The organism is uncultured Algoriphagus sp. (assembly GCF_963974365.1).
GTDB lineage: Bacteria > Bacteroidota > Bacteroidia > Cytophagales > Cyclobacteriaceae > Algoriphagus.
The window spans coordinates 1-57,671 of sequence record NZ_CAXBBX010000021.1 but is presented as its reverse complement, the minus strand read 5'-3'; the positions used below and the strand labels follow the sequence as shown (position 1 = coordinate 57,671).

The 57,671-nt window shown below is 41.4% G+C and carries 30 protein-coding genes and 1 pseudogene (1 of these 31 running past the window's edge); 11 read left to right on the top strand and 20 right to left on the bottom strand.

Annotated elements, in window-relative coordinates:
- From rho to AACZ87_RS21390, 4 genes are all read left to right on the top strand, one after another.
- Positions 1–375, top strand: the end of a protein-coding gene (gene rho, locus AACZ87_RS21405; RefSeq protein ID WP_339870133.1) for a transcription termination factor Rho. It extends 1,419 nt beyond the left edge of the window; the window shows 375 of its 1,794 coding nt (coding positions 1,420–1,794); the start codon falls outside the window, past its left edge; its stop codon occupies positions 373–375.
- Positions 376–756: 381 nt separating this feature from the next.
- Positions 757–13,353 (top strand): glycine-rich domain-containing protein, encoded by a 12,597-nt coding sequence (locus AACZ87_RS21400; RefSeq protein ID WP_339870119.1) that lies wholly within the window; start codon positions 757–759, stop codon positions 13,351–13,353.
- 437 nt (positions 13,354–13,790) lie between these two features.
- Positions 13,791–16,055: a hypothetical protein gene (locus AACZ87_RS21395; protein ID WP_339870118.1), complete on the top strand. Its 2,265-nt coding sequence runs from the start codon at positions 13,791–13,793 to the stop codon at positions 16,053–16,055.
- A gap of 327 nt (positions 16,056–16,382) precedes the next feature.
- On the top strand, positions 16,383–17,993 hold the full coding sequence (locus AACZ87_RS21390) for a hypothetical protein (RefSeq protein WP_339870117.1): 1,611 nt from the start codon (positions 16,383–16,385) through the stop codon (positions 17,991–17,993).
- Between the two features lie 423 nt (positions 17,994–18,416).
- Here the strand turns inward: AACZ87_RS21390 and AACZ87_RS21385 are convergent, their stop codons facing one another.
- Both AACZ87_RS21385 and AACZ87_RS21380 read right to left on the bottom strand, forming a co-directional pair.
- Positions 18,417–22,793: a hypothetical protein gene (locus AACZ87_RS21385; protein WP_339870116.1), complete on the bottom strand. Its 4,377-nt coding sequence runs from the start codon at positions 22,791–22,793 to the stop codon at positions 18,417–18,419.
- Positions 22,794–23,865: 1,072 nt separating this feature from the next.
- Complete coding sequence (locus AACZ87_RS21380; protein WP_339870115.1) at positions 23,866–24,900, bottom strand: RluA family pseudouridine synthase; 1,035 nt, start codon at positions 24,898–24,900, stop codon at positions 23,866–23,868.
- Positions 24,901–24,958: 58 nt separating this feature from the next.
- On the opposite strand from AACZ87_RS21380, the gene AACZ87_RS21375 reads away from it, so the two are divergent.
- Positions 24,959–25,882 carry a pyridoxal-phosphate dependent enzyme gene (locus AACZ87_RS21375; protein ID WP_339870114.1) on the top strand — a complete coding sequence of 308 codons (924 nt, stop codon included), beginning with the start codon at positions 24,959–24,961 and terminating at the stop codon, positions 25,880–25,882.
- 88 nt (positions 25,883–25,970) lie between these two features.
- Here AACZ87_RS21375 and AACZ87_RS21370 read toward each other — a convergent pair whose 3' ends face one another.
- From AACZ87_RS21370 to AACZ87_RS21355, 4 genes are all read right to left on the bottom strand, one after another.
- Entirely contained in the window at positions 25,971–26,501 is a 531-nt protein-coding gene (locus AACZ87_RS21370; protein WP_339870113.1) for a transposase, read from the bottom strand.
- A gap of 184 nt (positions 26,502–26,685) precedes the next feature.
- Positions 26,686–27,330, bottom strand: coding sequence for an ATP-binding protein (locus tag AACZ87_RS21365; protein ID WP_339870112.1), 645 nt, complete (start codon positions 27,328–27,330; stop codon positions 26,686–26,688).
- 294 nt (positions 27,331–27,624) lie between these two features.
- On the bottom strand, positions 27,625–29,667 hold the full coding sequence (uvrB, locus tag AACZ87_RS21360) for an excinuclease ABC subunit UvrB (RefSeq protein ID WP_339870111.1): 2,043 nt from the start codon (positions 29,665–29,667) through the stop codon (positions 27,625–27,627).
- 176 nt (positions 29,668–29,843) lie between these two features.
- A complete protein-coding gene (locus AACZ87_RS21355) occupies positions 29,844–31,031 on the bottom strand; it encodes a DUF4105 domain-containing protein (protein WP_339870110.1) in 1,188 nt (395 codons plus the stop codon).
- A gap of 42 nt (positions 31,032–31,073) precedes the next feature.
- On the opposite strand from AACZ87_RS21355, the gene AACZ87_RS21350 reads away from it, so the two are divergent.
- The 3 genes from AACZ87_RS21350 to AACZ87_RS21340 all read left to right on the top strand — a co-directional run bounded on the left by AACZ87_RS21350 (position 31,074) and on the right by AACZ87_RS21340 (position 35,448).
- Entirely contained in the window at positions 31,074–33,386 is a 2,313-nt protein-coding gene (locus AACZ87_RS21350; RefSeq protein ID WP_339870109.1) for a T9SS type A sorting domain-containing protein, read from the top strand.
- Positions 33,387–33,555: 169 nt separating this feature from the next.
- Positions 33,556–34,869: a gluconate:H+ symporter gene (locus AACZ87_RS21345; protein ID WP_339870108.1), complete on the top strand. Its 1,314-nt coding sequence runs from the start codon at positions 33,556–33,558 to the stop codon at positions 34,867–34,869.
- 105 nt (positions 34,870–34,974) lie between these two features.
- Entirely contained in the window at positions 34,975–35,448 is a 474-nt protein-coding gene (locus tag AACZ87_RS21340) for a RidA family protein (RefSeq protein ID WP_339870107.1), read from the top strand.
- 199 nt (positions 35,449–35,647) lie between these two features.
- Here the strand turns inward: AACZ87_RS21340 and AACZ87_RS21335 are convergent, their stop codons facing one another.
- From AACZ87_RS21335 to AACZ87_RS21305, 7 genes are all read right to left on the bottom strand, one after another.
- Positions 35,648–37,042, bottom strand: a complete 1,395-nt coding sequence (locus tag AACZ87_RS21335; protein WP_339870106.1) for a transporter substrate-binding domain-containing protein — start codon at positions 37,040–37,042, stop codon at positions 35,648–35,650.
- Positions 37,043–37,175: 133 nt separating this feature from the next.
- Positions 37,176–38,522, bottom strand: a complete 1,347-nt coding sequence (locus AACZ87_RS21330) for a TolC family protein (protein ID WP_339870105.1) — start codon at positions 38,520–38,522, stop codon at positions 37,176–37,178.
- Positions 38,522–41,584 (bottom strand): efflux RND transporter permease subunit, encoded by a 3,063-nt coding sequence (locus AACZ87_RS21325; RefSeq protein WP_339870104.1) that lies wholly within the window; start codon positions 41,582–41,584, stop codon positions 38,522–38,524. Before AACZ87_RS21325 ends, AACZ87_RS21330 begins: the two co-directional genes overlap by 1 nt.
- A 1-nt stretch (position 41,585) precedes the next feature.
- On the bottom strand, positions 41,586–42,668 hold the full coding sequence (locus AACZ87_RS21320; protein WP_339870103.1) for an efflux RND transporter periplasmic adaptor subunit: 1,083 nt from the start codon (positions 42,666–42,668) through the stop codon (positions 41,586–41,588).
- Positions 42,669–42,685: 17 nt separating this feature from the next.
- Positions 42,686–43,471 carry an alpha/beta hydrolase gene (locus AACZ87_RS21315; RefSeq protein ID WP_339870102.1) on the bottom strand — a complete coding sequence of 262 codons (786 nt, stop codon included), beginning with the start codon at positions 43,469–43,471 and terminating at the stop codon, positions 42,686–42,688.
- A gap of 192 nt (positions 43,472–43,663) precedes the next feature.
- Positions 43,664–44,734, bottom strand: coding sequence for a DUF481 domain-containing protein (locus AACZ87_RS21310; RefSeq protein WP_339870101.1), 1,071 nt, complete (start codon positions 44,732–44,734; stop codon positions 43,664–43,666).
- A gap of 103 nt (positions 44,735–44,837) precedes the next feature.
- Complete coding sequence (locus AACZ87_RS21305; RefSeq protein ID WP_339870100.1) at positions 44,838–48,026, bottom strand: carboxypeptidase regulatory-like domain-containing protein; 3,189 nt, start codon at positions 48,024–48,026, stop codon at positions 44,838–44,840.
- Between the two features lie 346 nt (positions 48,027–48,372).
- Here AACZ87_RS21305 and AACZ87_RS21300 point away from each other — a divergent pair, with 346 nt between their 5' ends.
- From AACZ87_RS21300 to AACZ87_RS21290, 3 genes are all read left to right on the top strand, one after another.
- Entirely contained in the window at positions 48,373–49,068 is a 696-nt protein-coding gene (locus AACZ87_RS21300) for a lysoplasmalogenase (RefSeq protein WP_339870099.1), read from the top strand.
- Positions 49,069–49,209: 141 nt separating this feature from the next.
- Positions 49,210–50,052, top strand: coding sequence for a DUF2490 domain-containing protein (locus AACZ87_RS21295; RefSeq protein ID WP_339870098.1), 843 nt, complete (start codon positions 49,210–49,212; stop codon positions 50,050–50,052).
- A gap of 283 nt (positions 50,053–50,335) precedes the next feature.
- Positions 50,336–50,611 (top strand): DUF4235 domain-containing protein, encoded by a 276-nt coding sequence (locus tag AACZ87_RS21290; protein ID WP_339870097.1) that lies wholly within the window; start codon positions 50,336–50,338, stop codon positions 50,609–50,611.
- A gap of 10 nt (positions 50,612–50,621) precedes the next feature.
- On the opposite strand, the gene AACZ87_RS21285 is transcribed toward AACZ87_RS21290, so the two are convergent.
- From AACZ87_RS21285 to AACZ87_RS21255, 7 genes and pseudogenes are all read right to left on the bottom strand, one after another.
- The gene (locus AACZ87_RS21285; RefSeq protein ID WP_339870096.1) at positions 50,622–51,965 is read right to left on the bottom strand and encodes a BatD family protein; all 1,344 of its coding nucleotides are present in this window, start codon (positions 51,963–51,965) and stop codon (positions 50,622–50,624) included.
- Positions 51,949–53,682, bottom strand: a complete 1,734-nt coding sequence (locus AACZ87_RS21280; protein WP_339870095.1) for a VWA domain-containing protein — start codon at positions 53,680–53,682, stop codon at positions 51,949–51,951. The genes AACZ87_RS21285 and AACZ87_RS21280 overlap by 17 nt, the downstream gene beginning before the upstream one ends.
- Complete coding sequence (locus tag AACZ87_RS21275) at positions 53,657–54,670, bottom strand: VWA domain-containing protein (protein ID WP_339870094.1); 1,014 nt, start codon at positions 54,668–54,670, stop codon at positions 53,657–53,659. Before AACZ87_RS21275 ends, AACZ87_RS21280 begins: the two co-directional genes overlap by 26 nt.
- Positions 54,660–55,154, bottom strand: coding sequence for a DUF4381 domain-containing protein (locus AACZ87_RS21270; protein ID WP_339870093.1), 495 nt, complete (start codon positions 55,152–55,154; stop codon positions 54,660–54,662). Before AACZ87_RS21270 ends, AACZ87_RS21275 begins: the two co-directional genes overlap by 11 nt.
- Positions 55,151–56,086 carry a DUF58 domain-containing protein gene (locus tag AACZ87_RS21265; RefSeq protein WP_339870092.1) on the bottom strand — a complete coding sequence of 312 codons (936 nt, stop codon included), beginning with the start codon at positions 56,084–56,086 and terminating at the stop codon, positions 55,151–55,153. Before AACZ87_RS21265 ends, AACZ87_RS21270 begins: the two co-directional genes overlap by 4 nt.
- Positions 56,087–56,186: 100 nt before the next feature.
- Positions 56,187–57,113, bottom strand: a pseudogene (locus AACZ87_RS21260) (MoxR family ATPase).
- A 205-nt stretch (positions 57,114–57,318) separates the two neighbouring features.
- Positions 57,319–57,519 carry a hypothetical protein gene (locus AACZ87_RS21255; protein WP_339870091.1) on the bottom strand — a complete coding sequence of 67 codons (201 nt, stop codon included), beginning with the start codon at positions 57,517–57,519 and terminating at the stop codon, positions 57,319–57,321.
- Between the last annotated feature and the right edge of the window lie 152 nt (positions 57,520–57,671).

The following is a 57,671-nucleotide window of genomic DNA, read 5'->3' as shown; positions in this document are numbered from 1 at the left end:
CATAAGCCAAAGCGTTTCTTCGGTGCAGCACGTAATGTGGAGAATGGCGGTTCCTTGACTATAATCGCTACTGCTCTAGTAGAAACAGGTTCCAAAATGGACGAGGTAATCTTTGAAGAATTCAAAGGAACCGGTAACATGGAACTTGCCCTGGACCGTAAGCTGGCCAACAGAAGAATTTATCCTTCCATCGATGTGCTTAATTCCGGTACGCGTCGGGAAGATTTGCTTATGGACAAAGAAGAAATGCAACGTGTATGGATCCTTCGCAAGTTGATGAGCGATATGAATTCTCAGGAGTCTATGGAATTCCTTCTGCAAAGGATGAAAGGAACCCGTGATAATGCTGAGTTCTTGATCAGTATGAATGGGTAGGAATGCTGGGTGTCGGGTGTTTGATGTCCAATGCTTAGAATTCGTTCAGCACAAGTGTGCTGTTATAAAATTTGAAACCGGCTTGAGAGAGTCGGTTTTTTTTGTGTTCCTGCGCTCGCTGCAAGCATCCCGGTAGCTTTCGGGTCCGATGAGCAGAAGGACCGAAGAGCACACAAATGTGTTTTATTGCTACAATAGAATTTTTTGACCATAAAAAAACGCAGTTCATCTTGTGAAAAGGTTAGAAATCCATGGTTTTTAATTATTTTCGGAGATCAGTTATTAAGAAATAAAAAATCCTAACACATCTCATTAACAAATATTTATAGTTAATTATGGGATTTATTTATCAGCCACCCAAACTCAACTAGCACCCTGCGTATGATTTCTAAGTTTACAAAGGCGATAAAAGACATTTTTCAGAAGATCCATTCTAACCGATTAGTGGAGGTTTTTGTGTTGAGTTTAGGGATGATGATTTTTTGTGGTGGAGAGGTACAGGGGCAATGCAACAATACCTTATTTTACACTTCTTCTACTAATACTCCTAATCCCTGGACCGTACCAGCAGGAGTAACCTCAATTAGCATTGAAGCCTGGGGAGGCGGTGGAGGTGGTGCTGGATCTTTTGATTTTTGGTTTTTTGGAAGTGATGGACCAGGTGGAGGCGGCGGCGGGGGAGCATATTCTGTAACTACAATCTCAGTATCCCCAGGACAAATACTTGATATTAGCGTTGGGACTGGCGGTGCTGGTGGCGATGGCGATGATGGAGATGATGGTGGTAATTCTTTTGTGAGAAGGGCAGGAATCGTCTTAGCACAAGCTAATGGGGGTCAAGGTGGAGAGATTGATGGAGACGGAGGAGCTAGAGGTAATTCAGGAACTGGAACCATCACAGCTGGTAGCAACGGCGGTAATGCAACGTCAAGCCGAGGGGGAAATGGAGGAAACGGAGGAAACGGAGGAAACGGAGGTTCTGGCCAAAATAATAGTGATGGGAATCCCGGAGATGCTATTGGAGGAGGAGGAGGAGGATCTAGAACAACTTCTAGATTTGTAACACATCGTGGCGGCGATGGTGCCCGAGGTGAAATAAGAATTACTTATAGCGTTGCACCTCCCACTGCTGGTTCAATCTCAGGAGCACAATCGATTTGCTCGAGTGGAGATCCCGCAGCATTTACCAGCACTTCAGCTGGAACTGGCTCATCTTATCGATGGGAAAGAGCAGTAAGTCCTTTTACTACTTGGATTCCAATTGGTGGAGCGACAGGAGCGACTTATAATCCTCCTTCAGGGTTAACAGCTACCACCCAATATCGAAGAGTATCCATTGCTACAGCTGGATGCGAGTCAGTAACTACTCCCATTCAAGTTACCGTGCAAAGTCCTCCAAATGCTGGTTCCATAACTGGAACACAAACTATCTGTAGTGGAGGAAACCCTGGAATTATCTCGAATAATACAGCTGGAGGTGGCGCAACTTATCGCTGGGAACGAGCAGAAAGCTCTTCTTTTTCTTGGACTACAATTGGAGGTGCTACTTCGGCTAGCTATGACCCTCCTGCTGGTTTGACGGTGACGACCCGATATAGAAGAGTTTCAATAAGTGCTGCTGGTTGTGAGAACACAACTGTTCCAGTAGAGGTAACTGTTGATCAACTTCCAACAGCCATCGCAGGTCCAGCCTTGTCAGGAATTTGCCAAGGGCAAACCACCCCAGCAATGGGTGGAAGCGTGGGAGGATCAGCTGCAGGAGGAGAATGGAGCGGAGGGTCTGGCACATGGAATAATCCAAACAATCCGGCAAATGCAACCTACACGGCTGGAGCCTCAGAAACCGGAACTATAACTCTTACTTTAACCACTGTGGATGGGGGATGTGGAGTAGTTACCGCTACAAAAACCCTTACGATTACAGCCAGTCCAACAGCAAATGACGGAGGTGCCTTGGCAGAGATATGTGATGGTGAAACTTCTGCCCCGATGGGAGGAAGTATCGGTGGTGCCGCCATTAGTGGCACATGGACTAATCTTAATGGAACCGGAACCTGGACCAATGCCAATAATCCTGCTACTGCGACCTACACGGCCGGGCCAAATGATAGTGCTTTAGGCCTGATCACCTTACAACTCACGGCAGGCGGCGGTTCTTGCAGTCCTGCTGTAGTTACCAAAACCATACAGGTTAATTCTGGTAAAACTGTCACTCCAGTCACAACTGAAACCGTCTGCTTTTTCACAGGAAACGTCAACCTCACCCACAGTACCACGGGAGTGACAGGGCTTGGCATAATCAGCAATCTACCTTCAGGAGTAAGTGCCACATTTAATCCGGGAACAGGGGCGATTGATATAACGGGTAATCCTACCGAGCTAGGAACTTTCAACTATAGCATCGAATTACTGGGCACTTGTGGAGTTGCATCGGCAACGGGAACCATCATCGTTGAAGACTGTGGATGTGAGTTTACTTATGATTTTTCAAATACACCTTCGGGATCTAATACATGGATAGTTCCAAATGGAGTAACAGAGGTTATAGTTGAAACTTGGGGCGGTGGTGGACGTGGTGGTAGCAGAACAAGTGGCAGTAATGCTTATGGAGGAGGAGGTGGGGGAGCTTATTCTCAATCAATTATTTCTGTCACACCTGGGCAAAGCTATACCTATGTAATAGGTGCTGGAAGTAATTCTACCGCAGCGGGAGGTTCCTCAAGATTTTATTTTACTTCAGCACCAGGGACAGATTTAGTTCGAGCCGTTGGAGGAAATTCTGTTCCAAATAATACTTCTACCGGAGCAACTGGAGGAGCTGCTTCAAGCGGAGTTGGTGAGGTAAGATATTCCGGTGGACGTGGGGCTAATGGAGGAACTAATGGTGGCGGCGGGGGATCATCCGCTGGAACAAATCAAGATGGAAATTATACATCTTCCACCACTAACTCAAATGGAGCAACTGCACCAGAAGGAGGCGGAAATGGTGGAAATGGTAGAACAGGTTCAAGTGGTAATGGAAACTCTGCTACGGAAGTTGGCGGTGGAGGTGGTGGTTCAAGAAGAGATAACAATGGGGGCTCACCTGTTGGGGGCAGAGGAGCAAATGGCCAAGTAAAATTAACCTATACTCCATCGGCAGGGATTGTAAATGGCCCCTCTTCCATTTGCATAGGTGGAACAACTACCTTTACTTCTACTTTTGGTGGAGGAGAATGGTCCTCGGCAGATCCTTCTATTGCTACAGTTGATCCTAGCACTGGTGTAATCACCGGAATTAGTGCTGGCCCAACAACTATCCGATATACGATTTTAGGTTGCCAACCTGCTGTTTCTTCCAGAACGGTCTTTGTTAACGCGCCCATCAGCCCTGGTACCCTAAGTGGAAATCAGGACATCTGTATCGGTGGGGATACCCAGCTTTTATCTACCACCGCTTTTGGTACTTGGTCTTCACCTAATCCAGCTATTGCCACGGTTTCCAGTACAGGTTTGGTGACGGGGATTTCTGAAGGTATAGTGGATATTATCTATAGACTTCCTTCCAGTGGGGGATGTCCAGCACCAGAAACCACTATCCAAATTACTGTCTCTGCTCCGCCTGATGCAGGGACGCTGAGTGGAGATCCAGAAGTCTGCGAAGGAGGTACCCGTATTTTCTCTTCGACTATTTCAGGCGGCCTTTGGTCATCAGGAAATCCGGCTGTGGCCACTGTAGATCCTGCAACTGGAGTGGTGACCGGAGTAGCTGCAGGTTCGGCTATTATAACTTATACCGTTTCGGGTAATGGAGGATGCGCAGATGATTTTGAAACCCAATCCATCACGGTTACTCCATTAGCAGATGCCGGCACTTTGAGTGGTGTTGATGAACTCTGTGTCGGCGAAAACACCGTATTTGCTTCTACCTCACTGGGTGGAACTTGGACCTCAAGTAATCCAGCGGTCGCCACTATCAATAGTTCAACCGGAGCGGTCACCGCTATTTCCAGCGGCTCAATAACCATTACCTATACGGTAGCAGGCTCAGGAAGCTGTCCGGATGATTTTGCTACCCGTAGCCTTACGGTCAATCCACTTCCCAACCCTAGCTTTACTGCAGCGCCTTCGGGCGTGGTATGTATTGGAGAAGAGGTAACTTATACTACTCAATTAGGTCAATTCGACTATGACTGGCAGATCTCCGGAACTGTGGGAACCGATTATACGATAACCTCCGGCGGTAGCAACACAGACAATTCTCTTACGCTAACATGGTTAACTCAGGGTACAAAACAAGTATTCATAAGCTATTCTAATTCCAGCGGATGTTCAGCTGCCACATATATCAATAGTTCAGTTTCAGTTAGTCCTCTACCTGCTCCTTCTTTTAATATTGAACCAAACGGTGATATTTGTCTCGGCCAAGTGGTGACCTATACAACCCAATCAGGGCGTTCAAACTATACTTGGAATCTATCAGGAGTTCAAGAGACAGATTATTCTATTATTGCTGGTGCCATTACTACCAATTCAATTTCCATAGAGTGGTTGACAACAGGTTCCAAAACGGTTACAGTCAATTATGAAAATGCCAGTGGATGCGCAGGAGCAAGCCCTGCATCAAACACAGTCAATCTTAATGCAAGACCCGCTCCTTCCTTCAACTCAGCACCTTCAGGCCCAGTCTGTATTGGTCAAGAATATACCTATAGCACACAATCCGGGGCTGGAATATCGGACTATGAATGGTTGGTTTCTGGAGTGGAAGGAACTGATTTTAACCTAATCTCTGGGGGAACCAATACTGATAATTCAATTTCAATTGTTTGGTTGACCGATGGTGAAAAATCCGTTGGGGTAAATTATTTGAATGCTAATGGTTGTCAAGGTTCAGTACCTGCAATCAGTACCATTAACCTTGATCCTCTACCTGTACCAACCTTCACTGTTGAGCCTGCAAATCCGGTTTGTATTGGAGATGAGGTCACCTATACTACAGAGGCTGGACAATCTAATTATATCTGGACGATTACTGGAGTTTCAGGGACTGATTACACTATTACAGCGGGTGGTATTGGTACAGGCAGTAATACCGTCACCATCGAATGGCTGACCGACGGAGATAAAACCGTGACGGTTGGTTACACTAATCCTGATGGCTGTATCAGTGCAGTCTCGGCTTCCAATACCATCACACTTGACCCTCTTCCTGTGCCCACATTCACTGTCGAGCCATCCGATCCGGTATGTATTGGAGAAGAAGTAACCTACACTACCGAGGCAGGGCAATCCAACTATACTTGGACTATTTCTGGTACCCCAGGTACTGATTACACGATTACAGCAGGAGGTATTGGCGCTAGCAGTATTACAGTCTCTTTACAGTGGTTAACTGACGGAGCTAAAACTGTCACCGTAAATTATACTGATGCAAATGGATGTACGGGTGTCGCACCAGCTTCCAATACCATTAATTTGGATCCGCTGCCTTCGCCAAGCTTGACTGTAGAACCAACTAATCCGGTTTGCCTCAACGATGCCGTGACCTATACCACAGAAACTGGTCAATTTGATTATGATTGGAATATTCCAGGTACTGCAGGAACAAATTACAATATTACTGGAGGAGGTATAGGAACAGGCAGTAATACGGTTACTATCCAGTGGCTAAGTGCTGGAAGCAAAACCGTTACCGTCAACTACACCGATGCAAATGGCTGCTCAATACCTAGTCCTGCCTCGAATACGATTGAAATAAGCACTCCAGTTTCTATTGATCCGGTGATTGATCCAGGCCAGGTGGGTGATACCGAATGTTTTGGTGATGGATTTGATCCGATCACCATTACCGCCACAGGTTCAGGTTTGACTTTTCAATGGTATCGTAAACCAGACAATTCACCTATCGGAACTAATCCTGGCACCATGGTCAGTGGTGCTACTTCAGCATCTTTTACACCCCCTTCTTCTCCTGAAGGAATCTCCTATTATTATGTAGTGGTATCGGGAATTTGTGGGAGTCCAGAAACCTCTGATCTTACTGGTGCATACATCGTTTCACCATCGGGAACTTCCATTAACATCGATCTTAATCCAGTAGCTCCAAATGAGGAATTCTGTTATGAATCTGGCACATTCTCAGAGCTTATAATCTCTGCAACAGGAGATGGAGGTATTCCCGCCGACTATCAATGGTATCAAAATACTACTCCTGACAACACCGGGGGCATCTTGATCACCGGAGAAACCAATTCTACTTTCACCCCTCCTTCTGATGCAAGTGTGGCAGATGGATTACCAAGGTATTACTATGCTACTGCCACAAGTCCAAGCTGCGGAACAGTTACTTCTTCGATTTCAGGAGCATATATTGTCAACCCATTAACAACTATCGATTCTGAAGATCTTACTGGAGATATAATTTGCGAGGGTCAAGGGCCATTTAGTCCAATATCTGTCAGTGCTTTTGGCGCTGGAACCTTATCATACCAATGGTATAGCAATACCACTGGCGTAATCAATCCAGGAACAGATATCCAAGTAGGTACGGACTCTGACACATTTACTCCTCCTTCCAATGTAGCCGTTGATACTCCTCGATACTACTATGTGGTAGTCTCCAGTTCAGGAGGATGCGGACCTGATCAAACTTCCAGTATTTCAGGTGGCTTTGTGGTAAACGAATTGCCAGTTCCAACTTTAACCCCAGCTCCTTCAGGTGAGATTTGTGTTGGCAGCTCCATCACCTACACCACTGAGTCAGGTCAAACTAATTATGTCTGGACTATCCAAGGAACAGAGAACACTGATTACACCATTACTTCCGGAGGAATTGGAGCAACAAATCATACCGTAACTTTGACATGGCTAACTATTGGAACCAAGAATGTCTCTATTAATTACAATAACTCAAACAATTGTGCTGCGGCAACCGCCACTGTCAACACTACCATTGTAAATGCACTGCCAGTTCCAACGTTTATTACTCCGCCACCAGCTCAGGTCTGTGTAGGAACATCAGTTACTTATTCCACTCAATCGGGTCAATCCAATTACATTTGGAATGTGCCCGGTTCAGCAGGTACGGATTACACCATTACTGCAGGAGGTATTGGAAATACCAGCAACACAGTTACGCTTACTTGGTTAACAAGTGGTACCAAACCAGTATCTGTTAATTATACAAATGGAAACAATTGTACTGCTGCTGCAGCAACTATAAATTCCACTATAGTAAATGCATTACCTACACCAACTTTCACAGCTCCAGCTGTTTCAGAGGTATGCGTGGGCGCTCCAATAACTTATTCCACCCAACCTGGTCAATCCAATTATGCATGGACGATTCAAGGAACGGCGGGTACCGATTACACTATTACCGCAGGTGGAATCGGAACATCAAGTAATACAGTTACGCTTAGATGGTTGACTGCTGGCACGAAAAACGTCTCAGTCAATTACAGAAACGCAAGTAATTGTTCTGCAGCAACCGCTGTAGTCAATTCTACCACTGTAAATGCGCTTCCAACCCCAACATTTATAGCTCCTCCACCTTCCGAGGTTTGTGTGGGAGAATCAGTTACCTATACTACCCAGCCTGGTCAAGCCAATTATATCTGGACAATTCCGGGTGCCTCAGGAACAGATTATACCATTACTGGAGGAAGCGTTGCAAGCACCAGTAATACGGTTACGCTTACTTGGCTTACTGCTGGAACTAAGAATGTTTCTATCAATTATACCAATTCCACTAGTTGTACGGCAGTAGCTGCGGTGGTTAATTCTATTATAGTCAATGCCCTTCCAACTCCAACCTTTTCTACCTCCATACCTGCTGAAGTTTGTGTGGGAACCACGGTAACCTATACAACTCAGAACGGGCAAGACAATTATGTGTGGACTGTACCGGGTGTTGCTGGAACAGACTATATCATCACCTCTGGTGGAATTGGACCATTTGATAATTCAGTGACCTTAAGATGGCTGTTTAGTGGCACTAAAAATGTAAGTGTTAATTATAGCAATTCGAATAACTGTACAGCGGCAACGGCTGTTTCAAACTCTTTAAATGTAAGTCCACTTCCAACTCCTACATTTACAGCTGCTCCATCGACTGACCTTTGTATAGGAGCTCCGGTGACTTATAGTACCCAACCAGGGCAAGCAAACTATATTTGGACAATACCCGGAACTTCAGGAATTGATTATACAATTACTGCTGGAGGTATAGGATCAAACGATCATACTGTTACCCTTATTTGGTTAACGAGCGGTACTAAGAATGTTTCTGTAAATTATTCCAATGCAGGGAGTTGTACAGCAGTATCTGCAGTTACAAATTCCACAGATGTCAATGTCACACCCGTGATATCTGATATTACAGGAACCATCATCTGTAGTGGAGCCACATTTAATGTTACTCCTATAAACGGAACTAACGGCTCTGTTCCTGCAGGTACGACTTACACATGGACTGTTTCTACCAATGGAAATGTAAGCGGAGAATCAAATGTCTCTACCCCTCAGGCCAATATTTCACAGACTCTGACCAATTCATCCCTTGTTGATCAGACAGTAACATACACTGTTACCCCAATTACACCAGAAGGATGTATTGGAAACAGCTTTGAAGTGGATGTCTTGGTGCGGCCTACCCCAACAGTAAATCCTATTTCTAATCAAGATGTTGGATGTTCTGGTCAATCTACAACTCCGGTGAATTTTAGCGGAAATGGAGTAGCAGGTGTAATATATAATTGGACGAATAGTCATCCATCTATTGGTTTGGCAGCAACCGGAACCGGGAATATTCCTGCATTCGTTACCCAGAATCCTAGCTCAGGACCGATCACCGCAACAATTACAGTGACACCAACAGTTAATGGATGTTCTGGTCCTTCAGAAACCTTCACCATTACCGTTGATCCTACTCCAGTAATCACATTGCAAGCGGATTATTGTGCGGTAGATGGTAGTGTACTCTTGGTGGCCAGTTCAAATGTTACAGGCACTTCATGGGAGTGGAGTACAGGAGAAACAACAGCATCTATTACTGTCAATATCGCAGGATCTTACTCTGTAACCGCTACATCTCCAGATGGATGTATTAATACAGCTTCTATAAGTATAGCAGAAGAATTAATTGTAGATGGATCATTCACAAACTTTGACCCTGCAAATCCAAGTTTCTTTACGGAGTACGGAACAAATCAAGTTTCTAGATACCTTAGAAGACTTGGAAACGGAAATGTCGACGGTAATACTGGATTATGGCCAGAGGGCCTTTATGCAGTAGATACAAGTGCATGGAGTCCAAGTGACAATGTTGGATATCATACTAATTTCCATGGTCGAGACCATACCAATAATGCTACAGGGGCTAGGAATTTTATGATGGTCAATGGTGGTAAGCTTATTGGAAGTCCACTACGTCAGCCAGTTATCTGGAGGCAAGAAGTCCCAGTAGAGCAATTCACTGAATATTATTTTTCAGCCTGGGCCATGAATTTGAACCCGGGATCACCTGCTAGGCTTCAATTTAAAATCAATGGACAATTGGTTGGAACTGTTTTGGATTTATCTACTGCCCCGACTCCTGACGATGAGAATGAAGTAGGGCTAGATAACTGGAGAGAATTTAGGTCCAATCCAAGCTGGAGCTCTGGAACAGCCACTACTGCTATTATTGAAATTGTTAATTTGAATACTGCCCTCGGTGGTAATGACTTTGCACTAGATGATATTTCCTTCGGTACGCTTTCACCGTTTATCAGATTAACCTCTGATCCAGGTACTGATGATAGCCAAATTGTTTGCGAAGATTCTCCAATTGTAGATATTGAATATGCTGTTGGTGGCGGTTTGGATGGACCTCTTGTTACTGGTTTGCCACCAGGTGTTACAGCTACTTGGAACGGATTGAATTTGAGAATTAGTGGCTCTCCAACTACTCCGGGAGAGTATACATACGAAGTATTTACTACTGGCTCTTGTCAGCAAGTACGGGTAGAGGGATTGATTATAGTAAAAGATGTTCCAGATGCAGGTACAATTGCCAGCGATCAAACTGTTTGCGAAGGAGATACTCCTTCCACCATAGTTGGTAGTGTGTATAATCCACAAGATGTTGGAGCAGTAATCTCCTATCGATGGGAAATGAACACCGATCTTACTACTCCTAATTGGGTAGGTGTGCCTGGAGACCCAACTGGTGCTGATTACAGCCCACCTCTGTTAACGGAGACTACACAATACAGAAGATATACCAATTCTACAGTCAATGGCTTATCCTGTGAAGGGCAAGCAAGTGATCCTGTAACAATTACTTTACAAAGTGAACCAATAGCGGGAACTATAGCTGCAGATCAAACTATCTGTGCAGGGGAAGATCCTGCTGAATTCACAAGTACTGACGCCGGGGCAGGAGATGGAGCTATTAGCTATATCTGGCAGTTTAGAAATTCATCAAATCCTACTTGGACCGCTATTTCTAGTGCTACTAATTCCACATATGATTCACCATCCTTAACAGAAACTACAGAATTCCAAAGAATTACTGTTTCTACCTTAAATGGAGTTCAGTGCGCATCTTCACCTTCAAACATTGTTGTTGTCACAGTAAATCCAGAAAATACAGTGACACCTGTTAACCCTGATCCAGTATTATGTTTGGATACTGTAGTTCCAATTACCCTTATTCACAGAACGACAGGTGCAACTGGAATAGTAAATGAAGGCGTTGCCGGAGCCAATGGCCTTCCGTTGGGAATTAGTGCTTCCTTCGATACAGGCTCAGGAGACATTACCATCTCAGGAACACCGACTGAAGTAGGAACTTTCAATTATAGCATCCCATTGACAGGAGGTTGCGGAACCGTAGATGCTGAAGGTACTATCACGGTAGAAGATCCATCCTACCCTATTTCGGATATTCAAGTGGTCAATCCGACTTCACTTCCTGGCAGTTCCACATTTACAGTATTTGGTCCAGAACTTGCTCCAGGAGATTACGAAATAAACTACAGCACAAGTGGTGCTAATGCAGTTGCAGATCAGACGATTACAGTGACTGTGACCACTCCTGGCCAGTTTACACTCCAGTCTCTTCCTTATTCAAATGAAGGGACCACCATCCTCACGATAAATTCCATCGAAGGAATCGCTGATACTTGTCCTTACTCAGTGCCAAGTAACAATACTGTTCCTTATGGCATTAATTGTAGTACTGAATACTTAGAGGCGGATGGAAACGCTACTTATTCAGTTGGAGCAGGTGTAAGCGAAGTGACTATTCAAGTATTTGGAGATGGCGGATCTAGTACAGCAACTATTGCAGTTGCCCCTGGGCAACAGATATTCCTAATATTTGATGGCTCAGATATTTTTGCAACGCAGGTTCCTGACACAGAACCTACAGCCAATAGATTAGCACAGGCCATCGTTAGCACGACAGGATCTAATGGCAGATTTGTAATTACTTACGACTGTTCGACTCCACCTCCTTGTAGTGGAACTGGAGATGTTTACCAATACACCGATTCTGAGGGCTATACAGTAATCCGCATAACAGGCGATTGCTCCACATGGTCTTGGACAGCACCGGATGGATTAGACGAATTTGAAGTGCTCGTTGTCGGTGGCGGCGGCGGAGGTGGCTTTGGTGATGCCGCTGGAGGCGGAGGCGGAGGAGCCGTGATTTATCAACAATTTACTGGAATTACAATGAATGGGCTTCCTGGCCTGCAAGGTGCTACATTTAATATTACCCCGGGCGGTCAAGGTTTAGGAGCAAGTTCCAACAACCAGCAAGGTGAAGATGGCGAAGGGTCAACTTTCGAAGGTCTAACTTTTAATTATGCAGGCGGAAATGCTTTTTCAGATATTTCAGCAGCTGGAGGGGGCGGAGGTGGATCTTCCAATGCGTCTTCCTCAGTAAGGGAAGGAAGTACCGGTGCCTCTGGCGGGGGTGGTGCAGCTTATGGAACTGATGAATCCAATGGAGGAAATGGAAATAATGGAAATAATGGAGGAAATGGACTTGGTGACTCCTTTGGCAACGCTGGCGCTGGTGGCGGGGGTGCAACTGTAGCTGGTGAAAACGGCAGCGGAGAAGCAAACCAGTTGAGTGCTGGTTCAGGCGGTAATGGTGTCATACAAGCTATCTCTGGGGAAGATGTGCATTATGGGGCAGGCGGCGGCGGTACATCTACAGGTGCTATCGTCAACGAGCCTGGAATGGGCGGCAGTCAATACACATCGGGTGGTTCAACCTTCTATGCTGGAGGCAGAGGTAATAATACTGGTGTAGGATTACCAGCTACCACCTATGGCTCAGGTGGTGGGGCCGGAAGGACGGGAGGAAGCAATGGATATCAAGGGGTAGTTTATATCCGCTATCCAAACTTCCGAATCCTTCCAGTTGACTACTTATATTTCCGTACGAAGTATAATTCCATACAGCGTTCAGGAGACTTGACGTGGGCCACAGCAAAAGAGTGGGAAAATGATCGATTTGAAATCGAAAGAGCAGTGAATGATATCAAGGAATGGGAGAAAATAGATGAGGTAGCCGGAGCAGGCTATTCACAAAAGGAAGCGGAATATAGCTATTCTGACAGGAAGCTGCCGGCTGTCGGAGGCCATATTTTCTATAGACTGAAACAGTTTGACTTCGATGGGGACTTTACCTATAGTGAAACCAGGTCTATTCTAGTCGAGCCATTGCCTGGCACCACTCGCTGGAAAGTATTCCCGAACCCGACCACAGGCTATCCATTCTACATAGAAATTCTGGATCCTTCTGCTTATCGAGACGAACCGATCACACTTAGGATTATTTCTGCAACGGGACAATACGAAACTCTTCCTGTACTGGAAATGAAGGAAATGGGGAATCAGGTCAGTGACTGGTTTACCACAAAGGCTGCTGGCATATATACACTTGAGATCAGCTGGGGAGATAAACGAGAATATCACAAAGTGATTCTTAGGAGGTAGAATCACTTTGTGATATAACATATAAAAGCCCTGTCGGAAATAAACTCCGGCAGGGCTTATTATTTTAATCTGATAAGTAACGTATAGTGAACAAATAAGGAACTACTATTCATTTGCTCAGTAATCCTATTTTCTATATGGATAAAAAATCGCAGAGCGTCGATGAACCTAATTTTTTAAATTATAATCCAAAAGCCTCTGCAAAACCAAATTATTTTTTTTGCTGTATATAAACCAATCAATTAACCTCATTCGTAATTACTCCTAAAAAACAAATTAAGCCCTGCCACATGAATGCTCATTTTAAATATTCAAACAACATTTTTTTGTATTTTTCTTTACAGAACGGAAAAGTCTATTTACATTTGCAAACCCTTAATACCCTAGAATATAACAAGTTGGGCCTACCCTAGCCCTGATTTCCAACTAACACCTTGATGAAGAATAGATTCCTGTTCCTTTTTATGATTTTTTGTTGCGCCCAGATGTTTTGGGGAGGAGAAGTGTGGGGGCAGACGACTTATAATGTCACAAACACTAGTGACTTTACTTTGCTGGCAGGAAACAACGGAGCAATAATAAATGTGAACTATTCCGGAACGGGTTGGGGTAAATTTAATCTTGGTAACAATACAAATGTTACAATTCGGATTTCTTCTAATGCAAGCTTAGGAGGGGCAATTGTAGCAAATAACTCATACAACCTTCAAGTCTCTGGAACTTTAATAGGTGATCGTGATTTACCTCCCGGTAGCAAATTAACATTTAATAGCACAGGAAAAACCTCAAATTATGGTACCATAAAAATCACAAATGGAATTTTTATTAATAATGGTATCATAAGCAATTCCCTTTTATTCCTCGGTTCAACAACTAGCACAAATTCGAGAACCATTGATGGTCAAGTTACCGTAGATGATAATTCAATTTATACAAATTCATCCACTCAGAGCGGCGTGGTTAAGGTTCAAAATAATGGTACTTATCATAATAATGGTACCCAAACAGGTGGTCTATCACTTAGTTCAAATGGGACTGTAATAAACTCGGGCACAATCAATTCCTCTAATGTTTCAATAAGCTCGTCAAGTGCAGCTTTCACAAATACTTCAACAGGGGTTTTTAATCATACAAATACAGGCTCATATACCTGGATGGGAAAGATAAACCTAGAAGGTCAATCAAATTTAAGTGGCACTTTAGCTTTGAATGGGACTGGCACCATCTTAACAGTAAATAATAGTGGAGTTCTTAATGTTGGATCAATAAGCGCAACAAATAATGCAATTGTAAATATTTCAAATTCAAGTAATTTATCACCGCCTGCTACAATTAATGCTTCTAATCTAACTCTTATTGATAATGGAGGCCCAGGTTACTTAAATTCAGGATTAAATACTGTAATCAATGTAACTAATCAAACAGCTTTAAACGGAACTGCAGCTTCAACTGTAAATTTGAATGGTAAGCTTAACACTACTACTTTAACATCTGGAGGCACAGGGGGAATTATGAACGTCCTTCCCACTGGTGTTTTAACAGTTTCAGGCGCAACCACCCCGGGCAATGGATTTACATTAAACGTAACAGGGGAATTCAAGGGAACTACAATATCATCAGGTGGAGGGGGAAATGGAATAAATGTTACTGGGAAAGGAAAATTTACAACAACAGGAAAAGTTAGTATAAACGGCTTCCCTTTTACAGCAAGTGACAGCTCTAAAATTAACATTGGAGGAGATCTGACAGTAACAAATTCTGGAACATCTAAATTATATATAAATGATGAAACTATTTTCTACGTAGCAGGAAACACCTCAATCGGTGAACTTACCCAGATAAATGATAATTCCAAAGTCACATTTAAGGGTGATGTAAACATTACTAATTCAGGTAACGCATCACTTCAGGTAAATGATAAAGGAGATGTATTAATTCAATCAACGCTTACAAAGGATTTCAATAGCGGAACTGTATATGTAAGAGATTCAGGCCAACTTGTTATCTGTAACGAAAGAAGGCCAAATGGATCAATATCAGGCTCATACCCTACTGACACCTCTTCTGACAAAATTTTCGTAACCGGGACTGCCTCCTACTACGGCGCATGCCGCATCCTCCCCGTCGAATTCCTTTCCTTCAACACCGCCTACCAACCCCAAGACCGCTCTGCCCTACTCGACTGGTCCACAGCCAAAGAATGGGAAAATTCCCATTTCGAAATCGAGCGTGCCGTGAATTCGGTAAAAACCTGGGAAACCATAGGCCGTGTGGAAGGTAATGGATATTCTGAAGCTCCCGTGGAATATAGCTTTACAGATTCTGATCTACCGAAATCTGGTGGCAATATCTTCTATAGACTAAAACAAGTAGACTTCTCCGGTAACTACAGCTACAGTAAGACAAAATCAATCCAAGTAAATCCTACCGAAGGAAGTACTGCTTGGATAGCCTATCCTAATCCAAGTACTATTGGGTCGGATATCTCTGTCTCCCTCTTGCAGCTACAACAATACCAAGACGAACAGATTTCTCTAAGTCTGGTAAATATGCTGGGCGAGGGTTCATCTACTACATTGAATTCGCCTGAGGCTATTTCCATAGTAGTGTCAGAGTGGCTTCTCTCCAAAAAAGCAGGATTGTATATTCTGGATATCCGATGGGGTGCTAAATCCCAGCAAATCAAATTGCTGAGAAACTAACAGTCTTACCTTACATACCCCCTATTTATCCTAATTAATGCGCTGGCAAACACGTCCTAATTTGCCTTAAAAAAAACTAATCATACCAGTTAACTATCTGAAAAACTGGTATAAGGAATTAAAAACCTTCATACATTTGCGCGATCAAAATTTAAGGAGTGATATTGATATAAATCAAAATAATCTACCAATTTTGTATCCAAGAAAACATTAAATCAATAGTATCGTTCGAATAATTAACCCAATCGGAATTAAATTCCAAAAACAAGTATATGAAATTCATTTTTCTCCCTACAACTTAATGGCGAGATATTCAACAATTAAACTATGAAAAAACATTATTTACTCGGCCTTGCCCTTGTCTTTGCGTTTTACTCATGTAACGACACGTCAGATCCAATTTCAGATGGTCCAATCACCATCAATTCTGACAGTCAAACATTAACTTCCCGTGTGAAAATGGATAATGCAGGTGTGATAGGATTAATCGATCCTTCTGCTCCATCAGGAAGAATTCAGGAAGTAGCTTCTGACCTTCCTCTCGTATTAGTATCACAAGTAGACGCTCCAGAAATCAATGGACAAACACTGCGAGCTACACATGTAGACATCGACGGAAACTATGCCTACGTTTCTTACAATACTGAAGGTGAAACCTACCTAGGAGCGGTAGATATTTTTGATATCACAAGCCCATACAGCCCTGTGATCACAGAGCAAGCAATTTTCACAGATACTGACATCAGCTCTCTTGAATACAAGGATGGTAAGCTTTACCTTGCTGCTGCTGTCAACATCGATCAAAATGCAGACGTGACTTCCCCAGCTAACTTGATTACAGTATCTGTATCCGGCGGAAGATTTACTTCTGACTTTGTCTATACTTCTTTACCGGGTTTTGTAGCTACTGATGTAGCAAACACCAATTCAAACACAGCGGTAACCAGTGGAAATGATGGAGTTATTGGTCTCTTTGATGCTGTCCAAACTCCTGGAACTTCCACAGAAATGGAGGATCTTAGAGCGGTAGCTTTTGGAAGTGACAAATTAGCGGTACTTAGTGGTACTTCAGGTGTTCATATCTTAGATCCAAACAGCCTTTCTGAAGTAGTTTCTATCCCTTTAACACTAGATGTGGCTGGCGCAAAAAGAACACTGGACATCGATAACGGTAATCTATATGTATCTGAAGGAGCAAATGGTGCTGGCATCTACAAAATGTCAGATGGTAGCCTAGTTAGCCGATTGGCTATTCCTATCCGCCCTGAAGATGTAGATGAAAGTGACATTGTAACAAACGCAGTTTCTGTGGATGACAACTTGCTCTTCATGGCAAACGGTGCTGCGGGTATCTCTATCTCTGACGTTTCTGATCTTTCGGCAATCAAGCAATTTGGCGTATTGGATCTTGACGGATCTTCTAACTTCGTTAGAAACGAGGAAGAATTTGTATTCGTAGCTACTGGTTTTGGTGGGCTTCAGATTTTGAAAATCAACAAAGTTTCTAGTAATCCAACTGAATCAGTTTGTACCGGCTTACCTACTTATCCTGGTGATTACTGGATGAATGTTAATGGTGGCGAGACAAAGGCTTACGGAGGATCTGCTTCTATCGGAGGCTTAAATAACAATTCAAAATTCCTATTCTGCGGATCTCTAGCTGTTCTTGAGCAATTCAATATGAATGGCGGATCAGTTACAGAAGTTTATGGATCATTGGCATTTGGTAAAATGAATGCCAATAATACGATGCACGTCAACGCGACTCTGAAACTTTCTGGTTCTGTAGTGATCTATGGTAACCTTAACTTAAACAGTGGAGGTAAAATTGAATTTGTAGGTTCTGGCAACTCCCTTACAGTATTCGGAACTGTAACTCAAAACAGTGGATCTTCGATCACTGGTGATTTTACCGACACAGAAGGTAAAATAAAATAAAAAGCTATCGCTATTAGCTTTTACATAAAAGCCGGATCTTGACAGATTCGGCTTTTTTGTTACACTAGGACCGAATGCTCACGCGATTACTACTCTTTTTAGCCTGACTTGAAACTATCACACTGTAGCGGATAAGCTTCTATCAGTTTATTAATAGAACCAATAAGTAAGGTAAATTCTTTGGAAGTTGAAAAGGTTTACAATCCCACCCGAAATTTTTATATTGAGACTTTCACCCGATTGCAATTTCCACAAAATACGTAATCAAAGGTTTATCCAGCCATTTACAAAAGCTAACAACAGTCATTAAACCAACTGAAAAAGGATTTACAAAAAACATCTTATTTTCCAATTTTGACCAATTATTTCTCAAATATCCCTAGAATTCAGTATTGAAAACTATGACTGACCACTGAAAGCTGATCACTCGTCTTCCTCTTTTCGCTTTGGAACTTTTGGTTGCCCCAGCCCCAAACTTCCTTTAAGTCCACTGAAAGTTGCCCGCCACCAACCTGCAAAAATGAATTTTGACTTGTCCCGCTCATAGTATATGCGTGAAGTCACACGACGATTTAAAAATTTTCGTGGATTATTGCTTTTTGTGAAAGCATTCGCCAGAAAAGTCATTAAACCAAGCTTTCCTGTTCCTCTTTCCAACGTTAAAGAATCCAAAAACTCAATCTTTAGGTCTTTGTACTTAAAATTCATTTGCCCATTGGCAAAATCATCATCTAACCTAAAACCCCACTTTCCATCAGTTACTTTTCCATCCAGAACCTTAATAAATACTCCATTTGCAAGCAAGGGATTAAGATGCATAAGATCAAACTCACCCAACTCCACATCAACATCCATAGGATAAGGTGCGCCGAAATACATATTAGCATTTAGCTTTACTTCACCCTCTCCCATCACCTTTGTAGATGCCGATAGCATACTTGATTTCAGAGGAAATTCCTCGCTACTTTTCCTCATTACAAAAGGAGCAATTGAAGCATTTACTTCCTCAAACCGTATTGAACCAGGGATCATGGCCTTAGGCGCAAACTCTTGATACCGGACAAGCCCATTATGTACAATCACGGAATCCAACTCTAAATCAAACGCGGCATTTTGCATCAGCTCTTGAGGCATTGGCTTGATGATACCTTCTTTAAGTGGTATCCTTTTATCTCTAAAAACATCCAACTCAAGTCCATTAATTCTTAATACATGAGCCTTAAGGTTTTTGTTGATGAAATATGCATCAAAATCTATGTCTTCAAGCCTAACCTCCTTCACAAAAGCATCCATAGCATTATCCTGATATCCCTTTCTACGCAAAAAATCATAGCGACCATAGGCTGGCTGGAAATAAACACTATCTATAATGAGGTTATTATCAAGGTATCGTATAGTCCCGACTTTCAGCTTGTTAAGACTATCCTTGGTGTAAAATTCATAATTAGAAAGAGATAAGCTCAAGTCCTTCTCCAGTATAAACTGAGGACTCAATTCCGAATTTTTATTCATTAAATCGAAGTTGAGCTCCTTTAATCCAAAATTGACTTTATGGAATGCCATTCTCGGAATCTCACCTGACTCTTTATTATGAAGGGTAATATCTCCATTATCAATTAAGATATCCTGAAGTAATACGGATTCAATTAACCCTCCATTCTTAAATTTAAGGGAGTCTCTAGAGGATTTTGACTTACTTGACTGACGCGCCGTGTCTAGGTAAATATCAATTTTAGGATTCAAAAGCCTAAGTTGCGAAAGGTCAAACACTCCTCTAGATTGAATATCTCTAATAGTATTATTCCTCACACCCAGTTCATCTATCTTCGCTGATAAAATTGGGGAGCCTGGATTGCCAGTTGTGCTACTCGGAACAATTTCAAAATTTGAGAATACTGTCTCGTCTGCAGTATTATCTACATATAAGTTAGAGAAGCGAATGGTATGAATACTATCTGGCAAGGTGTAGGAGAAATCATTAAGGTTAAGACTGATCTCTTCAAAAAGCCCAGCAATATCTTCCCGTGCATTTGCTGCGGAATCCAACATTAAGCCCTTGATCCCTATATCAAAGTCTGTCTGAATAGATTCAAAATCACTTTCACCAATTCTGTAATTCAGACTTAACTTAGAATTTGTCGCCTCAATGGCCCCAATCGAAACTAGTTCAATAGATTTGGGTAGTGTTTTTTCCGAAAGTTGCCCAGGGGCTTTTTCTTTGACTTCTATCTTATAATCTCTTTTAATCTCCAGATTAATTGTACTTCCATCCACCGCAAGCTTATCTAGGGTTAACTGATTCTCAAATAAGAAAGACTCTATATCTACCCCTTCAAAAGACACACTTGGGAGATTTAAGGATAGAGCAATTTTGCTATTGATGGAGCTACTTGGACTTAGTGTAAGATTATCTATTTCAATTGTCTTTGAACGAGAATTAAACTGCAGACCATCTGTATCTACATCATAATTCCCACCTGCTACGCTGAAGTTGTACTGTCTTAATTTTAAATCAATTTCATCTGAAAAGAACGTTCTTTCTGAGCTTTTCTCAAGTCCTCTTTCAAGGTAAAAGCCTTTTAAGCTCAATGATAAACTATCCTCACTTAGCGCTAAATTCTTCTTCCCTGCATAGTTTTTATACTGAACCTGGCCATCACTAAAGCTTACAGAATCAATCTGAATCGAAGAAAAATAGGACGTAAGTAATTCTTCTATGTCATCCGGTGAATCCACTTGACTAGAAGTACTTGCGGTTGATCCGCCACTTTTTGCTCTGAATCTAGTAAAATTAGCGACTGGAGAAGGGACTAGAATGCGGTTAATTATCAACTTCTCATCCAAATATGCAGACATAAGATCTATGCCTTCCACTCGAAATTCTGGAACAGAAATATCTAATATTACAGTCTTGCCATAGGTATCGAGTATAGACTGGGCAGAATCTGGATTTTCAGGTCTTAGCGTAAAATTATTTATTACTACGAGGGAGTTTTTGCTATCGATCAATACTTTATCAGCCAAAAACTCATGGAGATTATCCCTAAGCTTCAATCTATATTTATCAAGACTTAGTACCATTTCCTCAGCAAGGAATTGGTTTCTCACATCTGTATCTTGATTTGGTTGCAAAAAGACTTTCTCCAATAACAAACTAAATTTTTCAAAACCAATATCGTCGCTTCTTACTCCCTTATCATTTTTAAACTGAACTTCCCCATCTCTGAGATCCATTTTCCCGATAGCAAGCTCTTCCATATATCCCGTCAAAAGCTCCTTTACAGGCACCCTTTCTGATTTCTCTTTACTTTGCCTAAGTTCAGTTATTTCCACTTTTGGAGACTGAATGAGCATTTCATCAATGTTAAAAATGCCCTCATTATATAGCTGTTTCAAATTGGCTTTGGTCAGCGCTAGTTTAGGAAGTGAAATTCGCATGATGTGATTCGCCAAACCACTTTTTAAGGCATCTTCACGAGGCTCTATCCGGATATTTTCCACGATAATCTCATCCTTGAAGGAGGAAACACTCACTCTGTCTCCATAGATCACATGGACATCATCTGATAAATACAAGTCTGCATTTTGAATATCCATAGCCGCATCTTCGCCATAGAAAAATTGATTGGCTTTTCTGGACTCATCAGCTCCCAAATAAAAATTAATCATCTTGAAATCAAGCTTCTGAATGTCAATACGATTTTTGAGAGTATCTGAAAGACTATACGTGGTGAACTTACCATTATTGACAGATAATTCCTGAACCTCAAAAGACTTAAGAATTCCTTCAATCAATTCATTCAGATCCCCACTTGCAGTACTATCCTTTTCACTAATAATGTTTTGTTCAACTTTAAATCGAGGATCATTTAAAACAATTTCATCGATAACAACATTTGAGGACATAAAAGCCTCATTCAGATCAACATTTCCTACCCGAAGCTCACTTAAATAGACGTCATAATAGGATTTGCTTTGAATGCTTCTATCCGGACTAAGTTGAAAACCGTTTATTAAAATCCTATTATCAAGGGAGCTGACATACACCTTATCAGACTGAATAAAATGTACCCCATCAGGAAGTGGGAAGTTTACATTGTCCAAATCAAATTCAAATCCCCTTGCATTAAATGGTGTCTCCCACTCTTCCTTAGTTGCCCAGTTAATATCCTTTACTAGCAACCTGGTATTTTCTGCTTTTAATGAATTCTGGCTAAGAAAATTTAAAAAGAATAAATCTGCATGTTCGATTTCAAGTTCACTAATGTATACACCGGTGAAATTAATCTTATCAATTATCTTCTTTAACTCATCTTCAAGGGCTTTTACCGAAGAACCATTTTTCTGATGATCTTGAGCTACCTCATCACTATCAAGTTTACTTGTAATTGGTGGCAAATCCATACTGATATTTGGATTATCAAATTCCAACTTGCCTACATATAAGATGCCTTCAGAAAAATTAAACCAAAGGTTTTTTAGCGCTAATTCATCCAACGTCAAATTAAATAACGCTTGATTTTGGCCTGGCTTACGCTCACCCATAGGCTTCATTACTATGCCATCCATGAAGATTCCGCGCCGAAGTAAGGAAAATCTAACCCGGTTAAAGTCTACTAAATAAATATCCTTAGCAGCTTCATTGATTTTTCGTCTTGCCCAACTGGAAAGCACCAGGTTTGACCCAAAATAGACAACGAACTCAAGAAAAAGTATGGACAAGAAAGTAAACATAACCCATCTCAAAATTTTCTTTCGAAAAGGATGTTTGGAATGCTTATCTCTATGCTCTTCTGTCATTCAGTCGGTTTATTGTCTAAAAATAGACATTTAAGTCAAATTTAAACGAAAAAAGCAGCACCTAAGTGCTGCTTTATAAGCTGTAGGAGAAGGATTCGAACCTCCACGGAGAAGTTAGGCAATAGTCCGGTTGAATTACGCTTTTTTCTTGATTCTCCACCCCCGAGACAGGAGGGCTTGTCTGCCAATTTCAACATCCTACAATTGTGAATGTTCTTCTTAACTGGCCATTTGCCAATTATCTTGATTTTTACAAAATCAAAGTTTAATAGGTCTGATAAGCAAAGTCATGAATGCGGCTAAAAGCCAATCACCCTGACCATTTTTTATTTTGCTGGGTCAAAATTAGAAATATCATTGGTTTATTAAAATTCTGACAACATTTAATTTACTTTTTTACATCGAACATATAATTAGAATACAATAATTACAATATCAATAATTTACTATCAATTCTAAGCGCTATAATTAATGATTTAATAATGAAGGTGATTAGCCATTTAAGCCAAATCTTATTGGGACATTAATAACTATTACAAAATCAAACCTCCTTAACCAAAGGGCATAAAAAAAACCATGAAACAAAATTTCATGGTTTTAGTCAATTAACAATAAACCCAAAATAACCTGCTGTAGGAGAAGGATTCGAACCTCCACGGAGTAGTTAGGCAAATTTACGAGCTCGCTAAATGCTTTATCCTATGACCTCCACCCCCGAGACAGGAGGGCTTGTCTGCCAATTTCAACATCCTACAGTGTAGTGTAATTTCAATGTATTCTGAGTGCTTAAGAGTGTAAACCGTTTGTTTTCCCTCTTTGTATACTTCAAATATAGAAGGTCGATTTATTTATTGCAAATAATTCAAAAATAAAACTGAATATTTACATTATTTTTAATGAAATCGTTTGAAAAATACATTATCATTAAAAAGCGTTGTAGAATCATGTTCCATATTGACTATTTTTCAATGAATCCGTTCAATATTGCCAATACGACTCAAAAACACTCATTTTATTGCCAAAATCACATGTATTTGAGGCTATTATTAAAGTATTGTCAACAACCAGACAATTATTCGAAGTTTACATAGTTCTCCCACTTATCCAAAACAGCTTGAAAATCTTCTGGAAGGGGGGCTTCGAAGTAAAGTTTCTCTTTGGTCACAGGATGTATAAATCCTAAAGACATCGCATGAAGTGCCTGTCTAGGCAATAGCTCAAAAGCATTATGAACGAAAGTCTTGTATTTTGAGAATTGAGTTCCCTTTCGGATTTTATCTCCGCCATATGTGGCATCATTGAACAAGGGATGCCCTAAAAATTTCATATGAGCACGAATCTGATGCGTACGACCAGTTTCCAAATTGCACTGAATTAAAGACACATACCTGAGCCTTTTCAATACTTTCCAGTGCGTAACAGCATGCTTTCCTTGATTCCCATCTGGAAAGACATCCATTATCTTTCGGTTTTTGGCGCTTCTTCCCACATGTCCAGTCACAGTTCCAGACTCTTCTTCTATTTCCCCCCATACCAAAGCCAAATAAGTCCGCTCAATGGTATGGTGAAAAAACTGGGAAGCTAAATGTGTCATCGCATCCTCAGATTTGGCAATCACCAGCAAACCAGAGGTATCCTTATCAATCCTATGCACCAATCCCGGCCTACCTTCATTCCCCTTCATCTCCGGCAAATTCTGAAAGTAATATACCAACGCGTTCACCAAAGTACCAGACCAATTGCCATGAGCAGGATGAACTACCATTCCTGCCTCCTTATTTACAACCAACAAATGTTGATCCTCATAAACGATATTTAAGGGAATATTCTCAGGCACAACTTCAGTATCGCGCGGCGGCTTACCCATCATTACACGAATATCATCGAGTGGCTTCACTTTGTAACTCCCCTTGATAGATTCCCCATTCACCTGAATTGCCCCTGCGTCTATGGCCTGTTGGATTTTATTGCGTGTGGCAAAAGCTATTTTGCCTGTTAAAAACTTATCAATCCTGATGGGCGTCTGTCCTTTGTCTATTACAAACTTAAAATGTTCGTAAAGTTCTAACTCCTCCTCATCAAAATCTTCCTCTGGGTGCATGCTCATGCTGCAAAAATAGGATTATCAGGCTTAACTTTGACACTTCAGTAAAAAAGCAGGCTAAATGCTCCTTCCAAATCCAGTTCCGACTCCACTTCTCACACATTCTTTATTAGAAGAAAAGGGCATTGAATTAGCTATTAAACGTCTTGATTTAGTCAATTCTGGAGTGTCTGGTAACAAGTTTTTTAAACTCAAATACAATCTGGAAAAAGCTAAAAACGAAGGAAAAAACAGAGTACTGACCTTTGGAGGGGCTTTTTCTAACCACATCTACGCGACCGCGGAAGCTTCGAAAGCTGAAAATCTAGCTTCAATTGGAATTATTCGTGGTGAAAGAACAAAGCCTCTCAATTCAACCTTGGCACATGCAGAAGAGCTAGGAATGGAGCTCTATTATATTGATAGAAATAAGTATAGAAATAAAACTGACCTTGAGTTTCTAGCTACTTTACAAGACAAGTTCGGGGATTTCTACTTGATTCCAGAAGGAGGAACTAACGAACTTGCCATCAAAGGCACCCAAGAAATCTTAGACTCTGGAGACAACCAGTACACTCACATTTGCTCTTCCATAGGAACCGGAGGAACATTCGCAGGATTATATGCTTCCCTTTCAGAGCATCAGAAATTACTTGGTTTTTCCTCATTAAAAGGTGAATTCATTCACAAAGAAATTGCTGACCTCATCAATAAATTCGATCTAAACAGCCGAGGTTCCTACGAGGTTTTCACTAACTACCATTTCGGTGGCTACGCCAAATACAAGGAAGAACTCATCGATTTTATCTGGTGGTTTTATGAAAATTTTGAGATAGTTCTAGACCCCATATATACAGCAAAAATGGCATTCGGAATCTGGGACCTAATAAAAAAAGACTACTTCCCTAAAGGCTCAAAAATATTGATGATCCACTCAGGAGGTCTACAGGGAAATATTGGTTTTAGCGAAAGGACTGGGATAGAATTACCTATTCCTTCAAAGTAGAACAACAACGCTCCTCGGGATTTGCAATCCCGAGGTTCTATTGATGGATTTGTAATCCATATAGTATAGCTTCAAACTTGATGTTCTATCAGCCAAATTCTGCTAATACGAGTTTTGATTTACTAAGACCAAAATAATTGCCAGCACTGCTCCATATAAAATCTTCTTCCTTCTCCACCCAACCTGCACGAACAGGATTCATGTGTATATAATTGACTTTTGTATCATAGAATGGCTTCGAATAAATTTCCTCTCCATGATATCCGCCTTCCCAAAACCAAATCCTATTATCGATCCTCAACATTTTCCCAATCCAAATATTCCTGCTTTCAAAAGGATTATTCTCTATCAGAGATAGAATTTTCTTTGCCGTGAATTTCTTAAAATCACGAATTATATCGCTTAGATCTTCATTCTTCGCCCTAACAATCAAATGACAATGATTAGTCATTATTACCCAAGCAAATATTTCTAGCCCTCTATTTTCTTGGCAGTATTTCAGATTCTTTATCAATTCCTCACGATACAAATCTCGCGTGAACACATCTACCCACTGGTGTACCGTAAAAGTCACAAAATGTACTGCCCCTTGATCTTTAACTACGAATCCAAATGACATATTGGAGAAAAAGTAAAACTCTAATTTAAGGAAATAGCGTGTTAGTTATTGGTTTTTATAACGGATTAAAAATCCTACAAAATTGATTCGAGATTACAAATCTCGAATAGCAAAGACTCAAAAATCTTAATGATTCACTCAGGAGGTCTGCAGGGAAATGTGGGTTTTACCGAAAGGACCGAAATTAACCTCCCGAGTCCTTCAGCGTGAAATAATCCTCTGATTCCTGCGGATGGATTTGAAGCACATTGGCCAATACCAGACGCACCAGGGTTTTGGAAGCCAGAAACTTTGGCAGATTCGCCAACTTGGCAAATTCCTTCAGGGTTATTTTCTCTGATTCTCCTAGAGCCTTCATCAAAATTTCCTCCTTACTCCCATAAGTAAAAACCATATCTCTTGGGTTTTTACCTCTCCTCAAAATCTCCCACACTTCCCTACTAGCCTGCACTGACCGATCTGCAACGCGAATAAAAGCTTGTTTTCTGTCTTTTTCTTTTAAATAGTGGGGGCGGTTAGGACTTACAGGAACTTTAAAAACAGCTATGCCTTTTTTCTCATTGAGTTTCAAAGAATACAGCTCATATGCCAGAGCTGGAAAAATAAGTTCCTTGATCGCCTTTTCCATTACAAAAATTTCCTCTTCTATATAGCGCTGTCCGCTCACTGTACCGTCGTCATCTACCCCAATCAATAAATCACCACCAGAAGTATTTGCAAAGGCAATTAGCTCCCGGACAATCTTTTCAGGATAAGTCGCTTTCTTTTTAAATTCTATCCTTTGCCCCTCGCCTTTTGCAGCGAGCAACTTCACCTCTTGAAGCGTCATTATTTATAGATTTTTACGGAGACATTCATGATTTAAATTTCATCAAAAGGATTGTCCGTTTCAAGTTGTCCTTTTAGCTAGCAATGCCGAATACTGTTTTTCACTGCGAGCCTTTTCACTCTAAGCATCCCGTAGATACAAGATCGAGGTCAGCTATTTTTACAATCGAAAGAAGGGCTTCGAATTCGCTCAGCCTGACATCCACTTTCTTTAGCCTGCCAGCGACTTTGGTGAAGGCCTATAAAGAACTGCGCACTCTGCGAAAACCTCTGTACTTTCTGCGGTTATATAAAACTATTTACTTACTCCTCGATTCAATTGTTCCAATCTGGATTTTTGGGATTGCCATTCATCACGAAGTCGGGCAGCTTCCATGAAGTTCAATTCCTTAGCCGCTTTCTCCATCAGCTTCTGCGTCTGCGCGATCAGTTTCTCCAACTTATCTTTACTCAAGTACTGAACCACAGGATCTGCAGCCATGCTTTCTTCACCCGGCATTGGTTCGGCATAGAACTTGGCATTTTTCTTAGAGTCAGCTACTTTGGTTTGTCCCATGATTTTGTCATGCGACTTCAAAATCGTGGTAGGTGTAATGCCATGCTCTTCATTGTATGCAATCTGTAAGGCACGTCTTCGCTTCGTTTCATCGATTGCCAACTGCATGGAATGGGTGATTTTATCGGCGTACATAATTACTCGACCTTCTGAATTTCTCGCAGCTCGACCAATAGTCTGAACCAAACTTCGCTCATTTCTCAAGAAACCTTCCTTATCAGCATCCAGAATCGCTACCAAAGAAACTTCTGGTAAATCCAATCCCTCTCTAAGCAAATTCACCCCAACGAGCACATCGAAAATCCCCAGGCGCAACTCTCTCAAGATCTCAACACGATCTAAGGTTTTCACCTCCGAGTGAATATAGCGGGACTTCACCCCTGCCCTTTCTAGGAATTTCTGAAGCTCTTCAGCCATTCTTTTGGTGAGGGTAGTCACCAACGTTCTAGCGCCACTTTTTATCGTCTGATCTATTTCCTCCAGCAAATCATCTATTTGATTTTGACTTGGTCTCACCTCTATCGTAGGATCCAAAAGCCCGGTAGGACGAATGATCTGCTCTACGACTACTCCCTCAGTCAAAGACAGCTCATAATCAGCCGGTGTAGCTGAAACATAAACCACCTGATTCGTGAGATCCTGAAACTCTTCAAATTTCAAAGGACGGTTATCCAAAGCTGAAGGCAAACGAAAACCAAAATCCACCAAATTGATCTTTCGGGATCTATCTCCACCCCACATCGCCCGCACCTGAGGCAGCGTCACATGGCTTTCATCTACGACAAGCAGAAAATCATCCGGAAAATAATCCAACAGACAGAAAGGTCTTGCTCCCGGAGCCCGTCTATCAAAATACCTGGAATAGTTCTCCACCCCTGAACAGTAACCTAGCTCTCTCATCATCTCCAAATCGAACTCAGTTCGCTCCTGAAGGCGCTTTGCCTCGGCAAATCTTCCTTCCCTTTCAAAGAAATTTACCTGATCCACCATGTCATGTTGTATCTCATGAATGGCCGTTTGCAAGGTATCCTTTCCAGTTACGAAGAGATTGGCTGGAAAGATAGAGATGATCTTTTCATCATTGAGCTTTTTCCCCGTAGCAGGATCAAAGCGCTGAATAGCTTCAATTTCGTCACCCCAAAAGAAAATTCTGTAACCCCAATCCGCATAGGCCACGAAAATATCCACCGTGTCTCCTTTCACTCTGAAAGTACCATGGGTCAACTCATGCTGAGTTCTACTATAAAGTATATCCACCAGCTTGAACAGCAACTGATTTCGCGGAATTCTATCTCCTTCCTGAAGCTTAATGACATTTTTCCCAAACTCATCAGGATTTCCAATACCATAGATACAGGACACAGATGCTACCACGATCACATCCCTTCGGCCTGTCAGCAATGCTGAAGATGCACTCAGTCGTAATTTTTCTATCTCCTCATTGATCGAAAGATCCTTTTCTATGTAAGTGCCTGAAGTAGGAATAAAAGCTTCTGGCTGATAATAGTCGTAGTATGAAATGAAATATTCTACTGCATTTTCCGGGAAAAATTGCTTGAACTCCCCGTACAACTGCGCCGCCAAAGTCTTATTATGGCTGAGCACCAGTGTTGGCTTTTGGGTCTGCTGAATCAGATTGGCTACTGTAAAAGTCTTGCCAGAGCCTGTCACGCCAAGGAGAACTTGAGCTTGATCGCCGTTATTCACCCCCTCCGTTAGCTGCTTAATCGCATTAGGCTGATCGCCGGTAGGTTGATAATCTGAGGTAAGTTTGAATTCCATAAGCTTCGTCCGAAAATACCCAACACCAATCCCCTATGCAAAAGTTTAATTAGGAAAGAATTTGTAGAGGAAGGTTAAATCTGGTCTTCACTACAGTTGGCCTTTTCAAAAACACAAAAAAAGCAAATTAATATAGAATGATGAAGGTTGAATAAGGAAGTCTCCGATCCGAAAACTTACACCACCCTCTTGAACTTCCCGATATTATAATACAGATAATTCGTTCTCAGAATCAGTACCAACAGCAAAGGAATCAAGCTAGGGTGGAAAGATTGCCAACCCAAAATCCAGAATACCACTGCCGCATCTGCCATTATCAACGCGAAAAGCAGGTATTTTAAAACCCAAGGTTTTATGGTTTCTCTCAGCAAAACAATCGCCAAAACCAAGTGACCAGGGAAAGCCCAGAGCATATTCCAATTGTATTTAGTGGACGGGATTTCGGAACCTATCCAAAGTAAGGAAATCACCAAACCGATTATTCCGAGTATTCCGAAGAATGCTACATCAAAGCCGACAAACAGTCTTCTCTTTTTAAAACCAATAAACGTGACACCAGTAAAGATGATCGCTACCACCCAGAAAATCCAGTAAGGATTGATTGCTCCAAACGCACCGGCAGGTTTCTCAAAGTCCAAAATAGTCCTGCTTTGTGCTACTAACGGACGAGATGGACCATCTCCTTGAATCTCAGCACGTGAAAAAGCCCCTTCCACATACTTAGGCAGAAACTGTTCTTCCAGAGGTGTTGCATCCCGATCCAATCGCGAACCCAGCGCCAAATCAATCCCCAGATCTGACCAAGTCATGTAATAAACCATCTCATCTATGAGATCCCGAAAGGTCAGATCCACAGGTTCTCGCACATCGTCATGCCAGATCAACTGATCTCCCAGCACATTACTAATCGCGTCACGTACCCGCGTAGCACAATTATCAAAGAAAAAGTCGTAGCGATACGCACGATTCTCGGGAAGGTAGTTGGTCTCTAGGAACTGGATCAGATCAAGTTTCTGCTGCTCATTGAGGTCCAGAACCTGCTCCCGCACAGCCCGCTGAAAGTAATCGTACTCCGCAATAAAGCGGTCAAAAGTGGATACAGACAGGTAGTAATCCAATCTACCACCAGCAAAGTTCAGGACAAAATTCGGCGCACCAAAGTCAAAGGTCCCGTAATTATACACCACATCCCTTCCTGTACTCAGCTCCAGCACCCGGATCCCACTATGCCCAAAAGAACTGTAGATCTCCTCTCCCGGATCGCAGGTGAGCAGGCTGATTTGGTATTGCTGGGCCTGAACAGAAGCTAACACACTGAAAGTCAGTAAAAAAAATAAACTATATAGTACTTTTTTAAAATTCATTTCACTAAATTAATAGACGTTTTTTTCATAATACTTTTTTCAATGAAAACACGGGGCAAAACGTTGGCCTGTAAGGCACTTTTTCAATGCCGAATATACCTCATATTCTCGGCAGTTGCATTTCATTGTCTTTACATAAACGTTGTCCTATCCCAAGAAATTGGCGCTTTTCGGACTGTTGCTTCAGGGAATTTTGGGAATATCTCCATTTGGGAAATTTATAATGGTACTATTTGGGTGCCAGCATCTACTAAGCCAAGTCAGGCAAATGATATTTATATAGATCAAAGTTACCTTTTGACTTTAACAGGGAATGAGGAAGTGAAGAGTTTGTTAATCAATGCGGAAACAGGCGCAAATCAAAAATTAAATTTGAATGGAAATAATTTAAATATTTATGGAACATTACAGGCTTTCTCTGGAGCTGCACCAGGAGTGCCATCAGGTTCTTGGAATAGCCAAAACTGGATAGGAAATTCTATTGTAAGTACTCTGACATTTAAGGGTACTTCAAGAATCATTATTCCTAAAAATGCTTGGAGTGGCTTTACAACTCAAAGTAGATATACTGTAATTTTCGATCCTAGTTTAGGCAATACATTAACAATTGAAGAACCATTTAAAGCAGTAAAATTTATAATTCGAACTGGAACCTTACTTCAAAAACTAGACACATCAGTTTCTCCAAATTTTTGTGCTTCACTTTCATTCAATACCGAAACTACATTCTATCCTTCAGGCGCTTTTGGGGATTTTATTATTGAAAATGGTGCTACATTCATTTCAGAATGCAGTGACAAAATAATTGCTAGGTCAATATCAGGATCAGTAAGTGCGAACCTATTTGACCTCCAATCAGGAGGAGAACTTCTTCTGCTAGGTAGCTCTCCCCAAATTGAAACCGCAAACTTCCAATTAAATGGAAAAGTCACATTCCGTAAAACTTCGGGTACGCAAAGCTTTCTTTCCAAATCTTACCCAACTTCTGCTTCGCCTTTGACCTTCCATGACCTCGAGATTCAAGGATCACAAAACGTCACCTTGCCGCCTACTCTATCTGTAACTGGGAATATGTCTAAAGTAGGGGCAGGTTCATTTCTAACTAATAGCAGCCACATTACTTTCACAGGAAATCATGATCAAACAATTTCAGGTTTTCCACTGTCACCTATGGACTTGACAGTCAATAAATCTGACGGAAAAGTTATCCTTGAACAAAGCCTTTCTGTTTTAAGAAATCTCACCATGCTCAGCGGAAAGTTGGACTTTCAAAACAACCATTTGGCAGTCAATTCTTCTGGACTTGGTGCTTATTATTACGCTGGCGGCTCATGGGAGAATCTATCTAAATTCACCTATGCCAATACTCCGACAATTCTGTCTACTACTAACTCCACTTTCCCGTTTGGAGATCGATACCATGGCGGCATCCGAAAAGTACAAATGCTCGGAATTCACGATGGAGGAAATTTAACTATAGACTATACAGAATATAAAGGGGCAGATTTCAACCCAGGTTTTAATGACACGGGAGGAATCCCTATTCTTTATCGATTATTCAGCTATTTCAATTTTTCTGGCCTAAACCCTTCATCCAATCCTTTGGAATTGAGAATCTCAGCTGATAAACTAATCGTGGACGAACCTGAAGATCTTCGGTTGGTATGCACTGGGTATGCTGCCCCAGGGAATCATATTGAAAGCTTAGATGAAGTGAATCTCTGGGCAATCAGAAGTCTGACCTTTAATGATCTTCCCGCCAAAAACTTTACCATAGGAAGTTTCCGAACCTTGAGTATACTCCCTGTCACTTGGCTTTCAGTTTCAGCTGAAATCAAAAACAAGCTAAAGAAGGTTTCATGGTCGGTCGCTCAGGAAAAAGACAATGAAAAGTTTGAGATCTATCACTCTATAGATCCTCTGGAAGAATGGACCAAAATCGGAGAGGTCTTCAGTAAAGGTGACTCAGGCTATCCAGTTTCTTATGCTTTTATGGATAAGGCTTTGACAAATGATAATCCTTCCTATTACCAAATCCGGCAGGTTGACTTTGGAGGAAAATGGTCTTGGAGTCAGGTAGTGCGACTTGAAAACTCCTCAGCACTTCCGACTGATAAACTTTCTATTTATCCCAATCCTCATTTTCAAGGCAAAATTGGTATTGACCTACCTAACAGCTTCAATTCTGAAAGCGTACAGGTGTTGATTTTCTCGGCACAAGGAAATATGATTTCTTCTTTTAGCTTTCACGAAGTTGGATTATCTGATAAACTGGAAGGTTTGAAACCAGGTTTATATCTTATTTCTTTTTCAAATTCAGAAACTACTCTTCGAACCAGATGGATCAAAAGGTAGTCTAATTAAGATTTCAGCCTAGTACATTACGTCAAACGTTTGGTCAGACCACTGTGAATGGGGTCTACTATTGAATACTTCACACCTTCCTTTTACCAACAATCTCCGATAGCAAAGCCCTAATTCGCCGATGTTTTTTATCTTAGCCAGCTAAACCCAACCTATTCCTATGACCATTCTTCTTGTTTTGATTAGCATTGCGATCCTAGTGCTGCTGATTGTATGGGCTAAGCTCAATCCTTTTTTAGCATTTCTGATTTCATCCATCTCTGCAGGTTTTCTTCTCGGGCTTCCTGCCAATGAGATCGCAGGCTCCGTTCAGCGAGGAATGGGGGTGTTACTCGGAGACTTAGTCATCGTGATCGTGATGGGGGCAATGCTCGGAAAACTTGTCGCCGAATCTGGTGCTGCCCAACGGATCGCAGGTTTCCTCATGAAGATCTTTGGACAAAAGCACATCACCTGGGCCATGTCCATCACGGGCTTAGTAGTTGGGATCCCATTATTTTACAATGTGGGTTTTGTTCTCTTAGTCCCATTAGCTTTCACCGTAGCATATCAATATAAAATCTCAGCAGTCTATGTGGGAATCCCGCTTTTGGCTGCACTTTCGGTTACCCATGGCTTTTTACCGCCACACCCCTCTCCTGCTGCCTTGGTAGCACAGTTTGATGCCAATATGGGATTGACTCTTTTCTATGGCTTTTTGATCGCAATTCCGACCATTGCACTGGCAGGGCCGATTTTCGCTAAGACACTGAAAAACATGAAAGCAGAGCCACTGAAGACTTTTCAGGCAGAAACCAAACCTGAATCCGAACTTCCATCTGCTGCCAATAGCTTTTTCACGGCATTGCTGCCAGTGGTATTGCTGGTAAGTACCACCGCGCTTAATTTGAATATTTCCGAAGCGAGCCCACTGGCTCCGATCATTGCCTTTGTGGCAGATCCAGGGATCGTCATGCTGATCTCAGTGCTGATTGCCACCTATACTTTAGGGTTAAGCCGCAAGTTTTCCATGAAGCAGATCATGGATCTCTATACGGTAGCGACCAAAGACATAGCAATGATTTTACTAATCGTAGCTGGTGCTGGTGCGCTGAAGCAAATATTCACAGACACAGGCGTGAGCTTGGTGATCGCTGAAGGCTTGCAAACCTGGGACATTCATCCACTTATCTTGGCGTGGATTATTACTGCAATTATACGGGTTTGCGTAGGTTCGGCGACAGTTGCAGGACTTACCACTGCTGGCATTATCGCCCCACTTGTAGTCACTATGAACGTGGATCCCAATCTCTTGGTACTTTCCATCGGAGCAGGAAGTTTGATGTTCTCGCATTTCAATGATGCCGGATTCTGGATGTACAAGGAATTCTTCAATGTCAGTATCAAGGACACCATCAAATCTTGGTCACTCATGGAAACTATCGTGGCTGTAGCTGGCCTAGCTGGCGTTTTGATCTTGGACATTTTTGTATAGCTAAAAGTCACGAATAGTGTGTTCTGTGACACAGACCACGGCCTAGGCATAACAACCTCGCAGATTTATTTCTCCATTTTAAACACTGAAAAACTTTAGAAAACTATGGAATCTCCAGAAAGTAATTTCACCAAACTTGCCCTTTCACTTCCTCCTGCACCAAAGCCTCTTGGTGTTTATAAGCCTTGCCTGATAGATGGAAAATACCTGTATCTCTCGGGCCATGGCACCGTGCAGGATGATGGAAGTCTAATCATCGGAAGAATAGGTGATGACATGGATATTGAAGCTGGTAAACTAGCTGCGAGACAAGTGGGGCTTGCGATGCTCTCAACGATTAAGGCAAATCTTGGGTCTCTCAATCGAGTAAAGCGAGTAATCAAGGTGCTAGGAATGGTAAATTGTGTTTCTACTTTCGAAAAACATCCTTACATCATCAATGGGTGCAGCGAACTTTTTGCTCAAGTATGGGGGGAGGAAAATGGGATTGGCGTAAGATCAGCAGTGGGAATGGGCACCTTGCCAGATAACATTCCAGTGGAAGTGGAAGCAATGTTTGAGCTTCACGAAGGCGCTTAGAAATAATAACTAAGTGGCCTATGCGGATACGACCTCGGTAAGAGCTACTAAATTAAGCGAAGTAGTACGATGCAAAAATTTGTACCCTTTGTTACTTTGTGGTAAAAGATCACACCACAAAGCAACAAAGGGAGCAAGAGACAACTGAGGTATGGTTGGAAAAGTGGAATGTGGAAGACACCTAACACTACCGGAAAAATTACGGCTCAACAAGTGCTTTATAGGAATCAAAAACACTCATAACGTCCCTCACGTAATTGACAGCCAAATGCCCTTTGGCAAAACCACTTTTGACAATTGGATCCCGGTAATAATCAGGATCACTTTTTAGCTCCAAGAACTCAGAAACTGAAGACCAAGCTTGGGTATTTTTCCCATATTTCAAAGTAAGCCTCCAGGCATCCTCCACATGTCCGTGACCAATATTATAGGATGCTAAGACGAATTTTAACCGCTCAGAAGTATCAGGAACTCGCTCCATCCAAAATTTATCCAGATATCTCAAATAACGAACTCCTCCCATCAAGGACTCCGAAGGATCATTGGGGTTTTGAACCCCAAAGCGTTCCAAAGTGACAGGCATTAATTGGAGTAAACCTTTTGCGCCAGCGTAGGAGGTAGCTACTGTATCAAATCTTGATTCCTTGTAGACCAAAGAAGCCAATAGCCTCCAGTCCCAACCTAACTGCTCTGCTCCATCTTTAATGATATCATCGTATACTGAAATCTGATTTCCCGCCAGGGAAGAAAATGGACTATTGCTTCTGAAGTAACTATTCTTCGAATTAAGGAAATACTTCGCATACAAATCCGGAATAAAGCGCTTTTGCTTGTCCTCAAGCCAAGTATTCAAGGAAGACAATAGCTTAGGTGAATTGTCACGAACTACCCAGGAAACATCCCCTTCTTTCTGAACTTTCCATGAAATATCCAGCCCACCATAGTAAGTAGCATTTGCTTGCGCAATATTCTGATCCGCTATAGTCCACTTAATTTTCCCTTCTGCTACCTGATCAATCAAAGTCTCCTCGTGATCCGGAGTGGGGACTATCGTATATTTCAACTGTAAGGAATCTTTCAGATGACAAAGTTGTGTCTTATAAACTGCCCCATCCCGAACATATATCGTGTCTGAATCCAATTGATCCCAAGCAGTGATTTTACCGGAACTTTCATTTCCTACAAGGACAGTATTCATTTTTCCCAAGGGAATAGAAAAAGAAGTTTTCTCTGACCGTTCCATATTCTTTTCAAGATTCATGGCGATCAAATCCACTTTGCCATCCTGCAAATAGTCAAATGCCCTATCAATATCCGATACCATGACCAGATGCAACTGCACGTTCAATCGCTTGGCTAGATCGCGCAGCAACTCGTACTCGTAACCCATCCTTCTGCCACGATAGATGTAATATCCAGTGGAATTATTATCAACAGCAGCTCGGATAAACCCACGGTTCTGGATTCCAGGAAGGTCAAGTAAATAGGCATCCTCTTTGACTATGGACCCAAAATGCTTCTCAACAAAGGTGCATTGCACACCGAAAAGGAGGAGGATCAAAATAGAGGATAATAGAATTAATGCTTTTTTCATTCACTAGAGCCGTATGACTCTGGATGTTACACAAATGCCCATTTGGCAAATGGTGTGCCAAATGAAAATAAGGTAACAACCCATTTCTGCGAATAAAAAATGGAGGCTATAAAAAACAGCCTCCATTTCAAGCTTAATCTTCGGTAGGAATCTCGAATTCTTCCATACTGTTTTGGAAGAAAATCTTCCCTGAAAGCCTCATCAATTCTATTTCTTGCTCCTTAATATTAAAAATGGAAGTGATCAGTCTGTTTTCTGCAGTCAGCAAATTCACTTGTGCATCTCGGAATTCCAAGTAGGAGGAAATACCTAATCTGAACCTCTCCAAAGCAATTTCTGAACTCTCCTTTGCCACTTCATAGTTCTTCTGCTCTACCTCAAGGAGATTTCTATTGGTGGTGTAGGTGTTGAAAGCCCGATGAATATCGGAGCGTAGTTGAATCTCATATTGATCTACAGCATAAGACTGGATTTTTTGCTGAACTTTCGCATTCTGGATTCTCCTATTTAGCGTGAAACCGTTAAAGATATTTAACTGAATATTACCTCCATAGTTAAAACCCGAACGCTGATTCTGTGTTAAGATTCCCGCGTCCGAATTGGAAGTATTGGTTGCATAGGTGCCATTCAAGTTAATCACAGGTAATCTTGAAGCTCTAAGTTCCTTCATTTGAAGGTAAGCTACATTTTCCTGCCGCTGAGTGATGAGGTAGGTTTTATTTTCCAGAAACGCATTTTCCACCAAATTCTGTAGGATCAACTGCTCACCGATTAGGATCGTGTCTTGCACTACGAATTGCTGCTCTGGATTCAATGCCATCAACTCATTGAGGTTCACGCGGGCATTTTGAATGACTTGCTCTTGTCCTAGAAGCAAGCTCAAATCGGAATTGTAGTCAACTTCCGCAGTCAGAAAATCCCGTTTACCTGCTCCACCCAGCGAATATTGTGCTTCGGCGATATCAAGTCTGGACTTACTTAGATCCAATGTTCTTTTTAGAACTTCATGGCGTTGTAGCTCTAATACTAATCTATAATAGGCTGAAGAAATATTTGCGACGGTATTCTCTACCGCAATTTTTGCGTCTAATTCAGAGATTTCCGTCAGAACGCCCAATTGCTTCATCACAATAAAACTCTCAGGTCGAAATCCGTAAATCGCAGCCAGACTGAAATTTTTGGATCTGGATTTTGCATTTTCGATAGTTCTAGGATTAGGATCAGTAGCAAACAATTGCTCCACATCCTCATTACTGAAACTCCTTGTATAGGCAGCATCCAAGCTGGGCAAAAAATAATCCCCGGAATTAATGCGCTCATTTCCTTCCTGAATGGAAACGGTTTCCACAGCAATTTTCACATCCAGATTTTTCTCCAAGCCAATAGTAATTGCCTTCTCCAAATCCAGAGATTCATTACTTTGGGCATATAGGCTTGTTCCAATAATGCTCATAAAGAGCAATAGGCTAAGTTTCTTCATTAAATTCTTGCTAATCTTCCTTCTTTGGAAGTGAGATAAGTATAAATAGCTGGGATCACAAAAAGGGTCAATATAGTAGCGAAGGTCAATCCGCCAATTACTGCGGCACCCATCGGTACTCGGCTCTCTGCCCCGGCACCAAGTCCTAGTGCAATTGGCAAAATACCCAAGACAGTAGACAAACTCGTCATCAAAATAGGTCTGAATCTGGAGACTGCCGCGCCATATATTGCCTCATAAACTGTCATTCCCGTGGCCTTTCGCTGATTGGCAAATTCCACGATTAGAATACCGTTTTTGGTAACCAAACCAATCAACATGATAATCCCAATCTGACTAAAGATGTTCAGCGTGAAGTCAAAAATCCAGAGCGTAAATAGTGCTCCAAAGATTGCCAATGGCACTGTAAACATAATCGTAAGTGGATCCAAGAAGCTTTCGAACTGTGCAGAAAGCACAAGGTAAATCAGGACTAAGGCAAAAATGAATGCGAAAAGCAAACTGTTTGAACTCTCTCTGAACTCTTTGGAAGGTCCAGACACATCAGTTGTGAATGTCTCATCCAAAACTTCGGCAGCAATTCTATCCATCTCATTCAAGCCATCACCGATCGTATACCCTTCTGCCAGGTTAGCAGAAACAGTTCCTGCTACGAAACGATTGAATCTATACAACTGTGGTGGAGTGCTTTTTTCAGTAACTGTTACCAAGTTATCCAGCTGAACCAAAGATCCATTTTCAGCACGTACGTAGAGCATTCTGAGATTAACTGGCTCATTTCTATCCTCCAGTCTCATTTCCCCTACCACTTGATATTGCTTTCCATTCTTGATGAAATAGGCAAATCGCTGCCCTGAATAAGACAACTGTAGCGTTCTGGCGATTTCCTGAATCGAAACTCCAATATTTCTGGCTTTTGCACGATCTATCTCAATCTCCAGCTCAGGCTTAGTGAACTTCAGGTTAATATCCGAGAAAATGAATATTGGGCTTTTGCCCACCTCTTCCATAAAAGTAGGAATCACTTCCTTCAGTTTATCCAGAGTAGGAGCTTGCAACACATATTGAACTGGCAGACCTCCACGGCTATTTCCTATGGATTGAGCCTGCGAAGCAAATGCCTTTACGCCAGTGTATGCTTTGAGCTTTTGATTGATTTCATCGAAATATTGCCCCTGTGTTTTTTCTCGCTCGTCAGAATCTGTTAAAATAAATCGCACAAATCCTGAATTAGTACTTGAAGAACCAAAACCTGGAGAAGTCACTGAAACCAGTCCTCGCACATCTTCCTTAGGGAAATTAGTTCTGAAGTCCTCAATCATTTGATCTATTACCTGATCCATGTAGCCAAAAGTAGCTCCCTCAGGTCCATTCATTCGAATCACAATTTCGCCTCTATCTTCTGTCGGGGCTAATTCGGTTGGTATTTCATTGAATAACCAATAAATTCCAAATCCCATAATTCCTACCAGGAAAAAAGATACCCAGCGGAATTGCATGAACCAAGAAAGCGCAGCGTCGTATTTGTCGTTGATCCAAACAAAACCAGGCTCAGTGAAATTGTAAAAACGATTATGCTTTTCACGTCTTTTTAGCAACTTGGAACTCAACATAGGAGTCATCGTCAGTGCCACGAAAGAAGATATAATCACTGCTCCTGCCACCACAATACCGAATTCCCGGAATAGACGCCCCGTAGTTCCAGTCAAAAATATCACCGGCAAGAATACCGCTGCTAGCGCCACTGTAGTTGCGATTACTGCAAAGAAAATCTCTTCAGAACCCTGCTCGGCAGCTTTTTGGGGTTCTTCTCCTTTTTCTATTCTGGAATAAATATTCTCCAAAACCACAATAGCGTCATCAACAACCAATCCGATCGAGAGTACTATTCCTAGAAGAGTCAATACATTGATAGAGAAATCCATCAAGTACATAATAAAGAACACCCCAATCAACGATATTGGAATCGTCAATACAGGTATAAAAGTAGTTCGCCAATCTCTAAGGAAAAGAAAGATAATCGCTACTACCAAGATGAATGCAGTGATGATTGTTTCCTGAACTTCAGATATTGAGCTACGGATGTATTTAGTAGTATCAAACCCAATCTCTAATCCTACGTCTGAGGGCAAGTCCTTTTTGATGAATTCCAACCTACGATAAAACTCATCTGCAATTTCAATACTATTTGAACCTGGCAAAGGAACCAAAACCACTCCAACCATTGGTATTCCATCCCGCTTCAGGATACTTCGCTCATTAAGTGCCGCTAACTCCGCTCTTCCTACATCCTGAAAACGAACGATGTTATTCTGGTCTTCTTTGATGATCAGATCATTGAATTCTTGTGGTGAACTCAATCTACTTTTAGTCCTTACAGAAAGCTCAATGGTCTCACCTTCTATTTTACCAGAAGGCAATTCCACGTTCTCACTCTGAACTTTGGACAGAACATCTAACGGAGTAACGCCATAGGAAGCCATTTTCAGCGGATCCATTCTTAGTCGAATCGCATATTCCTTTTCTCCCCAAATCTGAATCCTACTAACCCCTGGAATGGTCTGAAGTCTTTCTTTAAAAATATTCTCAGCGATATCTGACAGATCGAGTAGGCTGCGCTCGTCACTTTTTACATTCAAAAAGATAATTGGCTGCGAATCCGCATCAGCCTTCGACACTACCGGAGGCTCAGCATCAGGAGGAAGATTCCGCTGGGCACCGGATACTTTATCCCGCACATCATTTGCAGCTGCTTCCAAATCCGCTCCCACATCAAATTCTACCGTGATGCTACTTCCTCCATCATTGCTTGTAGACGTCAGGGATTTAATCCCTTGAATTCCATTAATTGCCTCCTCAAGTGGCTCAGTAATCTGAGCTTCAATTACATCGGCATTGGCACCGACATAAGTTGTCCGCACATTGATCACAGGAGGGTCTACACTTGGGAATTCTCTGATTCCGAGAAGCGAAATACCGATGGCACCAAAAAGCATGATGACCAGAGACATCACAATGGCCAATACCGGCCTGTTAATACTTACACTAGATAAACTCGCCATCTTAATTGATTTGAGTGAATTCAACAGGAGTTCCCGTCCTTGCTTGCAGTACACCAGTGGTGAGAACCAGATCTCCCACTTCCAGACCTTTGGTGATCTGCACGTGCGTATCTGTACGAGTACCGATCTCCACCGAACGCTCTTCGGCTTTGCTATCAGCACCAACTATGAAAACTTTATATCCTTGCAATTCAGGAATAACGGCTTCAGAAGGAACCATCAATGCATCTTCTGTCTCTCCTAATACAAAACGGATTCTGACAAACATTCCGGGCAAATATTTCCTGTCCTTGTTTGGACTCTCGGCGCGCAGCTTCAAGGTTCTAGTTGCTGCATCTATCTGTGGCTCAAATGCATATACTTTACCCATTACTTCCTCAGGTGAGGATTCATTGGAAAAGTAGATCGGCGAACCCACGGTCACTTGATTTGCATATCGCTCAGGAATAGAGAACTCAATTTTGATCGGATCAATATTCACAAAATTTGCAATGATATCATTGGTCCCAATTACGGATCCCTCACTCACTTGTCTCAAACCCAAGATGCCATTGAATGGCGCTCTTATCACCGTTTTAGAAAGCTGAGCTTCCACTAATTTCAAGTCAGAAAGCGTGGTATTGTATTGATTCAGGACGATGTCATATTCTTCCTGGCTTATCGCCTCTCGGGCCAAAAGCTGTTTTTGTCTGTTTTCCTGAGATTCAAAAAGCTTCTGGGTATACTGCAGCCGTTGAAATTGCGCCTGTAGCTCATCATCATTCAGGTAAAGTAAAGGAGTTCCTTTACTTACATATTCTCCTTCTTTAAATGAAATTTTGGTAATCAAACCAGCGATTTCAGTTCTCAAATCTACTGATTCGTTTGGCATAATAGTCCCAGTCACCGACAGTTGATTCCTCAAAGTCTCTCGCTGTAATTTCACCACTTTCACTGGTAAATTAGAAGCTGCGCCAGGTCCAGCTCCCACAGCTACAACTCCAGTCTCATTGCTCTTGCGACTGTCCAACCTCGGGTAGATATATGCTACGGCTGCAATTACGATCACCGCAATAATCAATATAGTCTTAGTTTGCTTGTTCATGTAGAAAAGTAATAGGCTTATAGGGTTTGATTTTGAAGAAAGGCGAGTGAGAGTTGGTTGAATTCCTTAGGTCTTTCCACATTCACCACGTGTCCGCATTTATCCAAAATATTCAATACTGAGTTTTTATGTGTTCTAATTATGTTTTTCACTGGTTCTAAAAACATTACATCCTGATCACCCATCACGTACAGCGTTGGAATCCCTAAATCAGATTCCTTGAAGTATCTCAGAAGTGGATTAATATCTTTTGAAAGTTTAAACCAGCGTACAAATTCTTTTTGACAGAGTTTTTGAGCCTCCTGGATAAACAAGTTTCTGGATTCGGAATGCTGCCTTCTAGGCATGATCACGAATGCAAACAACCTATAGAGCCACATGTAAGGAATCACTCGCTTAAATGTGCTCCCCAAGAAAACCAAAACCCTTGACTGGGTAGTAAGTCTAGTGACAGCACCAGCCATTACTAATGATTTCACTCGCCATTGCTCCAACTCTGCTAATTGACGAACGATGATCGTCCCCAAGGAAACGCCCATAAAATGAGCTGGAGGAATATTCAAATGATCAAGAACTTCAATTATATCTAAGGTAACCCCTTTGAATGTATATTCTTCATTATAAATCGCCTGGGGAAGATCTGCTGACTTTCCATGTCCACGGAGATCTATCAGCAGCAGGTTATAGCTCTCTCTGAAATCCTTGAGTTGCTTAAACCAAACCGCAGAAGAACCACCCGCACCATGAATAAACACGACCCATTCTTTGCTCACCGAATGAGAAAATATTTTGTAATACAGCATGGTAGATTAACCTTCGAACCCTTCTCAAGGTTATAACAATGTAAAAATAACTTACTGTAATCAGGAAAAAGTGATAAAAGATACTGATGGCAAATCTCCACTATCAATGGAAAAAATAAAGGATACTTATACAAAAAGACCTTATAGCTAAGCGGATATAAGGTCTTTCATGAAAACTAATGCAAAACAGAATTACAACTCCCAGCCCACAGTGGTCTGAAAAATATAATCGAGCTTGGTAGCCCCTTCAATCGGTTGATTATCATAGTTCATCGTAGTCCCAACTTTCACATAGAAATCATCTAAGAAATCGTATTTCACATCCAGTTTGAAATCCGTTCTGAATCGGTTTTTTTCAGTCAAACTTGGATATGCCATCAGATTAGTAAGCAAAGTCAGATCTCCGATATCATATAGATTCAACTCTGCACCGAGCATGGCTTCCCCAGAATTTCTAGATGGGGTATCATCAAAATAGGATTCAGAGTTTAAGTTGATACCTGTCTGAAACCCGAAGTACGTTTTATTGGTATGGATCAGATATTTACCCAAACCAATTTGATTACCAACTCGACTTCTAATCAACTGCTCCGTATTGGATAGATAAGTAAAGTTGTATAATAGAAACCAATCTTTTGGAAGAAAATAATTGAAAGCGAAGCTACCGTCTGTACGTTTTACATCCTCCACATCATCCTGTGTAGATCTAAGAGAATTATAGGACGAACTGGCTTTCCACCTATCGGCAAGATATCCTAACCCAGATCTAACATTGAATTGTCTTAGGTTATTGGCTTTCGTTAAGCTCCAGCCCAGGTCAATATTTGCCGAAAGTCTACTCCAGAACCCTTCATCCAATGCATTGAGATAAACAACCTCCGCAAGATTGACGATCTCCTTACCTCCCACCGGCTGCTCTGTCTCCGCTTTTTTACCTCTAATACTTCGAAGTAAACTTTCTGGATCATACGTGTCTATCTCAGCTTTCAAGGTATCAATGCTATTAAGCGTACCATTGTAGCGCTTGCCATTCGAGAGGGTTATTAGATATTTCGATTTGGAGGTAATCTTCTTAATCTCGTCCCAGGTGACTTTGAAATCTGAATCAGAATAATCCGTCTCAATAGTTAAGACACCTTTATCCATACTTTTAATTTCACCAACGATTAGGTTCCCATTACTGAGTAATAGTGAATCAGTCTGGGCAGCCGATTCAAAGAAAATCGCGAAAACAAATGCTAAAAACAGTAACCCTTTTTTCATAGTCATAAAATTTCATACCCTTAAAATAATAAAATGCAGTTAGAATAAACAAAAAAAGCACTCCACGGATGGAGTGCTTTTACAAGGGGATTTTAGTTCAGTATTAATTAAATGTATATCTAATACCAATCTGACCTCTCCATCTTGAAAGGAAATCACTTACAAAATATGGCTTGCCATCGTTTAGACCAGCCCCAGTATATTCATAAACTGGCGTTTTGGTAGATCCATTGACCTCTACACGATCTAAATCGATCACTGAGAAAGCATTATTACTTATTCCGTATTGTCTTCCCCACTCTTGATTGATAAGGTTCCCTAGATTCATCACATCAAAAGTAAAGGTAAGCCTGTGGTTAGTATCGCCAGTAGTATTCAGTTTTATTTCATGCATAAAACGAACATCAAGTTGATTTGTCCAAGGCAGTCTGTTTGAGTTTCTTTCAGCATATTCTCCTCTATGCTCGCTCAAATATTCATCATTTTCAATGTATGCATTATAAGCATTCCACTGTGCATCTTGCTCAGCTTGAGTTCCTGTGAATTGGATTTCACTTTTTGAAGCTGGAATGTAAATCAAATCATTCCCGAACGTTCTATCGTTGTTCAAGTCTCCATTCACTACATAAGAGAAAGGAATACCTGATTGGCCATTATAGAAGGCAGAAATAGTTGTTGCAGAGCCACCTTGGTACTGAATTTTATACCCTAAAGATGCTACTACTCTTGATCTAACATCGAAATCCGCAAATCCTATTTCAGCATTATTGCCCCCGTTCACCTGCTCAACATATCTCCAGTTGGAAAAAGCCTGGCTAGAAGTACCACCGTTTACATCTTTAGACCTTCCAAAAGTATAGGCTACACTGGAAGTAAGGCCAGATTCAAAGCTTTTTTGCAATTGAGCAGTTAAGTTATAAGCATAACCTTTGTTGGTATTAGTTAAAAGGATTACATCATTGTAATCAGGATTTGCATAATTTCTATTGAAATACACTCTATCATCTGCTCCTGACAAAGTTCCGTCTTCCTGCTTATTCAAATTTTTGAAATCAATGTTCTTAAGGTTCTTGGTATAGATTGCTTCAAAAGTTCCGATTATACCACCTGGTAATTCATGGTCAATCGCAGCATTTACTCTAAATACTTGAGGAAATTTAAAATCCTTATCTGTAACATTTATCTCCGATACACCTAACGATTTCCCTACATCAGCTGCATCAGCCTGGTTGAACGGGTCCGGCTGGAATGTGAAATCTTCAGGATAATCTCCTGTAGAGGTTTCAGAACTTCTAAATAAAGCAACACGACCAAACTCATTCCCAGTATTGGTGTATTGATTAGAGATCCATACAAAAGGAACACGACCCGTAAACAGACCTAATCCACCTCGAACTTGAGTTTTGCCGTCATTATTCACATCCCAATTGAATCCAACTCTAGGTGAAACCATTAATTGAGCTCCTGGGACTTGATCTGTTGCGACATCGTACTCGGCAAAATCATTATTAAAGTCAGCATTCACCGAAGGCTTATCAGAGAAAGTTGGAATATCCAATCTCAAACCAGCGGTTACTTTTAAATTAGGTTTCCACTGATATTCATCCTGAGCATAAAAACCAAGCTGGAAAGCATTGAACTCCGCTCCCTGCTGTGGATTATCCGTTCTAGAATAAGAATAATCGTAGCTTCTTGGCAATACTTCATTTGCTGTTCCTACAGATTCCCAGTCTTCTAAAGAATAATAAGAATATGCACCATAATTTTGTCTAATGAACAAGTTATAGGTAGAGTAGAACTCATTATGTGTACCAAAAGTCAATGTATGTTTGCCTTTGTATACAGTAAAGTTATCAGTGATAGTAAGTACGTCCTGATCCAACTGGTTGGCTACAGAAAATGCCTCAGACCCCATGTTGATAGATCGTCCACCTGACAATCTAATATTTACTGCAGGAAATGGAGAGCCCAATGGATTTCTATCATCTCTAACACTTGTGTAGCCAATACGTAATTCATTTGACATATTGTTACTCAACCTACTAGTCCACTCAAAAACAGAGGTGTTGGTTGTTGAAGGGAAGAAAACCCCACTGTTGAAAAAGTTTACAGAATTTGGGCTTCTTGAAATACTTACCTGCTCACCGTAAACATAAGAGTGTCTCAAGGTGATTTTATTTTTGTCGTTTACATTCCAGTCCAATCTTGCAAAAATCTTCTCAGAACTCTGGCTGCTACTATATGCCCCATAGGATCCTGGATCGTATCCTAGTCTTTGTGCTACGGACTGAGCTCTATTTAATTCATCAATAGTGATATTAGAACCTCCAGAAGAGCTAGTTGGATCAAAGAGAACCGGAGAAGAATTTCTAGTGACCTCACCGTTTACAAAGAAGAACAATTTGTTTTTAATGATAGGACCACCTAATCTAAAACCAGCCTGGTAATCCGAGTAATCATCCAATTTTGTTCTAGCTTCATTTGGGCTTTTACCAACAAGGTTCTGATTATTGCCAAAATAAAAAACAGATCCTTCAAAACTATTTGTACCTGATCTTGTGACAGCATTAATACCGCCACCTGTAAATCCACCAAGTTTAACATCGTATGGAGCAATTACTACCTGTACTTCATCTATTGCATCAAGTGAAATAGGATTTACTCCAGTTTGGCCACCATTTGTACCATTTCCTGCAAGACCGAATACATCATTGTTCACAGTTCCATCAATTGCAAATTGATTATATCTGTTGTTTTGTCCTCCAAATGAAACACCACTTCCAGCTGTAGATGCCTGAGGTGTAAGTCGTACAAAATCATTTACACTTCTAGAAATAGAAGGAAGGTCAGACAACTGTTCAGTTCCAATATTAGTAGATGCACCTGTGCGGTCAGAATTCATGATTCCACTATTAGAACCTATTACTTCTACTGCCTCTAGCTCTACTCCATCGGATAAAGTTGCTTCTAACGAATAGGTTTGGCCGAGACCCAACACGATCCCTTCATATGATCTACTTTCATATCCAACGAATGACAATGTAATTGTATATGGCCCGCCTACGCGAAGGTTAGGCAAGATAAATCGACCATTTAAGTCACTTACAGAGCCATATCGAGTTCCCGAGGGAATATGTATAGCCACAACATTCGCACCTGGTAAGGTTTCTCCATTTGTTTCTGCTACTGTACCTTGAATACTAGCAGAAGTTACCCCTTGCGACATTGCCAATCCTGTAGAAAGGATTATCAGACACAAAAAGGTTAAACTTTTAAGTAAATTTTGCCTCATAATTTGTACGTTTTGATATAAGTTGGTTTGAAATAAATTCTCTGCAAAGGTAATTTGACCTACTTTGATGTACGGGTACATATCGTTAAGTTTCTTCTTACAAATTTCACAAATTTTAACTATTTGTTAACATGGATAGGTAAATAAAATTTGGTCATAGCTATAAAAAATATCTTTTCTCTATCCTCTTTACTTGAAAAATGGCCCTATTTTAGAATAAAATTTTAGAAAGCGGAGAAATATACACATTTTGATTTTTTTTGTTTTTCCAGCATTTAATTTTGAATTAAATTAAAAGACAAGTAATTATTACACATTTGGAAAATTACTCAAAACTATCCCTTCCTTGAAAAAGAAAAATATACTCTGGCTTTACCTGTTTTTATTTGCTTCACTCACAGATATTGCCTTTATCCTTGAGCAGCAGAACGAGCTAAGATTTTTTTCTAAACCATTGATTATTTTTGGTTTAGGTATGTATTTTTATCAAATCACGAAACCTATTTCTGGCACTTTGCTGGCAAAATCGATTATGGCGGCTTTAATTTTTTCCTGGCTTGGAGATATTTTACTTTTATGGGAGCACCTTTTTATATACGGAATTGGAGCTTTCCTACTGGCACAAGTATGCTATATTATAGGATTCAAGGTGGCGCAAAAAGCACCAGAGTCACTTCAGAATGTGAATTTTGTAAAAACATTTTTCATCAATCTCCCACTCTACTTCATGGCGGCATTCGTCTTCTATATGGTCAACCCAAATTTGGGCCCCATGAGAATTCCCGTAATTATTTACACCTTGGTTATTGTAAGTATGGTCACCACGGCGAGAGATCGCTATGGTAAATGCAACTCCTCTTCCTTCTGGCAAGTCTTCTTAGGTGCTTTTTTATTCTTTATTTCGGATGGAATCATTGCCATGGATAAATTTCATCAGCCGATTCAAGATGCAGGAATCATCATTATGGGAACTTACGCCATTGGGCAGCTGATGATCGTGATGGGGATTAGGTCGCACATACTTCAGCCCATGGAAAAATAAATTTGACTTAGGCAAAAAGATATAAATAGGAAGTAAGTGTTTCCAAAGCGATAGGGGTTTGATTCATTTCAATGTATTTACACTTTGCAAGTTTCGGTTTTAATATTTAGGTAGATTTAAATTTTCTAATCAAGATAATAAATGGATAGAATTGGCTTGAACTCGAAGAAGGCCATCGTACGATCTGGCATCCTAGGTTGTCTGGTAATTGTGCTGTTTTTTTTACCAACTGACTCTCTAAAGGCACAGTCTGATTCTGGCTATGACATTGGCTTTATCCCAGCTTCTATTTCAGAAATTGATGTTGCTTTCCCTCTTATGGAGAAGTGGAAAATATCAGGACAAGTAGATGTGCAGCTGGTGACCCAGGGAGCCTACACCAATTCAAATCCCTATGCCTACGTGCAGCGATTTGTGGTGAGACCCTGGTTGATCTATTCAGGATTCAAACACATGAAATTTTATGTGGGCTACGCACGCAACAAGAAGTACGAGGTAGTGGAAGCTGGAAATCCGGAAATACTGGAACGTAGGCTGATTCTGATGGGAACCTATATGCAGAAAATGCAAAAGGGTAGCCTTTTTGAGCAGGTACGATTTGAAACAAAATTCTTTGATGACAAAAATGGAATAAAGCGAACGATTCCTAGATTGAGAGCAAGATTTGGAGTAAATCATTATTTGAACCAAAGAGATAACCCCATCTTCAAATCACATAACATTTCTTATTACACAGAGATCATGTTCAAATTTGCTCCAAAGGATTATGCCAAAGACCATTTTGACATCTTAAGACAATCGGTTTATTACTCCGCAGGACTTACTAAAAACTTAACTGTATTAACTGGGATCATTGCTCAAATGCAACTTCGCAGCAGCGGAACTCAGTTCGATGTGTATTACGGGCCAACGGTAGCCTTGAAATGGAACTTTCAGCCTAAAGTCAGAGAGACATTTGATATGGTGAGCAACGATGTGGACTAAGTCCCATACTCCATAAATCTGATAAATTTAAGCCCTAATTACTTCTCTTAAACTAATGGACCGTTTTCTGTTATATATATCCGCTTTTGTGCCAGTATGGAGCCAAAAGCAAAAAAGGGATATGTTAAACTTAAGAATTGAAGCCACTTCAGCCTGTCCCGCCAATGCGGGAGTCTTCGGTCATCCAACCTAAAAGCAAAGAAAATAAGGTTAATAGCAAGATTGCGGATAATTCTATAACTGTTTGCGCACAGAGTTTGCAGATTTTTAGAAAAAAGAAGCCATGAAACTATCAGAAAATAAATTCACAATTTTATCTGCAGTGCTCTCTCTGGGAGTGGCAGCACTCGCGAAAGCCGCTATAGATAACAGATACGAAGCTGTAACAGGAGATCCTGCACCGAAAAACCCAGAAACAGATCAAGCATCCTTTGGAAAAGTAGTCCTTTATACAGCGATAACGGCGGCGGTAGGTATCAGTGCCAAACTATTAGTGCGGAAATTTTTCACCAAAAAGTGGAAAGAAATGGATGGGGAAGTGCCGAGGCATCTTCGCTAAAGTCTATTGGCTAAGGATTAATCCATCCGGAATCTACCACCACACCACGGTTCAGATAGTTATGCCTGGCGAATTCCCATTCTTTGATCACCAGACCTGAAAACTGATTTCCATTTCCCCACTTAGTTTCCATCTCAGACACCTGTCTTCGAAGACTTTCAGTTCCATACATTTCTGCAAAAAATGCCGCACTTGGTTCCTGCAGCTCCATAGCATCGATCCATCTATAAAGCTTGGCTGCAGTAGCCTTTTTGTCTTTCCCATGAGCAGACTTCTTAAATTCATGGAAATAAAATTCCTCCGAAATCAAATATGCCACTCTTCTCTCTTTTAAAAAGGTGACGAATTTACGAATCAGCTTGAAAAGTAAAATCAATACTAGTATTCCTATGACAACGACTCCTGCAAATTTCTCGGGGCTCATCCCCAAAATTGTCAAAGGCTTATCTTCAGCTTCTTCAGATACAATCTCTTCCTGAATCATCGCCAAGGAATCCCTTACACTAGCCAAGACTCCCAAATCTGGATTTGCTTCGACCTGAATTTTCACTTCTTTCAGGGTTCGCTTGTACAATTGATTTCTGTAGGGATTATACCAGGTGAATACCATTTCTGGCAAGATGACTTCTCCCTCTTTCTCGAAGAGGTAGCGCATATTTTCTACCCTAGATGCCGAAATAGCCGTCTTTGTTTTATTATTCTCTACTTGGCTACGGGATGGATACAAACTCACATTACTCACAGAATCCCACCTTACAGGTGGAATCAATTCCGAAACTGTTCCAGCTGCCAACCTGGAAATGGTTCTCTCTAACACATCCCCAACTTTAACTTTCAACTCACGATTGCGGTCAGGATTTCCAGACCAGCGCTCTGTCACACTTAGTCCATTCGCTACTAGCCACTCATCTTCAGCAAACTTAGACGGCACCGGCTTGACCTTTATATTTTTCGGCTGGGTTTTAACTATGTGTTTTTTCCCTCTATATTCACCGACTGCCGGTGACTCTACCTCTATATCTAAAGCAGGAAACTCAATATCCTTGTCGGTATATGGGAAGACATGATAGATTTGCTGCACTCCTGGAAAGGTGGTTCCATTCTCAATTTTGGATACTGAGACAGGTCTAAAATATACAGTGAAGGCATCATTGACATTGATATTGCCTACGTCAAGACCTTTGGTGAACCAAGTGGAAGTATAAACCGATACCGTGACTTGAACCGGTTGTCCTAAAAAAGTACTACTGCGATCCACAGTCACATCGGCCCATAGCGTTTGCCCCTGCACTCTCAAAGAACTGAGAGACAGAACAACTAAAATAGCTATCCAAATCTTACCAATTCCTTGCATTCGATTTTGGTTTTATACTGTCTTTCTTTACCTGAAATTCAAATTTCCTCTTCAAAAACAAGGAAGGATCGTCGTCCACTTTTCGCATCAGCACCTTACTATTATCCCGTTGCATAGAGCCCTGTATATCATCTGGTACTTCATCCAGTTCCTTACCTTTTCGGGTATCCGTAGCTACAGTTTCCTCCAGCCGCTCCTGCTTCATATCTTCCTCGGTAGCTTCCTGACCACCACCACTGAGATCTTCCTGACTGTCGTTCTGCTTGTTCTTTGAATTATCCAGCGGTTGAGATTCCTGCGCATCTTTTGGATCAATTTCATTTTCTCCTGCGGATAAATGTTCCATTTGATCCTTATTTTTCGCCGCCTGCTCCAAATTCGGATCTAATTCTACAGCATCCTGAAAAGCTACTTGTGCAGCATCATAATCTCCATTTTCATAATATGCTAGCCCAAGATTATAGGCTCCATACGCTGAAGTATCAGATTGAAACTCTTGGATGGCAGCTTCATAATTTCCCGCCTTAAAGTAAGCGACGCCCTTTCGAAGTGGATCTTCAAAGCGCTCTGCAGCCGCTGCATAATCACCTTGATCACTTAATTTCTGCCCCTGATAATCCTTGGTGTACCAGAGATCCTCGAAACTTTGCACTTCAGAACATGAAGTAAATAACATCAAAACCAGGCCATAGACCACCCAACCTTTTCGAAACCATAGTAAAAGCAAAGCCGCTACTGGAATAATCAGCAGCAAACCAGCATCCCGCCAGTCATCTTTCTTCTCTTCTGGTTTTTCGGTGAAAATCAAATTCTTCTTCACCGCAGTACTGATAAGCTCCACATCACTATTATCGAGGGTCAATCTATTCACTGTAATCCTTTCAATAGAATTTAACTGCCCCAAAACAGCTTCATTTAGGGAAGAAACAATGACATTACCCTCTTCATCTTTGATTGTTCCACGACCATTCACGTTTGGCACATCAGCTCCGGCTGTTGTATTGATGGGCAAAAGCTCAATGCTATTTTGTGAATTTTGTACAAAATCCCGGATCAGATCAAACTCTGCATCTTCTATATCGTCAGACAGAATTAAAACAGTCCCAGGAGCATCAGTCACGGACATTAGTGTATCTGCGAGCGACAAGGCTTCTCCCAAATTGGAGCCAGCAAAAGGCATCACATCTGGACTTAAGCCATCGATATGACTAAGAATGATATCGTAATCTTTGGTCAAAGGAACTATCGTATGGGCCGTTCCGGCAAACCCTATGAGTGCCGCTCTTGCCTGGGGATTTTCCTTCAGCAGGTCATTGATTTTGAATTTGGCTCTTTCCAAGCGGTTTGGTTGGAGATCGGTAGCCAACATACTTTGAGACAAGTCTAGAATAATCACCAAAGGAGTTTCCAGCTCTTGTCCCGGTACCTCTATTTTCTTCCAGGTTGGCCCAGCTAGACCAAGTACTCCTAAGCCCATTGCCAAAAAACCTATGATTTGCATCAAAACCTTCACTCTCTCCGTGCCTTTTTGGATCACATAAGGTCGCAGATGAGGTGCTATCATATTTTTCCAAGTCACTTCTTGACGAATACTCAGTAAGCCAATGATCAAAATCAAAAGCACCGGGATAAATCCCCATAAAAACACTGGTCTCAGGAAGTGGAATAACTCCCAATCTATCGGAAACAAATCATCCAAGGGTGACCTCCTTTCCATTTTGTCGGGAATTACGAATCAGCTGAATTAGGCTTTCAAAGAACATCAAAAGTAGCAAAAGCCCCAAAGCTGCACTCAACGGGTAATAGTAAAGCAAAGTCGTTGGACGGTTCTCAGTCTCTTCATATTCTATGGGCTCCAGCTTATCCACTTCGGTGTAGATTTCCTGCAGCCGGACTTCGTCTTTGGCCTGAAAATACTGGCCTCCAGTCATCTCCGCTATTTCCTGTAGTGTCTCCTCATCCAAATCCACTCCTACACCAGCCGGATCTCCTATCCCTATGGTATAGATTAGTATCGAATCTTCCTTGGCAAGATTCGCAGCATCCAGTGGCAATATCTCCGTCCCCGCATCGACCCCATCGGTCAATAACAACATGACTTTAGTCTCTATAGTGTCCTTGTCAAATAGCTCGACAGATTTGGCAATCGCCTTTCCAATATGCGTCATCTGTCCAGCCATTCCCACATCTGCCTCGTCCAAAAGCTGATTGACAGTGCCCAGGTCAGGAGTAAATGGCGCCTGAATGTATGCACTACTTCCAAAAAATATTAGACCCATCCGATCTCCTTCGCGTTTCTGAATAAACTCATGCATCAACGACTTCACTGCATCCCAACGACGCACTTTAGCTCCATCAATCTCCCAGTCTCTCTCTGCCATGCTGAATGAAATATCCGCAGCGATGAGAAAATTACGGGAAGTCTTCACTTTCATTTCAGGTTCACCTACAAGCTGTGGGGAGGACAATGACGCTAATATTAAGGCCCAAACCAGCATTAAAACCACCCAATTGAAGATACTTCTTCTTCTGACAAAAGCGGACTTTCTAGGCTTTTCACCAGTATAGTCTAGAGCTCTTTCATAGGTTGGCAATCTCAAAGAAGCGCTGCGAATACGCAGTGCAGGCAGTATCCAATACACCAAAAATGGTAAAGGAAGCAGGAAAAATACCCACAGATGTGCTATTTCAAAATTAGCTGGCATGTGTTTTTATCCATTTTTGTGCCTGTGATAAAATTTCTTTTTGTGCCTGAGGATCAGGGAGCCTGTCTTGATAGATGGAGTCAGTGATCTGTTTCTCAAACCTTAACAAGCGTACCTCTTTTCCGGTCTTGTCGAGAAAGCTCAACCAGGAATTCCCATATAGATTCCCTACTTTTTCTCTTCCAAAAACGTGAATCGCTACCCGCTTTAGCACCACAAAAACCTGTGGAAAAGCCTGTTGATTGGACTGAATTTCTTGCAAGGCCGCAAGGGCCTCTCTTCGGTAACGATTGTGAATGTATTTTTTAATAAGAAAAAACAGTATGATCAAAATGCCAAGCATAAGCAGACCTCCCAAAATAGCCCAGCCAATAGTCTCAAAAGTAAAGCCTACAGCAGGAGGCTCATAAATAGAACCCATATCAGCCAGCGGTGGTCGCTGTTGAATCAAGGAATCAATTTGTGTAGTGTCTGTCTGGATCATTTTCTGTTTCTTTTGAAAATGTCTTTTAATTGTTCCTCCACCGAATTCAAGGTATCTATTGAGAAAAGTGGAATACGGTGCTTACTCATCTGAGCCTGAAAATCCAGGTAATCACTTTCAAACCCGGTTTTGAATTTTTCTCTAATCTTGGAGCTTTTGCCATCCACAGTCACCTGCGTTTCGCTATCTCCTGCTACAAATTTCATTTCGGGAATTTCCTTCTCCAGCGGATCGACTATTTTCACCAATACTACATCATTGTGCTGGGCGATTTGGCTAATAAATCGAATTACAGCAGCGTCATATCTACGGAAATCAGAAATCACCACTACCAGGTAATCGTGTGTCACGATATTTCGGATTTTAGCAGTAGTTTCTTTCAATGCATCCTCAATATTGGCAGGCTTGGAATCAATCAACTCATGGTTTCTTGACACTACCTTCTCCAAAAAGCGAAGGATATTTCTCCTATCCCGCTTGGGCTGTATGATATCGATGCCGTTATCAGCAAAAACTACTCCCCCAACCCGATCTCCTTGTTTCAATACTCTAAATGCGGCTACTGCTGCCAGTTCAGCTGCAACCACTGATTTGGTGCGATTCTGGGATCCAAAAAACATAGACTTGGATTGATCCACCACGATCAAGGCAGGCTTTTCCTTTTCTTCCGAAAAAACACGTGTATGGGTTTCTTTAGTACGCGCAGTGACTTTCCAGTCAATATTCCTTATATCGTCGCCTTTTACGTAGTGGCGCACCTCCTCAAAATCCAATCCCCGACCTCTCAATTTGGATTGATGCCTACCTCCTAAAATACTTTTCACCTTTTGTTTACGGGCCACCATAGAAAAATATTGGGACAGGCGCTCCATTCCCAACAGCTCCTTGAGCGAGGTGAATACTTGAGGTGGAAAGGAGTTGGTGGTGGACATAACCTTAGGCTAAATTTGATTGTTTAGGCGGAAAACTTGAGATGTAAGATTCAAGAATCTGGATTTCAGATTTCAGATTTCAGATTTCAAACTTTAAAATCTACCCGACTACTGCGACTACTTTCAACACTTCATCCAAAACCTTATCAGCGGTGATTCCATCTGCATTGGCTTCATAGCTAAGGATCAATCTATGCCTTAAGCAGTCGTGAACGACAGCACGCACATTGTCAGGTGTCACAAAATCATTTCCGCTCATCCAGGCATGCGTTCTTGCTGCTCTGTCCAATGCAATACTACCTCGTGGACTGGCACCGAAATCTATCCAGCTATCCAGTTCTTTGGAATATTTATCCGGAAAGCGCGTAGCTGAAATAATATCTACGATGTACTTTTCCATATTCTCAGCGATTTTCACCTGAGCAATTTCTTTTCTTGCTTCGAATATCACATCTGGGGAAAGCGGAGTTTCTTCCTCTGTTTCTCCATGCGATTGTTCGTTTCTATTCAATCTCAAAATAGCCAGTTCAGATGCATCATCTGGATAACTGATCACCACATGCATCAGGAATCTATCCATCTGCGCTTCCGGAAGTGGGTAAGTTCCCTCCTGCTCCACGGGATTCTGGGTAGCCATTACCATAAAGAGTGGATCCATTTTATAGGTTTTGCCTGCGACTGATACTTGTCGTTCCTCCATCGCTTCCAGCAAAGCAGACTGTACTTTGGCGGGAGCTCTGTTGATTTCATCTGCAAGAATCAAATTACTGAAAATCGGTCCCTGTTGAAACACAAATTTCTCTTCCAATTCCGGCTGATAGATCTCCGTGCCTGTGATATCTGAAGGAAGCAGATCTGGAGTAAACTGAATCCGACTTAGTCCGCAGTCCAGTTCCTAAGCCAATGATTTGATAGCCCTGGTTTTGGCCAGGCCTGGCAAACCTTCCAGTAGCATATTCCCATCTGCGAGAAGTACCAATATCAATCGCTCCACCAGATCATCCTGACCGATGATGGAAGAGGACATTTTTGTTTTGAGATGCTGAATTGATTCTTGAGGAGTCATACAGAATTTTAATAAAATGAATATCCGCAACAGTACCAGTTGGATTACTCTCTGCTTGAATAGATGGAAGACCGAAGACGTCTTAACCCTGGTTTTCTCATCAATTCCTGAGCTTTTGAAACCAAACTGGTAGAAAAGCGAATAGAAATTACATTAAAAAATTAAATTAATAGGTAAAAAAAAGGTTATCCCAACCTACTGGGATAACCTTGAAATCACCTATTCCATAATCTGTGTTATTCTGAAAAGGAACAGAAATCAAGGAAGCGATTGGATTGGCCAATTTCTTAGCCAATTCAGCTGCATCATCTTGTGCAAAAGCTGAGATGGAAAAAAGCAAAAATGCACTAGTAAATAATTTTTTCATGAAAATGCGAGCTATAGTTTTTAATGGGATTTATAGAACATCTGATAGGCCCTTGGAATCAAAATAACTTATGCACAACTGAAAAGTTCTTTTATAAAATCACTACTGTCCGAGAAACGGTTTAAAATTTAGGGGAAACTTCGTTTGAGAAG

Bases quoted from the DNA above. Each gene is read 5' to 3' on its own strand.
- AACZ87_RS21270 (WP_339870093.1), bottom strand. From the start codon at position 55,154: ATGATCCAGACAGACACTACACAAATTGATTCCTTGATTCAACAGCGA.
- AACZ87_RS21315 (WP_339870102.1), bottom strand. From the start codon at position 43,471: ATGCTGTATTACAAAATATTTTCTCATTCGGTGAGCAAAGAATGGGTC.
- AACZ87_RS21375 (WP_339870114.1), top strand. From the start codon at position 24,959: ATGCTCCTTCCAAATCCAGTTCCGACTCCACTTCTCACACATTCTTTA.
- AACZ87_RS21340 (WP_339870107.1), top strand. From the start codon at position 34,975: ATGGAATCTCCAGAAAGTAATTTCACCAAACTTGCCCTTTCACTTCCT.
- AACZ87_RS21285 (WP_339870096.1), bottom strand. From the start codon at position 51,965: ATGCAAGGAATTGGTAAGATTTGGATAGCTATTTTAGTTGTTCTGTCT.
- AACZ87_RS21310 (WP_339870101.1), bottom strand. From the start codon at position 44,734: ATGAAAAAAGGGTTACTGTTTTTAGCATTTGTTTTCGCGATTTTCTTT.
- AACZ87_RS21380 (WP_339870115.1), bottom strand. From the start codon at position 24,900: ATGAGCATGCACCCAGAGGAAGATTTTGATGAGGAGGAGTTAGAACTT.
- AACZ87_RS21335 (WP_339870106.1), bottom strand. From the start codon at position 37,042: ATGAAAAAAGCATTAATTCTATTATCCTCTATTTTGATCCTCCTCCTT.
- AACZ87_RS21355 (WP_339870110.1), bottom strand. From the start codon at position 31,031: ATGAATTTTAAAAAAGTACTATATAGTTTATTTTTTTTACTGACTTTC.
- AACZ87_RS21325 (WP_339870104.1), bottom strand. From the start codon at position 41,584: ATGGCGAGTTTATCTAGTGTAAGTATTAACAGGCCGGTATTGGCCATT.
- AACZ87_RS21385 (WP_339870116.1), bottom strand. From the start codon at position 22,793: ATGACAGAAGAGCATAGAGATAAGCATTCCAAACATCCTTTTCGAAAG.
- AACZ87_RS21345 (WP_339870108.1), top strand. From the start codon at position 33,556: ATGACCATTCTTCTTGTTTTGATTAGCATTGCGATCCTAGTGCTGCTG.
- AACZ87_RS21305 (WP_339870100.1), bottom strand. From the start codon at position 48,026: ATGAGGCAAAATTTACTTAAAAGTTTAACCTTTTTGTGTCTGATAATC.
- AACZ87_RS21295 (WP_339870098.1), top strand. From the start codon at position 49,210: ATGGATAGAATTGGCTTGAACTCGAAGAAGGCCATCGTACGATCTGGC.
- uvrB (WP_339870111.1), bottom strand. From the start codon at position 29,667: ATGGAATTCAAACTTACCTCAGATTATCAACCTACCGGCGATCAGCCT.
- AACZ87_RS21400 (WP_339870119.1), top strand. From the start codon at position 757: ATGATTTCTAAGTTTACAAAGGCGATAAAAGACATTTTTCAGAAGATC.
- AACZ87_RS21320 (WP_339870103.1), bottom strand. From the start codon at position 42,668: ATGAACAAGCAAACTAAGACTATATTGATTATTGCGGTGATCGTAATT.
- AACZ87_RS21365 (WP_339870112.1), bottom strand. From the start codon at position 27,330: ATGACGCTTCAAGAGGTGAAGTTGCTCGCTGCAAAAGGCGAGGGGCAA.
- AACZ87_RS21330 (WP_339870105.1), bottom strand. From the start codon at position 38,522: ATGAAGAAACTTAGCCTATTGCTCTTTATGAGCATTATTGGAACAAGC.
- AACZ87_RS21280 (WP_339870095.1), bottom strand. From the start codon at position 53,682: ATGGAAAGGAGGTCACCCTTGGATGATTTGTTTCCGATAGATTGGGAG.
- AACZ87_RS21395 (WP_339870118.1), top strand. From the start codon at position 13,791: ATGAAGAATAGATTCCTGTTCCTTTTTATGATTTTTTGTTGCGCCCAG.
- AACZ87_RS21255 (WP_339870091.1), bottom strand. From the start codon at position 57,519: ATGAAAAAATTATTTACTAGTGCATTTTTGCTTTTTTCCATCTCAGCT.
- AACZ87_RS21370 (WP_339870113.1), bottom strand. From the start codon at position 26,501: ATGTCATTTGGATTCGTAGTTAAAGATCAAGGGGCAGTACATTTTGTG.
- AACZ87_RS21275 (WP_339870094.1), bottom strand. From the start codon at position 54,670: ATGCCAGCTAATTTTGAAATAGCACATCTGTGGGTATTTTTCCTGCTT.
- AACZ87_RS21290 (WP_339870097.1), top strand. From the start codon at position 50,336: ATGAAACTATCAGAAAATAAATTCACAATTTTATCTGCAGTGCTCTCT.
- AACZ87_RS21265 (WP_339870092.1), bottom strand. From the start codon at position 56,086: ATGTCCACCACCAACTCCTTTCCACCTCAAGTATTCACCTCGCTCAAG.
- AACZ87_RS21350 (WP_339870109.1), top strand. From the start codon at position 31,074: ATGAAAACACGGGGCAAAACGTTGGCCTGTAAGGCACTTTTTCAATGC.
- AACZ87_RS21390 (WP_339870117.1), top strand. From the start codon at position 16,383: ATGAAAAAACATTATTTACTCGGCCTTGCCCTTGTCTTTGCGTTTTAC.